Source organism: Daejeonella sp., from assembly GCF_036405355.1.
Taxonomy (GTDB): domain Bacteria; phylum Bacteroidota; class Bacteroidia; order Sphingobacteriales; family Sphingobacteriaceae; genus Daejeonella.
Genome location: NZ_DASWXT010000012.1, coordinates 1 through 57,671, shown reverse-complemented (window position 1 = coordinate 57,671; position 57,671 = coordinate 1). Strand labels below are relative to the sequence as shown.

The following is a 57,671-nucleotide window of genomic DNA, read 5'->3' as shown; positions in this document are numbered from 1 at the left end:
AGGAATCAAGACAATGGATACTAAATGACATTTTTATCTCAATTGTCAACTGTCAATTATCAACTGTCAACTGAATCAATCAGGTATACCCTCAAACTTCTTGCTCCATGTGCCCCTATTACCAGGTTCTGTTCAATATCCGCCGTCTTTGAAGGGCCTGCGATAAACACTCCAAAACCATTTGCTGTGGCATCAATTTGCCGGTAAGCCTCATGCATGTTATTCACAAGATCTCCGGGATTTAATACAATAACAAGATGCTGACAAATGAAGGGCATAAGTCTGTTGGCCATTTGCTTTTCAGAGATCCACATCGCACCGTTCTCTGCAACACCAAGCTCTGCCTGAAGGTAGCAGGTGTCCAGCGCTTCCAATTCGGAGGCTTTCAGGTTTGCCCACTCATTATCATTTGAATCCTCCAGAAGATTAATCATAAATTTTCCTTCTGCTTTTACCTCTGCTATATCATTTAGCAAGTCTTGCCTGCTGTTCTCATAATATGCTTTACCTCCGGCTGCTTCCACCATGCCAGTAAATTGCTGAATAAGATCAGGGTATTGAATAGTCAGGGAGAGATCAATATCCGGCAAGTCGTTGAGTTCCGGTTTATTCATGGCCACAGCCTTTAAAATTGTTTCTCTGGCACTCATTATTATTTATTTTCTTTAAACCAGTCTCTAAAACTTTTTTCAGGTGCACGAGGCATTTCCCTCTGCTTATACCATACATTCAGGCTATTATTCAGCATGAAGGGAAAGGTTCGCATAATCCAGCGGCCAATTTTTCCGGACAAGCGGTAAATTTGAGGATTTGAAAGAACCCAGGCCATTCCCTGCATCCCTGCCTTCTTGCCCTTATCAACATAACCATTAGCAACGATAACCTGTCGCCATTTCCAGAGTTGATCATGGATATCAATTTTCACCGGACAAACGTTACTGCAGGATCCGCAGAGCGTTGAGGCAAATGGCAAATCTGAATTAGCCTTCATGTCTAAGTTAGGGTTGAGGATTGAGCCAATTGGACCAGCCACTGTTGAGTGATAACTATGCCCTCCGCTCCTTCGGTACACCGGACAGGTATTGAAACAGGCCGCGCAGCGGATGCATTTTAGGGAATTTCTGAAATCAGCTCTTCCCAGCTGCCTGCTCCTGCCGTTGTCAACAATTACCACATGCATTTGCTGGCCGGGGCGGGGTTTGTGAAAATGACTGGAATAAGTTGTGATTGGTTGTCCGGTTGCACTTCTTGCCAAAAGGCGTAGAAATATCCCAAGATGTTCGGTTTTCGGAATCAGTTTCTCAATTCCCATACAGGCAATATGAATACCCGCAGAATGTACTCCCATATCCGCATTACCTTCATTGGTGCAAACCACAAAGCTTCCAGACTCGGCGATCGCAAAATTCACCCCGGTAATTGCGAGGTCTGACTCGATAAAACGTTCCCTTAGATGATGACGGGCAGAGCCTGCCAGATATTGCGGGTCATAATTCCCTTTCTCTGTGTTCAGATGCTCATGAAAGGTTTCACTCACATCCTGACGTTTCAGATGAATGGCGGGCAATACAATATGACTTGGCGATTCTTTCCTTAATTGTACGATATACTCACCAAGATCAGTATCTAAAATCTGTATGCCTTTATTCTGCAAGTATTCATTCAAATGGCATTCTTCAGTTAGCATGCTTTTGCTTTTAACAATTCTCTCAATCTTGTTATCCGCAATGATCTTATGAACTATCCGGTTATGATCCTCTGCGTCGGAGGCCCAGTGAATGATGATTCCGTTCGAAGCCGCTTTCTCCTCAAAACTTCTTAAATAATGATCAAGATTGGAGAGGGTATGATTTTTTATCCTGGAGGCCCAATCGCGAAGAATTTCCCATTCAGGAAGGGTATTTACTGCTTTATCTCTTTTATGCCTGACAAACCAAAGTGTTTCATCATGCCAGTCGGTACGTGCCTCGTCCCTGATAAATTCCTGTGCAGCTTCTGCATGCTGTTTAACACTCATAGCGCACTGTTTAAAATCTCAGCCAGATGAATGGTTTTCACACCAAGCCCTTGCCTCTTTAATATTCCTTCCATGTGCATCAGGCAACTGGTATCTCCTCCGCAAATGAATTCCACATCGTTGACAAGGTGCTCCTTAATCCGGTCTTTGCCCATTTTGACACTCACAGCCTCCTCAAATACGCAAAACGTACCGCCGAATCCGCAACATTCATCTACTCTCACTGGCTTTAAAAGTTCAAGGCCATCCACCATCCTGAGAAGCTGCTCTGATTTGGAAAATGCCGGAGCCACAAGTTCGCTCATTGAAGATAAATGCAAACCTCTTTGCCCGTGGCAGCTGACATGCATTCCTACTTTATGAGGGAATGAGGCCTGTAGCCCGCTAATTTTAAGAATGTCAATCAGAAACTCTGATAGCTCATATACATTGTGCCGGATACTCTCAATTTCAGCCGGACTCCCGCCTTCCTTTAAATGTTCCTTAATATGAAGAACACAACTCCCTGAAGGGGCAACTATATAATCAAAGTCTCTAAAGTTTTTTACAAAATTCACATCGCAACCTTTTGTCAGATCCGAAAAACCACTGTTGGCCATTGGCTGACCACAGCAAGTTTGGTTCATCGGATAACTGACCTCACAGCCCAGCTTTTTTAGAAGCTGATAAGTAGCTATGGCAACATCAGGATAAAACTGATCAATATAACAGGGAATAAACAAGCCTACTTTCATAATTTTTTTAGGCAATAACAATAAGTAACATAATATTCTATTTAAAGTCTAATCGTAGAAATTTTCTACGGCAAAAAACAGCGAAATATATATAAATTACTACGTTTTAATGAAAATTTAGTCCCTATTATAATCGAAATCAGCCCCTAGTTTCAGACATTCCTGCCAAGAAACAATACTTTCTGAAGAACTGGCATCCATTAAACTGGCAGCGGCAACATTGACGCCTAATAACAGGCTTTTTGCCATCGTCCAGTCTTCGTGAACCCCTGCTAAAACACCTGCGGCAAAAGCATCTCCGGCTCCAACTGAGCCTTTGATCTTCTCTGCCGGCATTTTAACGCTAGGTTGAAATAATTTCTCCCCGCTTTTATTCAGTGCTATTGCTCCTTTCGGGAAATGAATAATTACCCATTGCTGAACCCCTCCATTTAAAATCGCATCGGCTGCCTGATACGCATTAGCAATTGAGCATTTCCCTTCATCATCACAAATCTCAATACCCGTAAGCATACCGGCTTCAAACTCATTAACAAACAGAATATCAACATATTGCAATGCTAATGGAATAATAGTTTTAAATCGTTCAGATTGTTCACTGACCAGATCTGCCGATGTAATCATCCCGCATTGTCTGGCTTCTTTCAGGACTTTTGCTGCCCCTGTCAAACCATCAGCACCAACTGCGTCTAATTTATCAAGCAGCAGGAGATACCCTAAATGAAATATCTTGGCTTTACGGCCGGAAAAATTAAAATAAGACCCATCCAGAAAGGCATTTGCACCCCTGGAATGGAAAAAAGTACGCCTGCCGGTTCCATTAACAGTCATCACGTCGGTATAAGAAGTATTACTGTCTTCAACCTTTTTTATCTGGCTGGAATCAATCTGAAGTTCCCGGCATTCATTTAAAATATATTCTCCTCTTTCATCATTTCCGATGGCCCCGATTCCCTTTAAGGGAAATTGGAATCCCATCTTACTAATGGCTTTTAAAACATTGTATGGAGCACCACCATTGCTGGTGCTCTCTCTGAGGATATTCGCCAGTTTCTCTTCTTTTGGATAAACATCAACAATTTTAACATTGTCAATGATCCAGTTACCTCCAGCCAAAATTCCCTTTCCGGTATTCTCTTTCATCCGTTTTTCTTATCGTTTCTTATCCCGCACATACGGGGTCGATTTGTCGGGTTTATCGATAAACTCTAAACATACGACCACCTTCAGGGTCGAATAGCAAATCTTTTAATCAGACTCTAGTGATTATAAATTAAATCATACCACATCTACAACAGATTTAGTCTCATGTGATTTTAAAGCGGCATCAAATAACTTATGACTGATGAGTGCTTCTTCAGGAGTAACACAGCCAAAACGGCCATTTAGAAATCCTTCGCGCTCTGCAAAATATGCAGCCAGCATCTGTAAGAAACAATCGGAGAAGCCTGGTTCGAATATTCCACCGGTGCATACCGGGAATGGGACCTGGAATCCAAGATCCACCCGTTGCCATAACTGCTCCTTTTCCCGCTTAAAAGTCCATAAAGCCTTGGTATCCTTGGTATTATAGCGTACTCCACCCTCAGTTCCAAGAATTTCAATATACCAGGAATTAGTCTCCCCAGGCTTTAATCGCTTCATTTCAAGAGACATTGGAATATCAATCTCTCCAATTTTCACAGAAGTTGACAGCGTTGCATTATTCCAGGTATCGCATTCACTCCAACCACCTTTCCCGTCAGGCCTGCTTGTAATGATCTTTTGCAGATGAGCATATACTTTATCAGGTATCCAGCCCATTCTGATCGGGATGTGCATAACATGCATACCCAAATCGCCCATTACACCAATTTCACCACAGAATTTTGATTGTCTTTTCCAGTTGATCGGTTTAAGAGGATCCATATCACTTGAATGACAAAATCCTGCATTAATTTCGATGATCTCACCGATTCTTCCTGAAAGAGCTTCGCTGATCACCCGCTGAGGGCCTGGTAAAAAGGGCATCTCCGAGCAGCATCTTACAAAACTCTTCGAATTGGCAATTTTTTCATTGATCTTTTTTGCTGCCTTCAGATCTATCCCAAAAGGCTTTTCAGCCAACAGATCTTTACCTGCTTCAATTACTTCGATATAATATTGCTCATGAAGAAAATGAGGCAGGGCGACATAAACAACATCAACCTTAGGCGATGCCAGTAACTCTTTATAATCTGTGGTCAATAATTCGACGGAAGGAATTTGCTCATACCATTTTAAAGTGTTTGCATCCAGGTCACAGACAGCCTTTAATTCTACTTTAACAGGATAATCGTTTAATGAGAACCAGCGTCCAAAAGCGGCGGCTACTTCCTTACCCATTAAACCACCACCAATAATGCCAACATTTACAACTTTCATATTGTATTCAATTTTTTAAATGATAATAAACCGGCCTGCCGATACTGCCCTGTAAACATATTTTTTAATTTGGAGGTTCCCGCTTTCGCGGGAATGACACAACTTTTTGGGAAGAGGGAGATCCCAGCCTTCGCTGGGAGCGGAGTAGAAAGAACCTCACACTCAGATTCCGGCGAAGGCCGGAATCTCCCTAATATTTCAAATTGTATGTCATTCCCGCGAAAGCTCATTGTCATTATTTAAGGATTAGGATCCTGACTTTCGTCAGGATCTCCTCTATTATTAAAAAATACATTGTCATCCGATAGATATCGGATCTGGCGAAGGCCAGAACCTCCTGCCCCTTAACTTAACGTAATTCCAGCGAAAGCGGGAACCTCACAATGCAGCTGCTGGCAACCAGTTTTTTATTTATTTCCCTTAACCCAGCCTATTACATCCTCCGGCTTTGCACCATCATGAACAATTGCCATCAAAGCCCTTGTCATTCCCCCTGAATTAGCATGTTGTACCACATTTCTGCCATACACTATACCTTTAACACCTTGTTTCATCAATTTATAGGTACGATCCAGTAACTCTTCATCATCAGCACGTCCGCCTCCTCTCACAAGAATTGGAACAGATCCGGCAACCTCAACAACCTTATGATAATCTTCTACATTTTCGCATGGATCTGCCTTAATAATATCAGCTCCCAATTCTACAGCCTGTCTTACAAGAGGTAAGATAATATCAATATTACCATCAACCATATAGCCTCCGGCTTCGCTGTTTGGACGGAATACCAATGGCTCGATCATTAATGGCATAGAATAATGGTCGCACATTGGCTTTAACTTCAGAATATTCTGAATACACTGATCGGTTACTTCAGGTGCTCCCGGAATGCGAAACAGATTGACAACCACACAAGTAGCATCAAGACGGATTGCCTGCAGAACCGGCTCTTCGATCATTCTGCTGTATAATACAGATTGAAGCTCAAGTCCATAAACATTGGCAACATCTGTTCGTAAAACTAAAGCAGGCTTTTTCTTACCGGGTACAGACTGTAAATGGTGCGCCTGTCCAACCGTTAACTGAATCGCATCAGGATCTGCATCAATCAGAATTTTAACAGACTTTTCAATATTTTCTATACCACCCAAAAATGTTAATTCATTAAAAAAACCGTGGTCAATAGCCACATCAAAACACTTACCTGATTTTTCATTAAATAATCTATTTAATCTACTCGCTTTCATCTTTCTTATTTTATTTATATAACAATTAATTAATTCTCTTTTATCAAGAGACCCGTCTGCAATAAATACAGGATTCTCTTATTTTTAACCTTCAGGATTGCAAATACAATAGCCTGCCGTCTATGCAGCACCTTAAATGCTAAACAATTTCTGAATAATCAGAGAGGGGCAATACATCTCTGCACGAAATCTACCCGGGAAGCAACAGTATTATTTTTTTGCCCGCAATAATACCTCCGACAGGTTAACAGGAACTCCGCCGAGTCGCTTACTTTCGTCAGCAGCCTCCATAAAAGCATAAATTTCTATCGTTTCTTCATCACTTACCGGTGCTATACCTGAGCGAAAAAACGTTACAATGGCTACCACCAACGGGCGGTAGCCATTAAATGCTCCGATTGAAGCTATACCTTTATCGCCGAATGCTGTACCTCCGAAACCACTTCTTCCTTTACGTATTCCACGAAAAACACCAATACGGCCATCATCCCATGTTCCGACAACGACATCGGCATCATCTGCGGATGTCCTGCTGACAGTTTTGCACCCTGTTCCTCCCAACACGGTATACAGAGATTCAACCGCATGAATACCATCCCAAAAGAGATCAACATGCGATTTCTGCAGTGGTGCCGGACCATAGGTATTTGCTCCCAAAACCTTACCTACTATTTTCCCTTCACGGATATCCTGAGCTTCTTTAACATACCGAAGCGGTGAACAGGAAAACATAGGCACATTATATTTTTCCGAAACTTTGAAGATGGCCAATACATCCGATAAGTTTGCAGCAAGCGGTTTATCCACATAAACCGGTTTCCCTGCCTTCAATACCGGAATGATCTCATTCAAATGAGGTCGCCCGTCGTTGGTTAATAACATCACTGCATCAACCTTTTTAAGCAGCTTTTTAATAGAACTCACAAATTCTACACCCTGTCCTTTAATCGTATCAGTGAAGCTCTGCAGCTGTTTTTCGGAAAATTCCACGTCCGGATTACCCTTGGGATGAAAAATCGCTACTACTCTGCAGCCGCTGAACTCAGGACTTGAAGCTCCGGAATTAATTATTTCTGTATAAGCAGCACTATGAACTGAAAGCCCGATAACTCCAACTTTAATCTCCTCCCTGGGAATAGCCTCTGCAAAGGCTGAAGCATGGATTCCAATACCTGCCCCTATTCCCAAAGACTTCTTAAGAGGATTATGTCGTTTACTATTACCCATTTTAAAATTCGAATTCATTAGTGCAGAATATCTGCAATTTTTAAAGTGTCAATGCCGGATACCTAATTCACAACTATTTTACCACCTTCATAATGCCACGCATCGTAAACGAGTGACCAGGGAAAGTACAAACGAAAGGATAGTCGCCTGCAGCAGCAGGAGCAGTAAATTTAAGGGTCTCCTTGCCTCCTCCGTTAAGGAGTTTGGTTGCAAAAAGCACCATATCCCCTTCAGGGACATAATTCATTGCTGCACCCTTTTCCCCAAGTTCAATTGCTTTTTGCGCAACAACATCAACCGTTCCGGGTTTAGCAATTAATAGATTATGGGGCATTAAACCAAGGTTCTCAACGGTAATTTCTACCGGCTGAGCTGCTTTTACAGTAAAGTCTGACAATAGTTTGCCCTTAACTTTAAAACGTAATTCATCAGTAGCTTCAATGGTCAGGATCGCAACTTTATCATTTTGTAATTCCGGACCCTTGCTGCTGGCAGCAGCTGAGTTAGCTGGTGCTGCAGGCTTTGGAGCTTCAGGTTTATGACCCTGATGATTTGTATTTACGTCAGTATATCCCGGGACTTTCCAGAATTTCTCATAAAAGGTTCTATTTTGCATCCCGGTAACACTAGCTTCGGATTTAGCAGGTTTGAATGTATCCTTACCGCTCCAGAAGAAGTTTACCTTTTGAGCTGCCAATCTTGCCTGATACTCAGGTGAACTAAGTACTTTAACAAGCAATGGTCTGTTTATGACATTGTGCTGCTGATGCAACCAAAGAATTTCAAGCATCGGTAATGCATCTTCTTTCTTCTTAGGATCCAATTTAGCAACCCATTCCTGTGCTTTCTGAATCACTTCATCGGTATTTCTGGCACTCAGCTCAACACGTACAGCATGACGTATTCCATCTACCGGATGTCTGAAAAGCTCAAAAAGTTTTTCGACAGGTTCACCATAGATCGATACCGGCTTCTGCAGAGGCCTGTTAGTAGCTACCATGCGATAAATACGGCCATGCTCGTGGTCACGGCTTAAATCTCTAAGATTATATGGAGAGTGTGTAATAACTGCCTGGTGCCAGTCTCCAAAATAAAGGGCTCCATCAAATCCCACCACACCATCACTGGGACGGAAATTAGGGTCTCCGGTATAGTCCTTACCGATAACTCTGGGAGTAGCTTCTGAACTTGGAGCAAATGCAGGATTGTTTCCTGTGAAAATCAGGTTCCCGGCTTCTTCTCCCTCAATGACACCTTCATCCAGGTAATTCAATTTGTACCTTTTAATCCCTTGAAAACCAATAACATTGTAAACCAATAAATTATTTTGGTATTCTTCCGGAAAATTTCCACTGGATAAGATCTGACTGGAAGTATAAGGTCTGATGGTTTGTTTAAATAAAGGACGCTTCTCAAAATCGCCTTTGTCGGTAGTAGACGTCACAGTACGCTTGAAATATACCTGAAAAGCCTTTCCTGTGGTTCCATCAGTAATAAACTGATTTCCCCATTTATCGAAACTGATTCCATGCGGGTTAGGGCTATTATCCACTACAAGTGAAAAATCAAAAGTACGCGGATTGAAGCGGTACAAACCTGATTCACCAGATTCTGCACTCTTGCGCCATGGTGTTTCAATATTCTCCAGGATGAAAATACCTCTCTGATAGTAAATATTACCATCAGGGCCATAGATCAGATTATTTGCGGTGTGATGGGTATCATCAGAGCCTAATCCTCCTAACATACGGTACCTGACATCAGCAACACCATCTCCGTTGGTATCCTTAAGGAATAAAATATCAGGAGCAGAAACCACAATCACACCACCATTCCATAATTCAAAACCTGTAGGATTTGTTACATAAGCAAAGGTTGTAGCTTTATCTGCTACCCCATCCCCATTCTCGTCCTTAAGTGTAACGATACGGTCCCTCATTGGTTTCAAGGGCTCCCATTTCGGATAATCAGCCCATGAAGCAACCCAGATCTGGCCTTTAGTATCAACCTGCATGGCTACAGGATTGGCGATCTCGGGAAACTTATCTTCAGAAGCAAATACGGTAACTTTAAAATCTTTAGGTATAGTCATACGCTCGATCGCCTCTTCAGCACTCAAATATTTTATGTCACGCGTAATATGCGTACCAACAGGATATGGCTCTGGAACATTACTGTCATCAACCTTAATATCTTTACCCTGAGCTCTGGCCCAAACACGTTTATCACGGTTTGCAGTCATGACTTCGAACATTTTCAATTCATTCTGCAGCGTAACATGGTTACCATCCTGAATAGTACGTGTACCCCATACATCATTTCCGCTGGTTGAACGATAACGATTAAACCAATGCCAGTTTTTATCTACAACTGAGCTTCTTAAGGAATCCAACCCAACTTTAGCCATACTTACTTTTTTACCGAACAGGTTTTCCGTTATGTAAAGTCCCAATCTTCTGTTTCCTTCACTATTCAGATGGACCCCATTGATAGTCAAAGGCTCAGCCGTACTGTCATACATTTTCTGTGTAGCACTGAACAAATCCAGGAAAGGAACACCCTTCTCTTTGGCTACCTGTGCCATAGCTAATGTATAAGCCGCTAATCGGCGGTTGTTCTCTTTACCATCAGGTAAATTTTTGGAGTTCAGGTTTTCATGAGCTATTGGTGAAAACAGTACCAGACGCGGAGCAGCTTTCTTATCATACTTTTGCTTCCGGGTATAGTCTATAAAAGCAATTAACTGTTTCTTAAACTCTGCAGGTTTGTCTTCAAATGACTCATTATAACCAAAAAAGGCGAAGATAACGTTAGCACCAACATTTGTTAAATGCGTGTCGCTATCTCCAAAACCTTCGTGTGCACGTGGACGGTAGTGAACCTGGTCGCCGGTATAACCCAATTCCCTGAAAACTAACTTTCCATTTGGGTAAACAGATTGCAGATAGGTTTCGAGCCAGCCATCGTGCTGCATTCGATCGGCAAGTCCGTTACCAATAACAGCAATTCTATCACCCGCCCTGAGCTCAAACTTTGGACTTTGTCTCCAGCTGGCCAAAAAAATTATCAAAGGGATTAAGAGAGCTGGCGCAACCAGTTTTAAAACATTACTGCCATTAAGAAAAATAGGTCGCACCAATAATTTTCTTAGTTCTTTGAGTTGATTCATCTTTTTTTTATTAATCGTTATTTCTTAAGCAAGATACCTGCTTTTATATTAGTGCATTTCTACTGAACATGTACCCAAACCTGATCTCAAAAAGTTGAACTGAACATTAGGATGATCTGCAAGAACAGACATCGGAACAGATACATCTGGAATATTGTTTGAAATCATGTAAGTCGTTAACCTTTGCCCAAAAGGATTATCATGAGCACCTGCATGCCAGATTGAAACTTTTTCTGCCTGCCAGGTTTCCTTTGGACCTACTGATACTGCCTGGGTTGGAATTGTTGGAGCATTTCCACCGCAATGTAATCTTGAGTTTTGTGCAATAGTTATTGGATGCAGATCAAGAACACGCGTTGTCAATTGTTTGTATTCCTCCACTGTAGGTGGATTATCGATATATTTTCCCTCACGCATAGGCGGTTCATTAAATGCCCAGTGCTTTACATCTCCCTGTCCACCCTGCATGATCGCACACTTAGCTTTTGTCCAGCTATTTATATACTCCGCAGTATCTGCTTTAGCAAAATGCACATTCTCATCAGGCATAACCAAATCCTTACGGATTCTGTTCAGACATAATGATTTAAATGCCCTCTTAAAAGAAAGGGGATGACTCTCAGGCACTTCCTTACCATCAATTACCCACTCATCCATGCACCAGAAGTGTGCATGCTTAAGTGATAAGCCCAATTCATTAACCAGCATGGCAACCAGAGGCAATTGCTCTGTCGGACCGATTGGTCCGCAAATACCTACAGGATTTGAAGCAGTAGCTGATTTCCAAGTAGTGATAAATTCCAGGGCTTCAGCTAAATAAAACTCCTCGATTGTATCATAAAAGACTACTTTAAAACCTGGTCTTGACATCTTAATCATTTCTTCAGGAGTCAAGGCTGCAATTTTATCTGTTACTTTCTGACCTAAATCCAAAGTGGTATAATCCCACCAACCCGGAGCAATAGAACTTTTCTTACGCATAATATTCTTTTAAAATTGTTATAGTATTCTGTTGTTTAATGTTTTTTATTCGAATTTGTAATCTTCATTTGTTAAATAGCATGCTCCCAGTTCTTTCAAAGGATCAAACCCGCCTTCAGAGAAGCCAAAATGCAGGTGTCTCCTCCATCCTTCTGCATGTTCAAACCGTTTGGACATGCTTCCAACTGTTAATGAGAAATTTTCCATTGCCTGGATATAGGAATTCATTTTCTGACTGTCTTCCAGCCAATTCTGCTGACTTTTATGAGCCTCCAGAGCTTCACGCTTAGTGGCGTGGACAGCGCTGGTATCTATGAAAATCTCAGGAATTACCTTGCGCCTCAAAGGGTCTAAAAGTGAATGAGGCAGAGCATGGTAAACCGCACAGTCGTAATTATTTACGGCAGCATGATCAGCAGAAAAATTAGGAACACCACGAATAAAAGCAGCTGTTACTGCCAAACGACTGGTATTCATATGGTCTTCCATATAATCAGATGGCGAATGAGTTAAGATCACCGAGGGTTTAACCATACGGATAACTCCGGTTAATTTTCTGAGCAACTCAAGTTCATAGAAAATCTCAAAATCATTGCATATCGGACCATGGAACTGGGCACCCAGAATACTCGCTGCATTTTGAGCTTCCTTCAACCTTATTTCAGTAGTAGTTAAAGAATCATATTCTATACTCCCACAATTACCGGTTGAAAGATTCATATAATGGATCTCATAGCCTTGATTTTTCAATAAGACCAATGTTCCGGCCATCATGAATTCAATATCATCAGGATGTGCGGCAACTGCCAGCGCTGTCTTCTTCATTTACCCTTTATCAAATAATATTATAATCTCACCGGTTTTCCCGTCGCAGCTGACCTGTCGGCAGCAAAAATGATCTCATGAGTTTTTATTCCATCACTCAAGCTTGTGAGTGGCATGTCAACTCCTTCAAGCAGGCATTCAAAGAATTTATCAAACTGTGCCTGATAAGGGTGATCTGCTACATCTCCTGTGTCGAGCATTTTCATGGCCAATGAACTCCATAAATGATGGTCAGTACCGAGTTTCTCAGAGTGGAACTTATCGTCCAGAAGACTTCCTTCACTTCCGAAAAGATGGGTATGGAAATAGTACGGTTGAATACAATCAATAATAGCTGAAGATTTACCAACTCTGCCATCTTTAAATTTGAAAATACTCACCCTGCTGGTGGTATACTCATAGGCCTGAAAAATCGGGTTTTTAGATTTTGTTTCATAACTGGTAACTTCCTCAACATCAGTCCCCATGAATAAAAGCATAGCGTCCAATGCATGGCAACCGGCTGTAAGAATAGAACTACCACCTTTAGCTTTTTTAATATTCCAGTGATATTGACCATACCATGGACCAAGTCCGTGGAGGTAATCAACCTCTGCATAATGAATATCTCCAATCAAACCAGTATCCACTAGTGCTTTAGTAACCATAAACTGATTGGAATAGCGACACTCAAAACAGATACAAACCTTTACTCCTGCCTTTTTTACTTCAGAATCAATCAGTAAACAGTCTTCCCATGAAAGCGCCATAGGCTTTTCAAGAATGATATGCTTGCCGGCTCTGGCAGCGGCAACTGCCTGGGCGGCATGCTGATCAGAATAACTGGTAATCGACACTGCGTCAATACTCTTATCTGAAAGCATTGCGTTTAAATCAGTATAGGTTTTGATCGGAGAACCCCATTTTTCACTTTCAGCAGCATCGTCGTGAGGGCGCGATGAATAAATAGCTGTAACCTGTGCATTTGGACTTTTATTGATAGCTGTGATGTGTGCAGTAGCAACCCAGCTATACCCAATTATACCTACATTATACTTTTTCATAAATGCTTAATGTTTAAAAAATTAGAAATTGTTATTTTATTATATGTGAATATTATGATGTTAAAAAGATTTTAATTAATTGGCTTTTGCCAGCACACTTGCTAAAGTCACCGGAACACCCCCAAGTCTTTTACTCTCATCAGCCGCTTCCATAAAAGCATAGATCTCAAGTGTTTCTGCCAGATCAACAGGAGATTTCAGGGTACGAAAGAATTCTGCAACCGGAACAAGCAATCTTCTGTAACCTTCGAAAGTCCCAACATTCGCAATTCCTTTTTCTCCAAAAGCCGTTCCTCCATAACCTCTTGTACCAGCCCTCAAACCTCTGAAAACTCCAATCCGGCCACCTTCCCAGGTGCCAACAATTACATCAGTATCTGGAGTATGTGTACGGGTAACCTGCTGGCAGCCTGTACCTCCCATTATTGTATAAAGCGATTCAACACCATGTATTCCATACCAATACATATCAGTATGAGATGCCTGCAATGAGGCAGGGCTATAGGCCTCTGCACCAAGTACCTTCCCCACTTTCCCATTACGGATTTCCTGTGCTCCGCTAACATATCGCAACGATGAAGAAGAAAAAACAGGCACCTTGTATTTTTTTGCAGCGTTCAATATTTGCACAACTTCCTTCAAATTCGCTCCGATTGGTTTATCGATAAATACCGGTTTTCCTGCTTTAAAAACCGGCAATAACTGCTCCATGTGTGGCCTTCCGTCATTGGTTTCAAGCATCACAACATCCGACATAGCAAGCATCTTCTCTACAGAATCAACAAGCTCAATTCCCCGCCCTTTAGCCTTTGCAGCCCAGTCGGCCAGCATCTCAGCTTTGAACTCGACATCAGGATTACCTTTTGGATGATAGATAGCAACAACCCTGAAGCCCGCGATATCCGCATCAACTACCTCCGCATTAAGCATTTCTGAAAAAGCCTCAGTATGTACTGATAGTCCGATAATACCTATTCTAATCTTTTTCTGAGAAGTATCATTTGCAAATAACATTTGGGACATACTGCTCAGTCCAATACCAATTCCTGCTAAGCTTGCGGTCCTAAGGAAATCACGACGTTGAATTCTGTTCTTCATTTATTACAAGGATTTAAGGGAAATCAAATTTCAATTTCTTTGACAAATTAATCAGATACTCCTGTTTACATTAATGATACTTTTTTCTATAAATCTATCGACATAGAAGATTGTACCATTTATTGTAATTAAATATAATTCTAATTTATAAAATGAGATATTAAGCAATACGGCTATTTTGGATTGCTTAATCTCATTAATGTTTAGAATCGGTATCCCGAAAAAGCACCTTTTACTTTTTGTCCCGTGCTACTCCTAAAGCGATTCGAAAACCATCCCTGGAATCGGAATAACTAACTCCCTGAAGTCCCAGGCGAACCGCTATACGTGCATTCCCCGGAACGTCAAAATAATTTCCGCTACGGCAAACAGGACGATAGTTCTGATCAGTAAAAAGAGGCTCCTCATGACCCCCTTTGGGATCAAAATGATCTAATACAATTTCCCATACACCGCCACACATGTCCGCCAATCCAAAACCATTTCTTCCTCTTTCTCCAAAATGATCAACGGGAGATACGAATGCAAAACCATCACTCCATGGTGCTTTAGCTAATGGCCATGTTTTATTCCGGCCAGGCAAAAAGTCAATAGCAGAAATATTTAAACGACCTTCACCATCACTCAGATCATTACCCCACCAGTAATAAGTACCTTCAAGACCTCCCCTGGCTGCATATTCCCATTCCGCTTCAGTAGGCAGACGATATTCTAGTCCTTTTGGAAGGCGGCCTGCGGCCCTCTCTCTTTTAGTCAGCCACTCACAAAATGCTTTACCATCATTCCAACTCACACAAACTACCGGATAATCATTTCTCAGGGGGAAACCAAAATTGGGATCGCGCCAGCTCTTGCCACTTACTGAGATCCAGGGATGAGGTGGTGCCTTGGCAGTAATCTTCCATTCAGGATCAAAAACCTGGGTTTTACCGCCCGGCTTCTCTGCATCTGTAATGTAACCACTTTCTTCAACGAAACGTTTAAACTGACCAACACTAACTTCTGTACGTCCCATCCAGAAACCATCCTTTACACGCATTGGGCGTGGATTTTCACCTTCATAGGATTCTCGTGCAGTTCCTGGTGTTGCTCCGCCTTCAATGCCAGTTGCCCAGGCTTTCTCTGCTGCTGTACTGCCCATCTTAAATTCTCCGGGTGGGATATATAGCACTTCAAGTGAAACGCCTCCTCCTAAATCTAGCTTTTTTACAGTATTCTGTTTGGGTTTTAGATCCGAACGGAGACTGTTACCGTTTCCTTGAGCTGTTGCCATAAGCCCCGTTATGGATTGTGGACTCAAAAAGACAATAATTCCAAAAAATAAAATAAACAACAATGTCCTTTTCATAATATTGACTTTGATAGTAGGAGTAAATTGCTAAACAATGATATTATAGACTTTCCGGCCTACAAATGCAGGCCGGAAAGTCTATAATATTTTTTAAAAAAGCATAGTTAAGCTAACAAATCAATAATCAGGATTTTGGGTTAGCTTTGGGTTTAACTGTATTTCAGTTAAAGGAATAGGAAGAAGTGCCCACCCTGGTTTATGGGTTCCCTTTTTATTAATCGTCATCAAGTGACCTTTATATTTTCCTGTAAGTTCAACCTTTGAAGCAGTATAGTTAGCAGGGTCATCGGTAAGTTTCATACCATGAAATTGTTGTTCCATAACATCAAACCAAATACCCCATCTCCGAATATCCATGTATCTGATAACACGTTCCAGAGCGAATTCAATCCTTCTTTCTCTGCGAACTATTTCCCGTAGTTTTGTACGATCTGTTTCAGTAACATTAGGCATAGCTACTTCAGCCCGACCTCTAACCTTGTTAATAGTTTCATCAAGCAATGCCTGAGTGATAGCTTCGTTATTTTCAATCTTAGCTTCTAAATAACCTAAAAGCACCTCTGCATAACGAATATGAATTATATCATCACCAGAAGAATTATTAGCACCGGTATAACCTTCAGTAACATACTTTTTCCAGCCATATCCTGTTGCACCCACCAGCTTTCCAATTCCGCTATTTGCTGTTGTGAATTTTACACCGTTAAATACAGTATAATTCGGCAGAAAGATAGTTGCATAAAGACGTGGGTCCCGATTTGCAAAAGGATTAGCCGGGTCATATAAAGGTGATGTTTCAATAGGTTGACCATCTTTCATAAGATAGCTACTAACCAACTCTTCCAAAGCACCATCTTCCTGGTAACCACCATAAACATCCGGATGATAACCCAATTGATTCTGAGGATTTCCATAGAGGCCAGCTATACAGTTGGTAGACAAAATGATCTCCTTACTGCTTTCCCCTCTTTCTTCAAAAATCGCCTTATAACGGGGATCGATAATATGAGCGTTCAGATCGATAATTTCTTTATAAGTTTTAACTGCATCTGCCCATTTTTTATCCATTAAGTCTAACCTTCCTTTAACTGCAAGTGCAGCAGCTTTAAGGATTCGGCCCTTTTCACTATCTGGTCTGCTTGCTGGCAAATCTTTGGCTGCTGCAACAAGTTCAGTTTTAGCATATTCTGTAACTTCTGCTAATGTATTACGAACCTGGTTATTCGAATCATCAATACTTAAAACCTGTTTAACCAATGGAACGCCTCCATAGTACATAGCAAGTTGCCAGTACTCATAAGCCCTTAAGAATTTAGCTTCAGCAATCACTTGGGCTTTCTTAGCAGCATCCATTTTTACTTTGTCAACATTCGCAAGGAAATAGTTGGCTTTAAAGATCGTACGATAAGCCCTTTGCCAGATGGAGCCTACTACTTGCCCATCACTTGAAACCACGTAACCACTATAAATGAGTCCTACTTTACTATTTTTATAGTCTGAATCATCGGTCATACTTGCCAAAATAAGCAGCTCATTATTATAAGCATTATTTCCAACACTACTCCCGTTGTATATTCCGGTCAGAGCCAGCATCGCATCTCCTTCGCTTTCCCAAAAAGAACCCTCTGATAGTTCCGTTAATGGCTGCTGATCCAGCAAATCTTTTTGACATCCGGATAGACTGACTAAAGAAATCAGTACGCATACACTTACTATCCTTATTCTATTATATATTTTCATAATCATTTAATTAATTGATTAAAATTTCAAACTAATACCTGCAACATACAATTTGCTAAGCGGGTAATACCAGGCACTACCACCTGTTTGCATTTCAGGATCCCAACCTTTATAGAAATCTGAAAGGGTGAATAAATTCTCACCGCTAACATATAGACGCAAACTGCTCATACCAGTTCGGCTCATGATCTTTTTAGGCAAAGTATATCCAATCTGAGCATTTTTAAGTCTTAAAAAGGTAGCATCGCGATACCAGAAATCAACACGATTGGTGTTAAAAAATCCGGAAGCTATGTTACGCAATTTAGGATATGCTGCCCGTGGATTTGGATTTTGAGGTGTCCATCTGTTCTCATAAGCATCCCGTTGCACATTACTATTGTTTTCAAGCGGGAAGAAGAACTGGCCAAGATTAACCTGATCGTTTCTTCCACCTTCTCCCTGCACCATCAAATTAAAATCGAAATTTTTAAATCCTCCGTTTAAGGTTAATGCATAGGTTGATGTAGGGAGTGGTTTTCCAATGATAGTCCTATCGTATGTTGCATTCACAACACCGTCCGGCACACCACTAGGGCCGCTTATATCTAAGTACTTAATTCCACCACCCTGTGCCTGATCTGCAAATGGCTGGGTTGCATAACCGGCAACATCTGCATTGCTTCCGAATAAACCATCACTTTTAAATCCATAAGCACTACCAATAGGGTATCCCACGAAAAGTCCCCTGGCAATATCCCGATCGATCTTTGATAATTTAGTTACCTTATTATTAACAAATGAAACAATAGCGGAGACCCCATAGGAAAATTCTCCAACAACATTTCTATAATTCAGATTGAAATCCCATCCTCTGTTTTCAACTGAACCTGCATTGGTTAATGCAGGAGTAGCTCCCAACATATTGGATACAGAAACACTATAAAGAATATCATCTGTAGTTTTAACAAAGTAATCCGCTGAAAGGGATAATTTATCATTAAAGAGACCTAAATCAAGTCCAACATTATTAATTGTTGTAGTCTCCCAGGTAATGTTTTTATTAGCTAGTGTAGTTACGGCTGCACCGGCACTTAGTGTACTGCCAAATGGGTAAACCGGCGCAAGAGAGAGCAAATCCTGATAAGGATAGTTTCCGATCGATTGATTACCCAATTTACCCCATGAAGCACGAAGTTTAAGGTCACTTAACCAGGACATTGAATCTTTTGCATCTTTGAAAAAGCTCTCTTGTGATACTCTCCATGCTGCTGAGAATGAAGGAAATAAGCCCCATCTGCTGTCCTGTGGGAAACGTGAAGATCCATCATAACGGGCATTTGCCTCGAATAGGTATTTATCACGGAAGTTGTAATTAAATCTTCCAAAATAGGATTGCAATGTATTTCTTGATGCACCTCCTGATTGTCTTCCACGGCTTGTTGATCCTGCATTAATTTCATAAATACTATTGTTTGGAAATGCATCCCTGAAAGCACCAAGACTTTTATCATCATATGTCTGACCTGAAACACCCCCAAGCAGGTAGAAGTTATGATCTTTTACCTTTTTATTGTATTCGGCTATAGTTTGAAGAGTCAAAGCAGTTCCCTGATACCAATTTTCATTTAAACTATTTAAAGCATTCCCATAAGTAGGGGTAATTGCATATTTAGCTACATAAGCTTTAGATTGATCTAAACCATAAGTGTGACCAATTTGTCCGGTAATTTTAAGATCTTTAAAAACATCCCATATTACACTACCATTGGTATAAAAATTAGTGCCTCTGTTTTGCAGAAATGAAGCGCTTTCTAAATCTGCTTCAGGATGAAGTGTCTCATTTCTTCCATAAAACCCATCGGGCATTCTTCCAGGGATAGAATTTGCATTACGCATAGCACCCCCTACAATAGTTCCAAGGCCCAGGCCATTTACACCGGAAGGTTGGTTATTCTTGCTTAAATTTCCTGCCATCTTAAGACTAAACTTTAGCTTATCGTTTAATCTGCTGTCAAGGTTTACACGAATATTATAGCGATTTGCATCATTTTTTGTGATTATACCGTTTTCATTATAATAACCTAAAGAAAACATATATTGTGTTTGTTCCGATCCACCGCGGGCAGAAATATCATGCCGGGTTGAAATACCATTACCTGAATTAAATAAATTACCTATGTGATCGAAATTTGGAAAGTTCACCGGATCTGTTCCAGATCTGAACTTTTCAATGTCAGCGTCAGAATACCTCTTTGCTGCGCCAGCATCAACAAAAACCTGATTAATAACTTCTGCATATTCCCATGAATTAATCATCTCAGGAACCATGGTTGCTTCTGTCTTACCTATATAGGAATTATAGGTAAATATCGGCTTCCCTGCCATTCCCTTCTTTGTTGTAACTAAGATAACCCCGTTTGCAGCTTTTGAACCAAAAATTGCAGCAGAAGCAGCATCCTTCAAAATTGAAACACTCTCAATATCGTTAGGATCCACGAGATCCAGGGAAGCTTCGATATTATCAACCAGGACGAGTGGACTATTGCCCGCACCACTAAATGTACCTTGTCCTCTGATAACCAGAGAAGCCCCGTTACTCGCAGGGTTTCCTCCCGGTTGCCGCACCTGAATACCACTCATTTGACCTTGTAAGGCAAGAGACGATTTTGTCACCGCTCTTTTCTCCAATTGTTCAGAACTTACCGAAGCTACTGAACCCGTTAGGTTCACCTTCTTTTGTGTTCCATAACCCACAACAACGACTTCTTCCAGTCCCTGAACATCGCTAACTAAAGCAATATCAAGTGAAGTTTGATTGTTTACGGCGACTTCCTGAGTTACAAAACCGATGTAAGTAACAACAAGAACGCTGTTGCTACCCGATACATTGATCGAGTACCTTCCGTCCATACTGGTTGTAGCTCCAACATTGGTTCCTTTAAGTTTAATACTGACCCCCGGAAGAGTTTCCCCTTTCGTATCAGTTACCTTCCCTGTAACGGTTCGGCTTTGCGCACCTGCATAGTACGAAGTACTAAACAGTACGAGAAATAGTAGTAAAATACTTTTCATAATTAATTATTGTTTAAGGTGAAATCAAATTTAACTTTCGTTTAAGCCTCAATCCAGTACTTCTATTTATATTAATAATACTATATTCTAAAAATCCTGTTTATCAGACAAATAGCTGATTTATTATAATTCATGGCTTAAATCCACAATTTGGTCATTATTAACCTACTCTCTCCAGGAGAAATGATTCTGAAACAGGCCCCAAACTACTCCGGGGCACTATCATTTCGTATAATACTATCATTACCCGCAATGGCTTTAGCTTTAACAAGAATTAAAAATGGGTTCCGTAATTGAGAAGGAAAAAGTATCGGAATGTTTAAGCCTGTATTTCGGAATAACTCTTTTAAAGAGTCGTAAAGGAAGCAACTGTCTTAAAGCCTATAAATAATCTCTTGCCGGATTAGCCCCGACAAGAGATCAGGCACAGGCATCAAATATATTTCAGGCCTATAGGCCTGAAATAAATAATGCGCTTTTAAACAGGACTTGATTTTAAAGGTTATCTGAAGTCCTATTGTATTCTTAATTAATTATTTGGGGGGAATTATCATTTATAATCCAGCGGCTTCTTACCCTTCTGAAATCCATCCATTCCAAACATCGTAGGTTCATATTTTCCTACAAAATCCACATTGCTTTTCGCAGGTATACTTTTCTCCAGACCTACAGTCCAGTATGCCGCATTCACAACAAGGCGTCTTAAATCCTCACTGACGAAATCAATTGCAGCACCCATGGTAGTTGTAAACACTCTGCCCTTTTTACCCGATTCACTTAAATAAGTTCTCGTCCAGGCAACCGGCATAATGGATCTTTTCCAGATACCCGCTCCTGTAGGAGACACACCTTCTGTTCCCTGGCCCCAAAGCAAAACTTTTGCATCAGAAGGAAGACTTTTGATGCCATACACCTCAGTTGTTGTCCAGATGTCACTTATTCCCTTGAGGATAGGGTTAGCATCTGCCACTTCAAGTCCATTTATTAATCCCCGGGTGCCTTCCTTTCCACTGGCTCCATGATGATTCACCCAGTTTTCTCCAAGGATACGTTTCCCAAATCCGCCCTCCCAGCCTTTCTGACTACTTTTAAACCCATATTTAGCATACTTATTATTCGGATTCCGGCTATAATGAAATGCATGCGTGGCAGTCCGCAATCCAATTACAGGCTTCCCGGCAACAAAATAATTATGAATATGCTGCATCTGATCATCAGGCAGCTCCCTGAACCGGGTCGCAATTATCATCAGATCAGCTTTGGCCAAAAACTGAAGTCCGGGGATATTCTGATGATAATTCGGATCAATGAATCCTGTTTCAGGATTAATAGCAAATAATACCGTGGTGCGGAACCCATGGCGCTCAGCTAAAATTTTGGCCAGCATCGGCAATGATTCTTCAGATCTGTAAGCTTCATCTCCGCCAACAAGAACTATATATTTCCCGTTAGACTGTCCGACAAGAGGAGAAAAATGAAGCCAGGGGCCTTCCTTTTGAGCGAAGGAGGAATGCATTGAAAGAATTAAAATACTGGTTAAGAAATATTTCATCAGAATTGAATTTCTATTTAAAGTTGTGTTCATTGGTGTATTCATTTTGAGATGTGAGATATGAGATGTGAGATATGAGAAACAAAGATTCCAATAATGATAAATGTCCTTATTCTTTGCTCCTTGATCCTTATTCAATAATGCTGAATACGAACCAAACCCGGATTCAATCTTGATTCCTGGCTCTTGGTTCTTGGTTCAATTATTTGCCGAGCTTAAATGCCACTACATGATCTCCCTTGGCAGCCCCTAATCTTGATCCTCCACATGATACTACGACATATTGTACACCATTAACCATATAGGTACTTGGGGTTGCATATCCAGCTGTTGGAAGATCAGCTTCCCATAACAATTTTCCGTTTAGCTTATCAAATACCCTGAATTTACCATCCTTGCTTGCGGCTATGAAGATCAAACCACTCGCCGTAACTACCGGCCCCCCATAATTCTCAGTCCCGGTAGTAAGCCCCTGATCTTTATATTTTTTAACATCCCCCAATGGCACCTTCCACTTATGCAAGCCGGTATTCAAATCAACTGCAGTCAGTATTCCCCATGGTGGTTTTATTCCCGGATCACCATTGCTGTCCAGAAATTTGCTATAACCCTTCAGATCCCAGGGCTCAACTGCGCCGAATACATTCTTTGAGGAAGCAATCTTATCCTTATCACTCTCTTCATCAAACAAATAATTTAAGATCGCTTTCCTGTCCTCGTCTGAAATTTGAGGGAAGCCGGGCATCTTTCCTTTACCACTTGCAATAATTTCATGAACATCAGGCTTCTTCAACTTGTTTTTGATAGTGTTAAGAGCAGGAAAACCACTTGCAGGATTTCCAAATCTATCTACACCATGACATGGGCTGCAATTTTGAACATACATCGCCTGCCCGCGACTCATTTCACCAAAGCCTGTGTTAGACTTTATGGTAACGATCCATGGAACTTCATTAGAGTTGACATATAAAATACCATCCCTATCTGCTGCTGCCCCACCCCACTCCGCACCACCATTTAATCCCGGTACTACCAGTGTAGGCTTATCACTTAGAGGCTGAAATATGCCCTTCACGGTTCCACGGAATACCTGAAGCAAAGAATCGTAATCAGGGGACGCTGTATTCAGGTCAGATTCAGCTATTAAATTCCTTGAGACTGGCGCCGGCATAGTTGGAAGCGGCTGGGTAGGCCAGGCCTCCTCTTCTGCAACAGGTGATTTTGGCACTGAAACTTCCCTGATTGGGAAAATTGGCTTCCCTGTTTCCCGGTCAAATACAAAAACATGACCGGATTTTGTGAACTGAGCTACTACGTCAATACTTTTTCCGTTCCGTTTGATGGTGAGCAAATTCGGTGGTGAAGGAATATCCCGGTCCCAGATATCATGTCTTACGAACTGGTAGTGCCATATTCTCTTGCCTGTATTAACATCCAATGCAAGCAGTGTACTGGCAAATAAATTCGCTCCTTTTCTGCTTCCCCCAAAAAAGTCGGGGGCCGCAGCTCCCGTAGGCGCATAAACTATGCCCCGCTTCTTATCAATCGCCATTCCCGTCCAGTTATTTGCACCACCAACAATTCCCCTGTCGTGTACATCTGCAGGCCAGGTATCATAGCCAAACTCACCAGGCAAGGGTATGGTATGAAAAACCCAGGCTATCTTCCCGGTCCTGACATTGAAGGCCTGGATAAAACCGGGTGCTGCTCCGGCACTTTCCATCATCACCGTAGGCATTATGAGCAGATCCTTATAAATGGTGCCTGGTGTTCTCGACATTAAATACTTCTTTTCGAGGGCTTCAGGTTTCCCCAGGCCAGATTTTAAACTTACGCGGCCATTGTTGCCGAACTCTTTAACAGGCTTCCCTGTTCTTGCGTCAAGGGCATATAACCATTGATCATAACTGAATAAGATGCGTTTGTCTTCGTTGTCTTCCCAGTAAGTTACTCCACGATTAACGAGAAATCTTTTTATGGTATCCGGATTAAACCGCCACTTCTCTTCTCCGGTTGCCCCGTTTAACGCAAATGCATTACCAGCAGCTGAGATCCCATATAAAACACCCTTAATAATTATCGGATTACACTGAAAGACACCTGAATCGAGTGTATTATATTTCCATGCCACCTCAAGCCTGCCAACATTCGATTTATTGATCTGATCAAGAGAAGAATAATGATTCATCTCAGATCCTCCAAGATATGCAGGCCAGTCTTCTTCACCATCATTTTGATTGGTAAATGCGAATATCCCTAATACAATTAATAATGGGACACTGAGAAACAGCAATTGTTTTTTCATACATTTTTATTTACAGGTAATCATTTTTATTATTTATCAATTAACACGTCTTTCCAAAATTATTCTAAGCATTATAAGGCATAATGGATATCCAAACCCACTATGCCTTTCTCGTATGATATACCTATGTTATATAATTCCTCTTTTTTCAGGACTTATTGCCAACCAGGATTTTGAGTATAATTCTTATTTAATGTCAATTCTAAAGCAGGCAGAGGATTTAAATAGTCTCTTTCTGGTTTAAAGCCATATCCTGCGGGAAGAGCTTTAAGGTAAGGATCTATATACCCGTTAGCATCAAGATAAATATTTATTCCCGGCTTCATCTCAGGGAAATCCGCCTGAACGAATTTTGCTCCTAACGATCTCTTGTTAACTATCAGAGGATGTGCTCTCCATCTAAGAAAATCATGGAGCCTTAAACCTTCGAATGCCAACTCAACCCTTCTTTCTCTTCTAACCTCATTGATTATTGGAGACAATGAAGGATAATCCCATTGAGGATCATTTGTTATATTGCTAAGCTGCAAGCGAGCCATTCCAACACGATCTCTCAACTTATTAATAGTTAAATCAATATCCGACTGGTTAATTTCTCCTAACTCAGCTCTGGCTTCAGCATAATTCAGCAATGCCTCAGCATATCTAAATAGAATAGAACCAATTTGAGATTGGTAATAATTTTCTTTTAAATGCTCACCCCAGGCATTAGAATGCTTCTTTAACTGATATCCCGTAACGCATAAATAAGATCCCGTCTGATGAAGATCCGCTCTTTTGAAAAAGGTTGTATCTGAAGCCCCAAGAATATTAACCGGATCACCCGGCACCCAAATACTTTGGGCCAAGCGCGGATCACGGTTTTTAACAACGTTCACCAGATTAGCATCACCGGCATAAAGAGGACTTCTTGATATTGGTAAACCATCTGTGCATAAATAACTATCTACCGTAGCTTTGGTAACACCCATTCCCATACCCCAAATACTCGGCGCCCAGCGGACAAGTCCGAGACTGGCATCCCACTTCTTCCAGAGCATCACCTCCGGATTACTGCTATAATCATTTTGACCAAATAAGTAAGCATAGCTGGTTTTGGGATTACCTGAGGTATAGACATTATAAGCTCCACCATCTATCAGTTGCTTAGCAGCATCCCGGGCAAGTGTCAGGTATTTTTTTCCATCAGAGCCAGTAACACCAAACGGACTGCCTGCATGATATTTTTGCCAGGTGCCTTCAAAAAGTGTGACCCTCGATTTCAACAACAACGCTACCTGGCTGTTTAATCGTGAGGCAGAACCCTGACCCTTACTCTTCATTAAAAGAATAGCCTTATCAAGATCTGACACAATAGAATCCATCACCGTACTACGGGCTGTCCGGGCCATTTGCAATTCGCCTGAACTTTGATCCAGAGGCTTATTAATCCAGGGTACGTTTCCGTAATCACGCACCAACGAAAAGTAATGGTAAGCTCTGAAAAAATAGGCTTCCCCAATAAATTGATTGACCGAAGCCGCTGGTGCAGAGACTTTTTTATAATTTTGAATAAAGTAATTCAAACTTCGAATACTGGTCCATGCAGATGACCAGACTCCACCAGATGCAGGCACTATTCTCGTACCTCCAAGGGTTGAATTAAATCCCACCAAAATCAAATTATCACTATTCCCATCCAGCAGATTCATATCTGTTCTGGTTTCATTTGGAAATACCGTGTAATATTGATTGACATACATTTCCAGATCTGCAGGCGTTTTCCAATAGACATCGGCGGATACCGCGTCTAATGGCTCCCTATCCAAAAACTTATCACTGCATGAACTCAAAACAATAGCGAGCAGGATGATATATATATTAATGATTTTCATGTCTTTAAAATTTAAAATGTAATATTAACACCACCTGTAAATGCACGGGATAAAGGATATACCATTGTAGCGCCATTTTGCCTCACGTTTGCTTCCGGGTCAAATGATTCCATCATTTTTGAAAATGTAAAAACATTTTCACCACCTACAAAAAACCGTGCTCTTTCAATTCCAATCCTTTTGGATAATTCCTTAGGCAATGAAAATCCTACCTGAACATTTTTTAATCGCATATAGGCCGCATTCTGAAGATATCTGGATTGCACCTGCTGATTTTTAAAATTTTCTGCAGTTAAATAAGGTCTGGCGAAATATGAATCATTATTCGAAGGACTCCAGTAATCAAGAGCATGAGCTGGAATAATTGTGCTTGTCCAGGATCCCCTAAAGCCAAAGAAAAATTGATTGGCCATCCAAAGGTCCCTTTTCCCCACACCCTGCAAAAACATCGTAAAGTCGAATAGCTTATAACTTACGTTTGCATTTATTCCAAATAGATACCTTGGTGAAGTGTTCCCAATTACCTTTAAATCACCGGGATTTGCTAAGGTTTGATTACCATTGGTAATTCTTCCATCACCATTTAAATCATTATACTTAACATCGCCTGCTCCCCACCTGCTAAAAAGAGTGGCTTGATTAGCCCATGCTGCTGCTTCAGCGTCGGTTTGAAATATGCCGGCGGTTTCATAACCCCATACATCCCCATAATTTTGGCCTTCATAGAAATTTCCTATAAAGTTGGTAGGATTATTGTATTTCTTGATAACTGTTTTATTATCTGAAAGCACAACTCCAACATTATAGTTCAGATTACTATTCACAACCTGCTTCCAGTTCACAGAAAGTTCAATTCCCTTAGTTTCCAGGGTAGCATTGTTGTTTAGAGGAACAGCAGCTCCGTATACCGATGGGACAGACTCACCAGGGCCAAACATATTCTCCGTTTTCCGGTTGTACCAATCCAATGAAAACCCTAAACGGTTGTTAAGTGCTTCGGCATCTATACCAAAGTTCAGAGTCTTGGATGTCTCCCATGTCAGTCCAAGGCTTCTGTTTGATGGAACATTGGTATAAACAGGTCGTTTCCCATCAATTATATATGGTAAATTCGTTTGAATAGGAACGGTTTCTACATGAAGGTAGTTAGCCACGTTTTGGTTACCCAACGAGCCATAAGATGCTCTCAGCTTCATGGTATTAATCACATTTGCCATAGGTTCCCAGAACTTTTCTTTCCATATATTATACCCTAAAGATGCTGAAGGGAAAAAGCCCCACCTTCTGCCACTTTGAAATCTGGATGAGCCATCGTATCTACCATTCAATTCAAGAAGGTATTTTTCATTGAAATTGTAAGAAAAACGCATAAAAGTTCCCAAAGTAGACCAATGAGACATATTCTCATCCACATCTTTATCACCAATGGCAGTGCTGATTGCAGGCACTAATTCACTGATCAAATCCCTTCGCCATCCATTAAGTACCAAATCATTTGATAATTCTGCCTGTCCACCCAATAAAACACTGAAGGAATGGTTTTTAACTTGCTTTGAATATTCTGTAAATACGTTTGAAGTAAAATACTCATTGTATGACAATTCCTGATACATCCTGTTCCAGTTCTGGCTGTAATGCCTTATCGGTGTTACTCCATCAGTCGCCAATCCCCATATTACTTTCCTATGATCACTTCTTCTGTATGAATTTGTATTAAAACTGACATCACCATTAACTTTCCAGCCTTCAGCTAGTTTTAATTCAAATGAAGGATTTAACCACAGATCGGTAATATATTGTTTATCACTACCTCCATTTGCCAAAACAGGCGGTTGGTTCTTATCCATTGCAAAATCTCCGTTTGGAGTATAAACAGGATCGGTTGGCCATGATATTCCCATACTTGAGAAAAAACCTTGTCTATCACCTGCATTCTGTGATTGGAAAAATTTTTGGTAACTTCTGTTAAGCTTTGCCTTCATCGAGACCGTAAATCTATCGGTAACTTTCATGGAAATATTCGTGGTCAGATTATATCTCTGAAATTGTTCATTGGCAAAATTTAATTTGCCGGGTTCATCAACCCAGCCTAAACCGACATAGTAATTTGTGTTCTTGGAGCCACCACTTATTCCGGCATTATGTCTTTGGGATAAAGCCCAGTCTTTGTACAGCACATCGTACCAATCTGTATTTGCATTCCCTAAGTTCCAGTATCCCCAACCATTGGGGTCGCTTGGATTCTTTACCATAGAAGGAGTATTTACAGGATCTGCCTGGTATTTAACTATTCTGGCCAGAGTTTCATCATTAAAAATCCTGTTCTGACCTGAATTTGTTGCAGCCTCATTTATACTATTCGCAAAGGTTAAAGAATTTACAAATCCCGGCAGATAAGTAGGCTCTGCCATTGCAAAATTATTGTTATAGCTTACCTTCATCTGTTCATTTAACTTGCCAGATTTAGTAGTAATCAGTATTACTCCATAAGCTGCTCTGGATCCGTATATTGCTGTAGAAGCTGCGTCTTTGAGTACAGAAATAGACTCAACATCTGCGGGGTTAACATTATTCAGATCCATAGGGGCATTATCAACCAAAATATAGGGTGAACCTCCCGAAAGGGAACCTATTCCCCGAATATTCATTCCCATATTTGCATTAGGTTCACCTCCCAGTGCAGTATTTGTTGTAATATTCAAACCCGGGGCAACTCCCTGTAATGCCTGATCTATATTGGTTACAGCCCTCTTTTCGAGACGCTCTGATGTTATCTGGCTAACTGCTCCTGTTAAATTCACCTTCTTTTGTGTGCCATACCCTACAACCAGAACCTCAGATAGCCCCTGTAAATCCTCAGCCAGAACAATATCAATTTTAGTTCTGTTATTCATCAATACTTCCTGGGTGACGTACCCTATTGATGAAAACACGAGAGTCCCGTTTCCATCAGGGGAATTGATCTTATAGTTGCCATCCATATCCGTAACTGAACCTATGTTACTGCCTTTGTATTTCACACTGACCCCCGGTATTGGCAGCCCATTTTTATCAATTACCTTACCTGTAATATCAATCCGTAAATCTACCTCGACTATATCCTGCTTTTGAATAGGGTGCTCTCTTTCCTTTATCACTATGGTTCTATCCTTAATTGAATAGGTAAATGGTTGATTTTTAAAGCATATTTCCAATACGTCCAATAGAGGAGCTTCAGCAACATGAATATTTACCTTTCCTGCCTTGTTAATCAGCCGGTTTGAGTAAATAAAATCATAGTCGCTTTGAGCTTGAATCGCTTTGAAAATGTCAACTATTGACGCATTATTTTTAGCTAAGGTTATTTTTTGTGCATATGTAGATGCACTAACCTGAACTAAAGTTGTTGTCATTAAGATCAGGATAATATTAATCCTCATAATAATTTTGCGTTTTAAGGCTGTTTTAAAAAACGAAGCACCATGATCTAAAATCAGAGTGGGCTTCTTTATCCGCCGAAGTAAGCCGGCCGGACCGAAATCATAAAATTTCATATATTTGTGTTTGGGTTTTAGTTAACAAATCTTGTGTCAAATCAATTTTATTAGGCATAAACCCATATTTAGCCGGAAGTGAACCACCACTTCTGGCTTTTTTTGGTTTGCCTTTTAGATGTAAAAATTACGGCATGACTGTAACCCTCCTTCCTTCTATTTTAAAATGAACGTCGCCGGTTAATTCCAAAAGTTTTAAAATTTCAGAAATATTCTTAGACCTGGATACTGATCCTCCGAACCCGGTTCCGATCATCTCACCTTGGTATTCAACTTCTACATCATACCAGCGTGATAGCATTCGCATGATGGTTTTAATATCTGCATTTGAAAATTGGGTCTTGCCATTCTTCCAGGCAATGGTTTCATATGTATCCGCTTGCGTTACGTGGATAGAATTACCCACCTGCGATTGTTGACCCGGTTTTAACATTGCTGAATTATTTCCCGAGCGGACTTTAACACTACCTTCTATTAAAGTGGTTCTAACATTACCCTCCTCCGGATAAGAATTAATATTAAAATGGGTTCCCAAAACTTCTACAATCTGATTATTACTGACCACCCTGAAAGGACTCGCCTTATTTTCGGCAATCTCGAAATAAGCTTCTCCTTTTAATTCAACTTTGCGCTCACTACCACTGAATACTACAGGGTAACGTAATGATGAAGCAGCATTTAGCCAAATCCTGGAACCATCAGGCAAATTAATTTGATATTGTCCTCCACGGGGTGTTTCAATGGTATTAAATAAAGGAGCTGCATTTTCTTCTCTATCTGTATTACCTACATTGTATACCAGCTGACCATCCTCAGTCTTAATGATGCTAATACCTGACTGCCTGGCAAGCTCGCCATCAGTAGCATCTGTCAATGATAATTTTGTGCCATTTGCTAAGGTTAGGAATGCTTTATTACCACCTGGAGCAACGTCTTCTATAGGCTTTTCATTCGTAAGAAGAACCTCCTTTTGGCTATTCTTGTCTCGATAAAACTTAATCCCCAGAGAAATAATAATAATGAGAACTGCAGCAGCTACCGAAAGATTATAAAAAATTTGCTTATAAATTATTTTTGAAGACCCTTCCTGTGATTCTGAACCAATCCCTGATTTAATCCTGTCATGTATTCTTGAAAGCTTTATAAATTCTTCAAAAGTGGCTTCCACAGGATCTTCAGCGGAATCCAGTTCCTGCCTGATCAATTCAATTAGTTCATCTGAGCTCCGGGTCTTAAAATGAAGGAATAATAAATCCAATTCCTCATCTGTGCATTTCCCGCTCAGAAATTTTTGATACAATGATTCTAGTTGCTCTCTATTCTGCAAAACAATAATTCCTTTTATTGCTATTACGTCTGAGAATAGTGCGTCATCTACCTGAACATGAAAAAAATATGAATTTGCCGAAACGGTTATTAAATTTCGGTCAACATTAAAGAAATAGTCAGGAAAAAGGCTGCATTCTGTTCTCTGAACATATATCCTTTAATGCTCTTTGTGGCTTTTACAATATGGTTGTTAATTGTCGAGGTAGATATTCCTAAGGTGGCACTTGCGTCTTCATAGCTTTTTCCCTCCAACTTGCATAAAGTAAATACAAGTTTTTGCTGAGATGGTAGATTATTGATGGCTTTATTCAGTATTTCACTGGTCTCCTTCAAAAATACCCCTTCCTCTACATGCATATATATTTCAGAACTTGCGTCTTTGATTACTTCCTGAAGTCTTTCTTCTCTGGCTACCTTACGATACAGATCATAAACCAGGTTCTGCGCTATGGTAAATAAATAAGACCTAAATGAACGGTCAGGATCTATTTGATGACGTTTGTCCCATATCCTGACGAATACATCCTGTACAAGTTCTTCAGCGATTGTCTCCACTCTGACCATTTTCAGCAGTTTTCTATAGATCCTCAGACTGTATTGATGATAAAAATAATCCAAAGCTTGCGCATTCCCCTCGCGGAGTTGCATCAAAAGCTCTTTTTCATCATTAGAATGCACGTAAATAATTTTTAGTGGATGTCTTTAAAATCTGATAAAACAAAAGTACTTGAGAATCTGACCAGGCTGATTTATTCCCAAAATCAAATGGAGCATTAATCACAGCTGATCTGCAAAAACATGTTCAATGGAACTTCTAAATCAAAAATAACCTGTATTTAAATGAAAATCTGATACTTCCATTCATATTAGTGGTACTATTTTTCAGAAATTGAATTGGGTGAAAAACTGAATGTAAAACCCAGGGAAAGGAATACACGGTCTTCACATTAAGCTACTTAAAATGTTAACCGTAGATAGAGCATGAGTTTGGAAGAAAAATACCATTGGATTTTTCTATTTTATGGTACTTCTCTAATAAAAATGCTGATTGGGTATTTGGTAAAAAAAAATACAATTAACTATATTTACTTAAACGAAAAATTCTCTTCTAAATTTACATCCCCGGCTTTTTAATTTCTTCGTAATCTATTCGACTCCAGGCTATACCTTGTTCGCCAATGGTTCGTAAAAGAACAGGGAAGCATTCGGGAAAGATCCGGGAAACATTCTAAGTTTTCCCGAAGCCTTCCCGGAACTGTCTCGGAACTGTCCCGGAACTGGTACGAAGGAAATACGAATCATTCCCCAGCCATTCCCGAAGGAAAGCATATCAGGGTGAGGTCTTGAATTGTTGGAATGGATTGCCGGGAGAATATTTCTTTAAAGTTAAATGGCTTTAAGAAATCGTTTAAAAACCAGGAGAAAAGCCTGAAGTTTTGAACCTGCTAATCCCCGGTATTATAATTAGCAAAACCTATAATGAAAGTAGGATTTTTGGGGCAGATTTCCAAATTAAATATTGGGTTCACAGGGGCAGATGAATTTATTTATAAATTCAATAATTAATCCGCCTGTCTCTGGCAATCACTTTCCATGTATCGCACACTTCTCCATCTTTTACAATTACCGCACGGTCGTACAGCGCTACCGTTGGGCAAATATGTATCGGGAGCGCATATAAAATATCTCCAATCTTAAAATTATGACCTTTAGCTACTTCAATAACCAGGTGCTCTTCACTCTGGCCAAGGGGCTTCAGGTCCGGATGGTTCAGAAAGTAAACCCGCTTCTGCAAATCGTTCTCTGAAGCAATCGATTTATGACCAAGGTCTATACATATTTTGTCTTCAGCAGGTAGTGAAATAACCCTTGTCAGGACAAGCCCTGCATACTGAAAGTCCTGCTCGGGCAGGGCATCATGGTAGCCTTTATCCCAGAAAATAAATGTTCCAGGGCAGCATTCTGTGTTTTGTTTTGATGAGTGAATGGCAAATGTTGGGGTTCCTCCAGCGACAAGCAATGGTAAACTATAGCCCTCGGATTGAATTTTGGTGCGAAGTTCTTCGGTTTCTTTAAAATCGCGGTCACAATGGGCAATACGCTCTGCCAGATCATAATCGCGGATATGGCCATCATAGGCATGAAATCCTTTGAATTCTATGCCGGGGAGCTTTTGCACTTCTTTAAATAAATCAAATGCCTGAGCAGATTTTATACCTGTTCGGTTCATTCCAACATTCAGGTCAATAAAGACAGGTAGCCCGAAGCCGGATCGGGTTCGGGCTGACATTAGTTCGGAGAACATACGGGCAGAATCAATGTTATCCACCAGACACGAATACTTTGTATCAGGATAGGCATCAATCAGCTTCAACAGACGTAGAAATTTTGGCTTTACCGGCTGATAGGCCAGTATCACATCTTCAGCGCCTGCCATTCCGAGCATTTCTGCCTCAGCTATGCTGGCGGCCTTAAACTTCCTGATCCCAGAGTTCCGCATCATTTTGCAGACCTCCAACATTTTATTGGTCTTGACATGGGGCCGGAGCTGTGCCGGATCTTTAACCATAGACAAAACCTTCCGGATATTATGTTCAACACGATCCTTGTAGACCACAAGTGCCGGAGAATCAATATTCTCTACATCTTTTATTGTGTACCAGTTCATCTGATGATTATTAAATCAGGCCCAGGCTTTTCTCAGGAAGCGCAACCAGTTTTTATAAAATATATTCTCAATATCTTCGGCTGAGTATCCTCTCCGCTTTAACATCCCGTTCAGCTTCTGCAAGTCAGAAATATCCTCAAGATCATATGGCGATTGTTCCTTACCATACGCACCATCAAGATCGCTTCCAATGGCAACGTTCAGGCTATTTCCTGCAAGCTGACAGATATGATCATAGTGATCTACAATCAGTTCCAGGTGGACATTTCTATCTTTAGGGTCATCTTTGCCGCGTACCCAGTTATCGGTCAGCATCCAGGTATCGAAAACTCCTCCAATCACAGCATTTCTCTCTATGAGAACTTTAATCTGATCATCTGTTAACTGCCGTTGGTTGTCTACCAGTTTACGGCAATTATGATGGCTTGCCCATACAGGCCCTTTGTACATAGATGTTGCCTCATCAAAGCCTTTATCTGTTAAGTGAGTAACATCCAGGATCATATTCAAATTATCCATTTCTGCAACCAGCTCCTTCCCTGCGGCTGTAAGCCCTTCGGTCCTGCCGGTACCGGCAGCATACCTTCCCGGACCATAATGTGCCGGACCACAAGCCCTCAGGCCATATCCATATGCCTTTTCTAGGTAAGAAATATTAACGAATGAATCAGCGCCTTCAAGACTAAGAATATACCCCACCGGTTTCCCTTTATCGGGAATGGTTTTATCAAACCAGAGTGCCAGATGGGCTTCCATCTGGCTGAGGTTAGTGATCTGCACCATTTCTCCCTGATCTTCCATCGTACGGTACCAGGCTAACTGAGCCTGTGATATTCCCCAGGCGATCTCAGGAGAATTCCAGCCCGGAATAAGGCTGCCCCGCTCAACGTAACGGGCGATCTGAGTGGCTACCACAAGTCCAATCTTACCCTTACGTAATTCAGGCAATGCTACCGTTCCAAGACCCCTGTCAAGTTTATCTGTCATTCCGATCTCAGTCTCCCGGATCTCATAAACAGACTTTTTAAGATCCCGGTTCCATTCAATCGCATTCATCGACAGATCGAGATGGCAATCAAAAATAAATAGTGGTTCTTCAGTCATTTCTTTTTACAAATTACTTCTTACCCTGGCGAAATGCGATCGCATCGATCTCCACTTTAATGCCATGGCCTAAACCTGATTGTACAGTTGTACGTGCTGGCTTAACCTTTGTAAAATATGTCGCATAAACCGCATTGTAACGATCAAAATCTTTAATATCACTCAAATGAACCGTACATTTTACAATATCATCCAGAGTAAATCCGGCCGCTTCGCAAATGCGCTTAACGTTGTGAATAGTCAGATGTGTTTCCTCTTCAATAGTACCCAACACGAAAGTACTTGTTGTAAAATCTACTGCAGCCTGCCCGCTTACAAACAGCCAATCGCCTGCTGCCAAAACTCCTGCTGAATATGCTCCAGTTGTAAAACTCTTATCCGCCTTATCCGGGTGTTGTATTTCTATCTTTTCCATTTTAGTTGTAATTAATATTTTTAATAATTTGTTAATTAAATTCTACTGAACCGAAAAATTCCGGCCGATGATAATCCGGTTCTTCTGTTTTTATCTCATTCCATACTACAAAATGTGGTTCAGGAAGGTCATCGCCACATTTATAAAAGTTGGCACGGCATTTTTTCCCTTTCAGGGATTCAAATTGATGGAACTGAAAAGCACTAAATGGTATTGAAAGGGTCAATTCCCAGCCAATATTTGAACCTTTACTATTGGCTGGCTTTATTGAACTCCGTGAAACTATTGATTTGATCAGTTCATCACCCAACATAATACGGTTAGATCTTTCTTCGCCAAAGCTGAGCAGACATGTGCCTGCGCAATTGAACTCGAAATTATAGTATTCCTTTTCATCCTCAAAAGAGACAAAAAACTCTACACAGCTATCTTTATAAACCGGATCATTTGGTTCGGAATAAATTGCCCGGATATGTTTTTCTTCAACGTAAAACTTCAGAAATACCCCCTGATCGCCATAAGCCATTGCAAAAGCAAGCTCAGGTTTGTAGGGGAATGCTGCCCAAGGAGTGATATTTATTAGTTCCTGATGAACATGATCCAGCTTCGCTGAAATATCTTCTACGGCTTTGAAATCATCTACGTGAATATAAGGAACAGAAAGGGTCTTCATATCAACTGTCTTTAGCTTCTTTTTCTTCTTTCAGTTTAGCAAGTTTTCTTTTGACGATATCAAAAGGATATTTCATCGCCAGGTTCCTGATCTCATAATTGAAATCTGCAAAGGTCTCCTCCCACATTTTGGATTCCTCTGGTGTATACTTATAGAAACCATGACCATTAGCAACTCCCTTTCCGCCGGCCTTCACGATATCATCAATCAGCTTAGGTACATGGGTATCATTGCAAAGGGTCGGATTGAGATCCTTCATTACATTATGATAAGCAGGCACACCTGTAAGGTCCATCCAGCCAAAAACGCCTACAAGAGTCATCCAGTAACCGGTATTATTGCGGCATGCCCTGTCAACATCTTCAACAGTTGCGTACCCGTTTTCAACCAGATAAAAAGCCTCACGATACATCGCATACATTAAACGATTGCCGATAAACCCACGGATGTCCTTTCTAACCAAAGTCGCTTCCTTGTTCCAGTAATTAGAAAGCTCGTAAAGGTATTCGCCTTTTGCAATATCACTCTGATCGCCACAGATCACCTCCAGAAAGCGGGTGGTATGTGAAGGTTCAGCCCAGTGTAGACCGAAGAAACGATCAGGGTGTTTGGTCATCTTCTGAAGGATACTGATCGGAATGGCCGATGTATTACTGGTCATTAGAGCATCTTCAGCAATAACTGCCTCAATTTTGCCGTAAACTACCTTCTTGATCTCTTCGCTCTCAAGGGTACATTCGATAGCCAGTTTGCAAGGCTTCAGTGCTCCATAGTCTTCAGTAATAATCAGGTTCTTAAAATAGAACTCTGGATCTTCGCTAACCAATCCCTCTTCTTTTGCCTTGACAAAATGTTTGCGGATACGCGACTCTGCGGTAGTCATATCTATACTAATCGGAGCAATAGCCACAACCGGATGCCCGGCCATCAGCAAACAGGTGGTAATACTGCAACCCATCAGGCCCAGACCGATAACGCCTACCGGAATTTCATTTGTTTTGATTGACATAGCCATCAATATATTTTGAAGTTAATAAGAATCTATTCTGATAAAAATCTAATTATCAGGCAAATGTAACCACCTTGCCTGTTCTTACAGATTCATCACATGCAAAGGCAATTCTCAGACTGTTCACTGCATCTTCTCCGTGTGCGGTTAGGTCAAGATCTTCAAGAATAGCCTTTAAAAAATATGCCTGTTCCCGATTACATAGTTCCTGATGATCCGGCTCGTCTTCCAGATTGATCCAGGTATCTTCTTTTGCGAATAGCTCATCTTTTGTAAGATCGGCATGATGAAAACGAATCGACTCTGTCTTTGTATGTGCCTCAATGGAAGAAGATTTTCCTGCTGCTCCTGCTTCTTTTGCTACTATGGATACAGAACCTTTTGGCCCGACAACATCCTTCACAAAGAATGCAGTTTCACTCATCATTGGTCCCCAGCCAGCTTCATACCATCCCACAGAACCATCCTCAAAGCGGATCTGCAACTGTCCGTAATTATAATTTCCGGCAGGGATCTCCTCAGTTAATCTAGCCCCGATTGCATAGACCTGTACCGGTTTGGAACGGGTCATCTGGCACATCACATCAATATAATGAACCCCACAATCAACGATCGGACTCAGGGCATTCATCAGATTGCGGTGAAGGGTCCACATTGCACCATCACTCTGCTGGTTCAAATTCATTCTCATCACAAGTGGTTTACCCAATTCTCCGCTCAGCTCAATAAATTTCTCCCATGATGGATGGTGACGCAGGATATAACCTACAACTAATTTCTTATTAGCCTTTTTACCTGCAGCAACAACACGCTCTGCACCTTCCACAGAATCTGCAACCGGCTTTTCAATAAATACATGGCAGCCAGCTTCAAAGGCCTGAATTGCATACTTCTCATGAGTATCAGGATAAGTGGAGATACATACTGCATCCGGTTTTGTAACTTCCATTGCCTCATCCATATCGTTGAATAAAGCATATTTATTTCCCATTCTGGCATTCAAAACTTCCTTGGATTTGCCACGGGATATAAGTCCGACGATCTCAAATCCTGGATTTGTATGATAAGCCATTGCATGAGAAGCGCCCATGTTTCCACAACCTAAAACTAGGACACGTATTGGTTTTACTTGATTTGACATATTTAGTGTTATTAATTCAATCATTTTATTGTGCCAAAACACTGGCAGGGTTTAAAACCCTGTCAGCGTTCCTTTATAAATTCCCTTTCTTCAATTCACTCACTGCATGATCACAAGCCCTTGCGGTAAAGGCCATATAAGTCAGGGAAGGATTCTGACATGCATTTGAAGTCATGAAAGCACCATCGGTAACGAATACATTCTTTACATCATGCATCTGATTCCACTTATTGAGGACTGATGTTTTAGGATCATGCCCCATGCGGGCGGTACCCATCTCGTGAATTGCCATTCCCGGTATTGCCGGCCTGTCGAAGGCTTGAATATCTTTCATTCCTGCAGCTTCCAGAATTTCGGCAGCATCGTTTTTCATATCGATACGCATTTTTCGCTCGTTCTCACCAAACTCACAATCTACCGCCAGCAAAGGAAGGCCCCATTTGTCCTTTTTGGTTCTATCCAGAAATGCACGGTTTTTATATTCAGGTAAATGCTCACCGAAAGATCCCAGTCCCATAACCCATGGTCCCGGTTCTGTCATATCCTCTTTGAAATCCTGACCAAATCCCATTTCAGGAATAGCGCGTTGCCATCCTGTACGGCTCGCACTTCCTCCATAATGGAAGCCGCGTAAATAATCACGCTCCGGCTTATCACCCAGGTTGCGGTAACGCGGGATATAAATTCCAATCGGGCGACGACCATAGTAATATTTATCATCGAAACCTTCTGCCCTTCCTGATGCTCCGATCTGAAAGTGATGATCCATCAGGTTATGCCCAAGATGTCCGCTGCTGTTACCCAAGCCATCGGGGAATGTATCAGACGTTGAATTCAGCAGGATTTGAGTAGTACCCAAAGTTGAGGCATTCATGAAGATTATCTTTGCAGAATATTCAATATGCTCATTGGTCTCTGAATCAATTACCATAACTCCTTTTGCTTTGCGGGTTTCTTTGTCATAAAGAACCTCACTAACAATAGAATACGGACGAAGGGTTAGGTTACCAGTAGCCATCGCTGCTGGCAGGGTTGCTGATTGAGTGCTAAAATAAGCACCGAAGGGACATCCTCTGTTGCAAAGATTTCTGTTCTGACAATTACCTCTGCCATTATGCGGAACGGTCAGATTGGCCATCCGGTAAACGGTCATCATCCGTTCTTTGTTATAATGTTTTTCAATCCTTTCTTTTACTGCTTTTTCGACACAGTTCATCTCAAAAGGCGGAAGAAATATGCCATCAGGTAACTGAGCAAGCCCCTCATTTTGTCCGCTGATACCGGCAAAACGCTCCACATAATCATACCATGGCGAGATATCCTTATAGCGTACAGGCCAGTCAACACCATAGCCATCCTTTGCATTGGCTGAAAAATCCATTTCACTCAAACGGAGACAACCACGTCCCCAGGTAAGGGACCTTCCGCCCACATGATATCCACGATACCAGTCAAATCGTTTTACTTCAGTATAAGGACAATCAACATCATCTACCCAAAACTTTGCATTAAACTCGCTGTACTGACCGGCACGGGTTTGTACCAGATGACGGCTGCGCTCCTCGGGTGTGATTCTTCCCCTGTGTTTGAATTCCCAGGGTTTCATTAAGGCGGTATCATAATCTTTGACATGCTCAACATTACGGCCGCGTTCCAGCATTAATACTTTCAATCCCTTCTCTGTCAATTCTTTGGCTGCCCAACCACCGCTAATACCCGAACCAACTACTATTGCATCATAGGTGTTCTGCTTCTCTGCTTTTATATTAATATTCATCTATCTTATTCAATATTCTGTTAATCAATAATTAGGTAGCCCATGCTTTCTGTCCGGGCTGCAGTGGAATACAGGCTTCATACCTGCCTGGAATATGTACATAGCGTAAAGCCTGAGTCGCCCCAATCTCTGAGGTATAATAACCCAGGCAAGTGAGTTCGTAGATCAATTGGAAAAAATGGGAAGGAGTGGTTCCGGCAGCAATCTGTGTCTGAGCCTCGGATTTAAAGAATTTAAAGATTTCTTCTCGCTCTTTAAGTGTTAATGAAGTAAACGATTTCTTATACTTACTTTGCGAAACTTCATCTACTCTCATTAAACCATCCGCAAAATGCTTTTGAATATCTGCGGTATAGCAATCCTGCATCATCATAACTATAAATGGACCCAGGCCTGCAGCTTTGGCACCAGGTACTCCTTTCGTATCCGGAATAATCGTGTCGGCAATTTCTGCTATTAATGCTTCCTGCGATGCTATGGATTTTGATTCAATACCTTTCCCTGCAACCGCCGGGCTCAGCACATCGGCGAATGCTCCAAAGCCTGAAAAAGTAATTGCTCCCCCCAATAAAAAGGTAGCCCTCCTGACTGCTTCTCTTCTGTTCATCTATCTTTTCTTCTAATTTTTAATACTTTATTTAACCCCATACGAGTTTCATTACATATAAATAAACCAGTATTTGTTCAGCATTTGTGCCCCACAGGTATCAGGGAAGGCCAAAAAAACCGTAATACTAATATTTGACTATAATAGGTATTTTTCTTTAAACTGAGAGGGATGTTCTATTATTTTATCAAATTTAGAAATGTGTTATACATAATCAGAAACCCGGAATCTTCTTCCAGTGTTCAGGTTAAATTTAGTTCTTATTCCACTTACTATCTGATACTTTTTTTCGTAAAATCAATCCAATTTGCCAGCATACCTTTTCTAAATGAGACTAATGAACAAAATGCAGATGTCAGTTAGCGAGAAATCAGGTCTATTTAGAGGGAATCATATTTTAACGATAGTCTCCAAAAATATGAGGGAGATCATGTGTTATGGACCGGAGATTGCCATTATCTGGCATAAGCCTGTGTTTCCAATAGTGAAATGATAAGATACTGCATATTATTGGCAGGCTATCTCAGTTAATTTCATCGGACCCTGAAAGTTTAATGAGTCAATATTTCTAAAAACAACCTTATCATTTTGGCTATAGCTTTCTCCATAACCCTCGGAAAAAGAGGTTCCTTCCAATTTAAATGCAACCTGCCTGCAGGATTGAATACCTTCAGAAAGAAATGTATACTCTGCAATTAAAATATTTCCATTCATCCTTCCATTTATGGTTCCAGTATTCTTATCCTTTTCTTTAAAATTATAAACCAGGTAGCCGGTAATTGAGTCTCCTAAATGAGTCAGATTCATACTAACCGTATCACTCAAGCCAGCATACAGATAACAATTTGTTTCTGAAGTATTTTTCTGTTCTACTTTAGCTGAACTGTTTGTTTCAGTTTCCTTAACCTGAGTATTACATGAGGCCAGAAGAATAGCGAGGATTAGAATATTAAATGTTTTCATGAGTATAATGTTTGATAAAAGTTTTAAACAATATTCTAATGCAATAAAACTGCCAGACTCCATTCCGGATCAAAATTCAAATTCTGCCTTTGTATTATTTTAATGAATGAGATTTTGTAATCCAGCAGGTCTTTCTGCTTTTAGCTTTCGACTTTAATCTTTCTGCTCAAAAACCGTAACTTCCGAAAGTGCATTGAACAAATAGACTGCACCGGTTTTAATTTCAACGCAGCGGTAGCGTTTTCTGACCAGAGCTTCTTTTCTAAACACACGTCCATCGGGTAATGAGAACAGGGTTTTCATCGGAAGCTTTTCTACGCAAACAATGTGTGCAGGTTTACTGTCGTATTGTTTCAGGACACGATAAAGTTTGAGATCTACACAACTGGAAGCAGCCGGGTTTTCGAGATAATTCTGGATGGCATGATTAATATCAGGCGGGAAGATGGATTGCTCAAAGAAGGGCTTCATCATCCGTTTAAAGTTATTCTTCCATTCTTGTCCGTGGGGTTTTGCTTTACGCTTGTATTCATTCCAGGTCAATAAATGCGCGAACTCATGCACTGTGGTAATCAGGAAGGCATAGGGGTTGAGATCATAATTAACTGAAATCCGATGGCCGGCGTTTTTAAAAGGGTGGCGATAATCGCCATGCTTGGTACTTCGGTTTCTGGAGATCTTAAACTCACATTCAAAATAATCTATCCAGCGTGCTATAACAGGTGCAGCGCCCGGCGGCAGATAATTATTCAGTACAGTAATCTTATCCAATTTTATTTCAGAAGCTGGTATACAAACAGACTTGCAAGATAAGCCAAAGTGGTCATGTACACAATTTGAATTAGAGGCCATCTCCATCCCTTGGTTTCACGGTAAACTACGGCGATAGTGCTGATACATTGCATTGAGAATGCGTAGAACATCATCAGTGAAAAAGCCACGGCAGTAGTAAATACGGGCAATCCCGTTTCCGGATTACGGGCAGAGGCCATTTTCTCACGTACAGATTCCAGGTGGGAATCATCGCCTTCCACACTATAAATAGTTGCCATAGTACCTACAAATACTTCACGTGCAGCAAAAGAGGTAATCAATGCGATGCCAATCTTCCAGTCAAAGCCCAGCGGCCGGATCACGGGCTCAATGGATTTACCTAAAATTCCAGCATAGGAGTTCTCAAGCTTCTCGGAAGCAATAAGGCGATCAATTTCTGCAGGAGGAAGCTGTTTTCTTATTGAAACTTCGTTGTACTTGCTATCGATTTTATCAAAGCGATCTGATGGTCCGTAAGATGAAAGCACCCATAAAATAATGGAAACTGCAATAATGACTTTCCCGGCTTCAATTACGAAGGCCTTTACACTGCGATACATAGTCAAAAGCACATTATTCCAACGTGGCATACGATAAACCGGCAGCTCCATAATGAAGTATCCACGTTCGCGTGCGCGGATCATGTGCTTCATTACCCAGGCGACTAAAATCGCGCTCACTATACTCAGCAGATACAATGACATTAATGCCAGTCCCTGCATATTAATAAAACCCCAAACCTTCTCATCAGGTACCACCAGTGAGATCAATAAGGTATATACCGGCAGACGTGCAGAGCAGGCAATCAGCGGAGTAACCATGATCGTAATCATCCGGTCCTTCCAGCTTTCAATATTCCGTGCACTCATGATCGAGGGAACGGCACAGGCAAATCCACCTATCAATGGAACAATGGATTTACCGCTCAATCCTACTTTACGCATGATCTTATCCATCATGAAAGTAACTCTCGACATATATCCGGTATCCTCCAAAACGGAGATACAGGCAAATAAAATAGCAATCTGCGGAATAAAGATTACAACCCCGCTTAAACCGGCAAGTACTCCATTCACCAGCAGGTCAGTAAATACTCCCGGAGGCAGGATTTTCAGACTTACTTCTGTTAACCACAGGAACAGGTCCTCTATCAATGACATCGGATACTCAGACCAGGAAAATATGGCCTGAAATATCATAAAAAGTATGGCGAAAAAAATGACGAAACCAAATATCTGATGGGTAAGAACCTTATCGATGCGGTTACTCATTGTTTCCTGTTTAGGATCAGAATGAACTTTCACTGTGTCGAAAAGCACATCATTGATAAAATTATACCGGGCAATAGTCTCGGCAGCCTGTGCTTTTTGTGAATGAAAGTTGAATTCCTTATTGAGCCCGGCGACCTTCTGCTTCTCCTTTTCGGATAGAAAAGCCAGGTTTTCATACTGGTGTGCGATCTGCAATGCTGTGTATGGCCTATCAATCTTCAGATCATCCTGAATCGCTTTAATCAGCCCGGGTGCTATGCTTTCGACCTCGATGGAAGGCAATTGAAGCGGAATGGAACTATTGTTCAATATGGCCTGCTTAAGACGGTCAATTCCCTCCTGCTTGCGGGCTGAAACAGGAATTACCTGAACTCCTAGCTTTAAGGCCAGCTCATCTACAGAAATTTCAATTCCTGAGCGGGCAGCCAGATCCATCATATTCAGTGCGATTATGATGGGAATATTCAGATCTGCGATTTGAGAAAAAAGCAGTAAATTTCTTTTAAGATTTGAGGCGTCTGCAACAAAAATGATCAGATCCGGAAAGTCAGCCCCTGATCTATCACTAAGTGCATCAAGTACAATACGCTCATCCCTGCTTTTGGGATAAAAACTGTAGGTACCGGGAAGATCTGTGATTTGAGCAGTACGCTGATTAGGGAGTTTACAATATCCTGTCTTTTTCTCAACAGTTACTCCCGGGAAATTACCGATCTTTTGGTTTAAACCGGTTAGAACATTAAAAAGTGTAGATTTTCCGGAATTGGGGTTACCAACTAATGCAATTTTTAAATCGCCGTTCACCTGGAGATTATTGCATGATGATGGTCGAAGCTTCCTTTTTTCTCAAAGTAAGCTGATAACCTGAAACCGTAATAGCCATGGGATCCCCTAGTGGAGCTAAACGTTCAACAACAATAGATTCACCTGGCAAACAACCCATTTCCATCAACTTTACAGACATTTCAAGATCAGTAAATTCTTTGATAATTCCTGTTTGCCCTGGTATTAATTGTGAAAGCTTCATATCCCTGTTTAAATCTGAATCAAAAATAATGCTTATTTGAATTAATTCCAAATAAGAAAATTGATTTTACAAAATAATTAGAAATTAGGATTGAAGAGAGATTCCAGCGGGAGCAGGAGCCCGGTAAAATTTTGGACATTTACAACCTTTCTTAAATATACTGCATGAGCTAAGGCTCAGGAAAACAAGCAGAATGGCAATTTTAAAGCAGTTTTTCATTAAAGCGAACTCTGTGTAAAAAAATATAGCTAAAGATTCCCATTCCAACTCCGGTCATATCTGCAAATAAGTCCCACCATTCTGCAGAACGGTAAGTAAAAACCTCGAGTTGCAGAATCTCAATCCCGGCACCCAAAAACAGTGTGATACCAAGAATTTTCAGAATCGTGAGTGGGCGATAGGTATAACTCGCCTGCTGTCTGATTTTCCCATAAAATAAAAACACTGTAAGAACGAAGAAAAAGCCAGTATGGGCTAATTTATCGAATCCCTCAAAAAAGGTAAAGCCAACCTTACTAGTATCAGTTGGGGGCATCTCGCAGAGTATAACCACAAAGATGGCCCAAAGAATGGAAAGATACTGGTATCGTAAGGATTTTAACATTAAACCCCTATCTGTGTTTTGTAATCTCCGGCTGACAATAATTCTTCGACCTGTGCCGTGTCTGTTAACTCGATCTTAACCATCCAGCCGTCTCCATAAGGATCACTGTTAACTAATTCAGGCTTTGCATCCAGTTTTTTATTGATCTCAAGAACCCTGCCTGTTAGTGGCATGAACAGATCTGAAACTGTTTTTACAGCCTCAACCGTTCCAAATACATCTTCACGGGCTACTTCTTTTCCAAGGGTATTAATATCGACGTAAACGATATCGCCCAGTTCATGCTGTGCAAATTCAGTGATACCAACATAAGCATGATTACCTTCAACGCGTACCCATTCGTGATCTTTAGTGTATTTTAATTCTGCCGGAAAATTCATTGTGTTTTGGTTTTTAGTTTTTTCAAAAATACTCTAAGAATTGCAGACTTGCAATTCTAAATTTAGAGGTATTTGAGTTTATAGATGCTGAGGAATGCGCAATGTCATGATTTAAGAGTCTGCTCAGGTTTGGGGGTTCCGTCATTTCGAACACAACGGCAGTATTATCTTCTTAAGATTGGAGTTTGCGTTGTGGAGAAATCTGTTGATGGGAGGCAGTGCTTTTGACCAAGGGATTTCTCTTCGCGTTTAAACTATTTTTTAAGACAACAATTGAGGTCGCTCATCGAAATGACGGTGCATTACACATACCCTAGCATAGCCAAAAACCTATCAAAGGTTAAACCTTAAATTAACACCAAAATTGCTGAACGAAGTATTAAAGGTCTGCGAAGTATATGGTTTGGTGATATTGCCATCATAGAATAACCTCATGGTAAAGCGCTGGTTTAACACATAATCAACGGATGGCCGGGCGGTAATATTCTTCGCTCCTGATGAAACCTCTGCATCTTCAACATCTGCACGGTAGATTACCAGCTTACGGTCAGTTAAGGCGAAATCCATTTTAAAATTCATGTCATTATCAAGTTTCAATGACTTGAACAATCCAAAAGGGAAACGAAATTTAGTGGTACGGTAACCCAAACCAAAAACTGCTCCATCCTCTTTCTGTTGTGCCAACTGACTGTTTGACAAACTAAAACTCAGAGCTCTGGATTTGCGGTACTCCAGATTCAGGGTCATATTATTCTTCAGTCTGACGTCTACTCCAAATAATGGCAGAAACTGCTCAAACAGGGTGATCTGTGAAAATTGATAGAATGGAAGGAAATTTCCGCTGGCATCTTTTACATTAACTGCACCATTTGACTCCTGGTAACGTACAAGCGAATTAAATCCGTTCACACTGTAGAGTGACCGGTAAGCATGATTAATATCAACAGAAGTAAAAATCTCGTTGAAGAAAGAATATTTCGTCAGTCCGTTATAGCTGAGCCTCCAGTTAGGAATTGGCACTTTAGGAAAGCGGTTGAGCGAAATCTTATTTGCATCCTTACCGGTATAGGCCGCCATGAAAGAGGCAATCAAAACATCCTGTGAGCTCTTGCCATAACCATCGGCATAACCTCCTGCTGAACCCGAAGAATTTGGATTCTGGGCTCCAAGTCGTTGTGAGATTATCGCTCTGTTCTCCTGAAATTGTTGAAACAGACGGGAAGAATTGTTTAACTTATTCTCCTTACTGAAGGCCGTTTTCATCGAGAAAAAGGAAATATTAAAGTCCCCGGTAGTAACCGGACTCAAATTTTCGAAGCTATTACTAGAGGGAAGGAATTTGAAATTTGTTGAATAATTAAAACTCTGGCTTTTGGTGGCAGTCAGTTCAATACGAAGGTCGCGGATAGGTTCAATCAAGCCTCTGAAACTCATATCTTCTTTAATGGTATTAATGTATAGCTGATTCAGCAATGAATCCCGGGTGATCCAGCCATTCTCTAATGATCGGGTCCTGATATCCTGCTGTCCACCAAAAATAAAATCATAACCCGGAGCATTTAAACTAAGATCCTGCCCAATGAAACCTGTTTTTGGAAGATATCCGGGCAGAAAGGTCCCCTCGGTTTTTGTATATGCCCCGCTGACATTTTTCAGACTGGTGATCAGATTGATCAGGAAGCCTGCAGCTTTACTTTTATCTGCCTGATTTATACTTCTTACAAAGCCGAATTTATTGTACAAAGCAACCATACTCAATGTAGGATTGAGCTGTACTGTACGGGAATTCTGAATCGTATTTCCCACATTGATCCTTGGGTCATTCATGGTTAACAAAGGTTCCGTTTGCCAATTAAAACCCGAACCATAACGGGCTGCCAGTGTAATCCAGTCCAGCCCCGGGATTTTATTGATAGGAACATTATAGGTCAGGTTCATGGTGTGACCGTAATCTGTAGTCCGGCCCAGTTTCATGAGGTTTTGCCAGAGTGTATCCCGTTTCAGCCCATTTATTCTGCCCTCTGGCTCATCAATAATAGAATAATTGGTTGCATTAAAATCTATCTGCATGGAACGGGTCAGGTTCCAGCTGATGCCATAGAGACGTGACATCTGGAAATTTTTATTAAAATTGGTGTTGATCGGAAGAAAGTTATTGGGGTCATTATCCCGCAAAGTATTTTCAGAATATAAGCGGTCAACATCTATCCGGAAATTCAGAATTGATGGTAAAAGACTGAAATTAAAGTCCCTGATCAATGAAAGACTCTTCGATTTAATCAGTTTCTCGAAAGGAGTAATACTTTTGGCTTGTTTCGAATAATTATACTGCAATCCGGCACGATAGGTTTTCTGAATTGTACTCTCATTGATGAAATCGCGGTGATTAAATTCATTAAATGCATAGCTGGCACTCAGGTTTTCAATATCCCAAAGGCGGGTTTTACTTTCAGGATTGGTTTTGATCTTACGAACATCAGTAAAATTAATGCTCTTCCTGGCCGTATAATCCTCAGTAATGAACTTCAATGAGTCCCGGACTTCTTTTGAAGAATTCTGGAGAGTGGTTTTAAACTCGGTATCCTGAATTCTTGGATCATACTGAGGTGACGCTACCTGTTTTGAGAAGTTCACGTACATGGGTACTTTTAATCCGGCACGTTCAGGGAAGAATTTGCCTAGTTCCACATTTCCGGAAAGATCAAATAGCATATCATCTTCCCTGTTTCGCTCGCTTACTCTGCGATCTATAGAACCGAAGCCAATAGTACTCCTGCTACCTGAGATGGTAACATCTGCAAAATCTGCGAGTTTTGCGTTCATCCTGGCGGTTGCAGCCCAACCCCCGCGTTCATCAAAATCGGTTAACCGCATCTCATTAAACCAGATCTGGGCTGATTTGTCGAGGCCGTCATCAAGACCCGGACTTGCTAAACTTCGCAATGGATTACGAACCCCGAGCATATAAACACGAACCTTACTCAGATCGGGCTGTCCTTTGACGGTGATAATGTTCTGCCCGTCCTGATAAATAAAGGGACGATTAATCGGCCATGGCTGTCCGTTAAAAACAGCCTTGTTTCGAGCTGCTTTTGCTTCCAAAAATAATCTCAGTTCCACGTCTATTTTATTCTGGTCGGGCCAAATCAGGCCGGGGGCACTGGTTCCCGGGCTGGTGACTTTTAGCGGGATCTCATAATCATAATAATTGTCCTGATTATCAGTACCAACCCTTAGAAATGCCCGAAGGTCATTATCCCGTAACTGATCTCCCTCTGCGTGAATGAACATCTCCAGACGCTTATAGGACCGAAAATCATTCATGGTAGTTCTGAATGCGGCACGTCCGTATCCATCCCGAAGATTCCGGACACTCAATGCCAGTGATTGTTCATTCCGGCGGGATTCACCTCTGAAATTTGTATAATCTATCTCCCTGGTAATTCCCGGAGGAAGTACATATGGGATTGGGGTACGCTTTCCATTCTCCTCAATATTCACCGCACTTACATCAATTATTGAATTGTCGAGGCCGGGATTGATTAGTGAAGGATCAGCAATAACCTTGGACGGGTTATTCTCGGAATTATACCTCCGCCACTCTCCTCTGACCAATTGTAATTTCGCCAGACGCATTATGGTGGTGTCAGCAAAATCAGTCATGAACATCCTGATAAAGCGAATCGATTTGAAATCATTAATATTCCCTACTTTTTGCAAATATTCTGCAATCGGAATTTTAAACTGGATCCACCTGACCGTTTCCTGAGTTCCATTCGCCAGTCTTACCGTTGCGGGAACGATGTCTGAAACATAATTAGTTCCTACCGAAAGCAGATCCTGAGGCCGGATAGAGACTTTGTACTGAAAATATTCATCTGCCTGTGTAGAATTGTTATCCCTGTTTATATCCTCACCATCAGGAAAAGATGTTGCTGCAGTATTCTCAATTCCAGTCAGGTCAAGTGATTGCTGAGCGGTTTTTGAGTTTCCTTCAGGATTATTATACTTCTCATACCTCTTTAGAATTCCGGCATTGGCCTGATCCAGGTTTGATCCCCTGTAATATTGAAAATCATCTGATGCCGGATCACTTTCAAGTGAAATTGCAGCCTGAGGATTGATACTGGCCTTTACCTGATTCAAAAAAGAACTGAACTGCTGTCTCTCGTCTGCGCTACTCAGTCCATCAATACCTATATCCTGAAATTGCCGGGCCGTAGGGTTATTGTCAAATGCCTGAATAACCGGCTGTAATTTTGGAACCCTTCCCCATATGGTACTTTCTGTCTTTGCAGTATTCCCATCTATTGGTAAGCCATTTTCCATACTTTTCCTGCCATCTTTCAGGATATCTTCGGTGATGTTACCCAGATTAAAATAGAGATCACCACCTGCACTGGTTGTATTGTAAATGAATGGATCAAGCATCCACATTTCTATGAACTCGATGTTCAATGCCTCAAAGTCGTTTGTTTCCAATTTTCTGAATATCCCACCCCACCTGCTTCGTGGATTGGTTAGTGTACCTGAAGAAGTCAGTCCCGAAGTAGTGAAATTATATGGCCCCCTGATTGTTGGGTAGAAAGCCAGATCGAAGGTTGGGAGAATGATTGCCTGCCCGGTATTGGAATCTTTGAAAGGAAAGACCTCCCGTTCAAAAACCTGACGCACATAATGATTTGATAATTCATTCTTATCCCTTCTGATATTATCAGGGGTAAGTGAATTTCCGGTCAGGAAAAATATCGGATCAATATTATAAAAAGCAAGTCTTGCCCGGTTATAGCCATATGCAAGATCATTGTTGAGCCTTGATTCAGGAAAAAGTTGCGGAGTGCCGGAAATTTGCCAGGATATTGCACTTTTTATATCGATCATGGACCTGCTTGCTTCAAAATCGTCCAGATAACTTGCCCCGTTCCTGCTTCCGGCAAAATTTAGTGCTCTTGGATGCCCCGGAACCAGACTGGCGTATTCCCCATTAAAGGTAATACTGGAAGGCTCCTTGGTATTGATGAATGGAATCTTATCTACCATCCGTGTAAGCCACCTGGATGGAGAATTATAACTTGCATCTATACCCCAAATTGTATTGGATATGGCTTCTTCCCCAATATTCACTTTCTGAGTGAGCGGTTTTTCCGTCAGGTTCATGAAGGTACCACCGAGATTCAGTTTATCATTGACACGATAATCAAAACGTGTACCGGTAAGCGAACGCTGCTGTAATCCAAAAAGTTCATTGTTCTCCAATTTGATTCTTATAGGCTGTCCTGAGCTCAAAAGAGCCGAATTTAAAATTCTGACCACACCTATATTATAATCTACAGTAAAGTCGACCCCTTCCTGCAATGGCATTGACCCTGCAACCACTTGTACTGAACCGGGTGGAACATTGATAGCATTCAGCTGAAATTCTGAGCCTCCCTGTGACTGATAGGTACCCCTGATCTGATATCTGTTCAATTTAGCAAACAGTTGTTGAGCGATTACTTTTGTGGAGTCATAAAGAGGCTGATAAACATATTTATCAATCAGATTGCGCTCAGATACCGGATTAAAACGTTTAGCCAGATCAGAACCAAAAGGTTCTACCAGAGGAAAGGTGATCCTGCCATTCTGGGGATCGATGGTAATACCCTCCAGGAAATCGAAATAACCATCCGGTTTACGATCGTTTTGTTGATTCAGATTATCCAGATTGGTCATCTGTATCCATAATTTATTATTGGTATTCTGCCCCTCAGTGATCTGTGGTTTTTCTATTCCGGTTTCCTCATCAAGCCTGAAAATATTTAGTTTAAAGTCATTGCGGCTTACCTGATATGCACCAAGAGTATAAATATTCTTCATCATCAGATCCCAGGTTGGCAGGCTTGTTTTTAACGTCTCATTCTTCAATAACTTGACATACAGGACTTCAGGGGTGGAATTATTGACTGGATTATCTGTCGAAAACTCTCCTACCTGATATTCAACTCCATTGACTGTATATCGAAAAGCAACCGCCAGCACCTCATCAGCATTCAATTGGGTATTCAGGGAAATATAACCAAGCCGGGGATTTAATATATATTCCTTGTCGGTAAGATTCCTGGCAAAAGTGAGTTTTGCGAAATTGTCAGTACCACCGCCTGCTGCCTGAAAAAACGAAATCGCATCATTGGAATTGGTCTGTCTTACCCCCGGCGGGAGAACCTGCAGCAAATTATTTGATTGCTGGCCGAAGCCAGGACCGGCAAAACCTGAAGGGAGCACCGAATAGCCCTGACCACCCTGAACCTGAAAAGTATTGTAAACCTTATTTTCACCCAAATCCAGTAAGCCGAGGACATCTCTTGAATTTACTGTACTGTTTGCACGGTTGGTTACCCAGACTTCTATTTTTGTAATATTAATATTGGAGCTATTGAGCGGTATATTTTCAAGAGCTTTATTATAATTATCCCTGAAATACTGGGCCAGGAAATAATGCTTATTTGTTTCATAATTATCCGCCGATATACTGAATTCATTTTGCTGTGAACCATTGGTGATTGTAATTTCCTTCTGCTGTGATTTTTGCTGTGAAAAAATACTGGTTACATTCAATTTCCCGAATTGCAGTTGGGTCTTCAATCCAAACAAAGCCTGACTTCCACTGATTAGGGAAGAACTTAATGGCAGACTTACGTTACCGGCCTCTATCTTTCTGATTATCTCATCGTCCTTACCCGTATAATCAAGCTTGACCTGGTTCTCGAAATCAAACTGGGCTTCCGTATTATAATTGGTGCTGATCTTCATCTTTTCACCAATCTGCCCTACTACATTCATTTGTATACGCTGGTCGAAATCAAAATTACCCTGCCTGCGCTGCCGTTCATTGAACAAAGGGTTCTCATTCCGGCTTAAACGACCAGAAAAAGTAAGATCAGCAGATCCCTGAGGACGGATTTCTATTGTGTTTCCCCCAAATAATTTTTCAAAAGATTTACTGTTTACCATCACAGGCGGGATGAACCCTGGTTCACGAGCCTCAGAAAGCGGAAGATCCGCCAGCTCGCGCCAGTAATTGCGCTTGATCAGTTCATTTTCATATTTCTGATACTCTTCAATACTCAGATACTGGGGAGCACGGTAAAGCCGCTCTCCTATCTTTTCACGTATGATATACCGCTTTGATACCGGATCGAATTCAACACTTCTCTGAATATTCGATGGATTGGGGAGTATGATTCCCGTTTGCGGTTTGAACCGGAGTGTTTTGGAATCCTTAAAAGGATAAATAAGTTTAACTGTGTCTTTTGCAGCAGGAGTATTCTGAGCCATTACCCGTCCTGCAAACAGAAGAAGGAAGACACAAAAAAAACTCTTCAGGCAAAAAGTAGCAGCACTTCTCAATTTAAAATGATATTGATTTAATTATAAGCTTTTAAGGGCAATTTTTATCAAAGCTTCTACAGATAAATTTTCTGCAGAAGCTTTGATTGCGTTTTCAAGCGACTTTTCAGCAATATTTTTGTTAAACCCTAACATCACCAAAGCAGATAACGCTTCATCCTTAGCGGTATTATGAACAGGCATAGAGATCAGTGAATCAGGACCTTCCTTTTTCAACTTATCCTGAAGTTCGAGTATCATCCTCTGTGCAGATTTTGGGCCGATTCCTTTAATCCTTTGTATCAGAGGCACATCCCCTTTAACGATGGCTGCCTGAATCTCAAACGGGGTGATCGACGACAATATCATTCTGCCTGTATTGGGTCCGATTCCTGAAACGGAAATCAGGTGCAAAAACAAACGGCGCTCACCCTCATCATAAAAACCATACAAGGTATGTGCATCCTCTTTCACATGAAGCCAGGTATACAGCTTGCAGTGTTCCTTCTCCTCCAGTGCAGCATATGTATTCAGTGAAATATTGATGTGATAACCTATGCCACCTGCGTCTATTACCACGTAGGTTGGGCACTTGAATACGAGTTTACCGTTAATATATGCGTACATCTTTTCAGATTAATATTAATTCAAAATAATTCAGCGGCTTAAAGTCTATCCTTTTTTAAAACCCGTTTAAATATACCTTTTACCCGAGGATTGACAAGCATTGAACTTTCTTCCTCCTTTGTCTGAACATCCACTACAGCTATTGTAACCATATTCACAATTTCACGCACCGAACTACCCAATTGCAAAATATGCACGGGTTTATTCAGTCCCAGCAAGATTGGACCTACTGCCTCAGCACCACCTATTTCCTGCAATAATTTATAGGCAATATTACCTGATTCAAGATTTGGGAATACCAATACATTGGCAGGGGCACCAACCAGCGTACTGAAAGGATAATTATCCTTAAGCAGGTCGGGATTCATCGCAAAATTTGCCTGCATATCTCCGTCAACTGTAATATCCTTATGCTTTTCATGTAAGATCTTTACTGCCTGGCGAACTTTCTCAGGTACAGCTCCATCATTTGATCCAAAATTTGAGTAAGAAAGCATTGCAACTCTTGGCTGAATATTAAACTTCCTGACAGAATGATCAAGCAGTGCAGTAATGGCAACAAGTTCATCGACCGTTGGATTCTCATTCACAGTGGTATCACCGAAAAACACAGGGCCCTTCTTTGTCAGCATCATGTACATTCCTGCAACACGGTTAACACCTTCTTCAATACCAATCACCTGAAGTGCAGGTTTGATAGTTGAAGGATAATCTTTGGTTAATCCTGAGATCAAAGCATCTGCTTCTCCGAACTGTACCATGGCAGCACCATAATAGTTTCGGTCACGCATCAATTTTTTAGCTTCAAACAAGGTAATTCCACGACGCTGACGTTTTTTGTAAAGGTATTCAGCAAATTGGTTACTTTTTTCAAGCTCTTCAAGCGGATCGATAATGCTTACTCCTTCCAGTTCCAGCTCATTTTCAAGCATGATGCGGCTAATCAGCCCTTTATTCCCAAGTAGAATCGGTATAGCAATACCTTCATCGCGAACAATTTGTGCTGCTTTTAGAATTTTATAATTATCAGCTTCCGCAAAAACAACACGCTTAGGTGAACTTTTAGCCTTATTCGTAATCGTCCGCATCAATTTATCATCAAGACCAAGACGGGCTTTCAACTCCTCATTGTAAGCTTCCCAGTCTTTTATCCCTTTTCGGGCAACACCTGAATCCATTGCTGCTTTGGCAACTGCGGGCGAAACTGAAGTAATTAAGCGGAGGTCAATAGGCTTCGGAATGATATAATCCTTTCCAAATTTTATATTTTTTAAGTTATACGCAAGATTAACCGATTCAGGAACCGTTTTCTTTGCCAGTTCAGCGATTGCGATAACTGCAGCCTTTTTCATTTCTTCATTGATTCCGGTAGCCCTCACGTCAAGTGCCCCTCTGAAGATATACGGAAAACCGAGAACATTATTTACCTGATTCGGATAATCAGACCGGCCTGTAGCCATGATTATGTCTTTACGGGTTTTAATTGCCAGTTCATAGGCAATCTCAGGATCGGGGTTTGCCATTGCAAAAACAATTGGATTTTTTGCCATTGTTTTAAGCATTTCAGCAGTTAAAACATCCGGAGAGGAAAGCCCGATGAATACATCCGAATCTTTAACAGCCTCAGCAAGGGTATTGATCTTACGCGTAGTGGCGAATTCAGCTTTGGTACCTTCAAGATTTGCACGATCGTTACGTATAACTCCTGAGCGATCAAGCATCACAATATTTTCTTTTCGGGCCCCCAGGCTTACATACAAGCGGGTACATGAAATTGCTGCCGCACCGGCACCATTAACTACAATCTTAACTTTATCCAGTTTCTTTTTCTGCAACTCACAGGCATTGATCAGTGCGGCTGCAGAGATGATTGCGGTTCCATGCTGATCGTCGTGCATAACCGGTATAGACATCACTTCCTTAAGACGACGCTCAATTTCAAAGCATTCCGGAGCCTTGATATCCTCCAGGTTAATACCCCCGAAAGTCGGCTCAAGCGCCTTTACAATAGCCACAAATTCATCAATGTCCTGGGTATCCAGTTCGAGATCAAACACATCGATATCAGCAAATATTTTAAAGAGCAATCCCTTACCCTCCATCACCGGCTTTCCTGCTTCCGGGCCTATATCCCCCAGACCAAGCACGGCTGAACCATTACTGATTACCGCCACGAGGTTTCCCTTTGCTGTATATTTATAAACATCATCCTTATTTTCTGCAATCCGAAGGCAGGGTTCTGCCACACCGGGTGAATAGGCCAGCGACAGATCACGCTGAGAGTTGGTAGGTTTGGTTGGAACAACTTGTATTTTTCCGGGACGGCCATGAGAATGGTAGTCCAATGCGTCTTGTTTACGGTTAGTTTTGCTCATTAAGTTTAGGAATTGGTCAGTTGGGCAAAATTACAATTCTTTTCGTTATGGCTGGAATAAACAAACACAAGCAGGTTTGAATATTAGGAAACTAAGTTCTATTAATTTTAAGCCGCATTCCGGCTTTAATTGACGACTTTTTAAGACCGTTTAGCGCTTGTATTTTACTAACAGTTGAACCCTTTTTTTCGGCTATCTCAGAAAGAGTATCGCCTGGTTTTACGGTATAGTATAAATACGGACTTGCTTTTTTTGACAGTTCAGTTCTTGAAGGAGCAGGCTTTTTTGCTGCAGCAATCAAAGGTGCCGGTTCAGCCATTTCAGTTGTTCCATTAAAAAGATCATATAAAGATTTATAGGCATTATTCTTTACTGAAGGAAGCACCAGCGGTATTGGGGTTGATGCAGAGCCATTGACAACCTCCTTTTTAAAAGAAGGATTTAGAAGGAGTAACTCCTTTACATCCAGGTCTGTTGCAGCAGCTATACTGCTGATCGAAATCCTTTTATTAACCGGAATCACATCAGTCAATGTGCTGAAGCCTGCAGGTTTAACAGAAATTTCATGATCCTTAAAAAATTTCATCGAATAAACTGTAGCGATAAATGCTGGAACATAATTCTGAGTTTGGACTGGCAAAAAAGGTCTTACCTTCCAAAAATCAGCTACTCCCCCAGATTTAGCGATTGCTCTGGTTACAGCACCGGTACCACAGTTAAATGCCGCAATGGCCAGAAGCCAGTCACCAATTCTGGCATGTGCATCAAACAGATATCTTGCTGCTGCATAACTTGCCTTCACCGGATCCTTACGTTCATCGGTATAATTATCCATTACCAAACCGTAGCCCTTCGCTGTTGCATACATAAACTGCCATGGGCCAACAGCGCCTGATCTCGAAACTGCCTGCGGGTTTAGTGCCGATTCTACAACCGTAAGAAACTTAAGTTCTTCGGGAATTCCAGCCTCTTTCAATGCTTTTTCAAAGATCGGGAAGTAGTATTCAGATAAGCCGAGCATCTTCCCAATCTGTTCCTTTCTTCCGGTATAAATGTCGATATAGCGTTGAACATGTTCATTATAGCTTAATGAAACTTCCTTCTGGATAGAGTCAAGCCTTTTTTTATAAACAAGGTTCTGATAGCTCAGGACCGGATCTGGTACAGTACTTGGGGCAAAAAGGGTATCTCTTTGGCTTACCAGCTTACCGGAATGTATCAGAAGAAGCGAATCCTGTCTTAAACTGGCTGAGGCCTGGATAAAAAATATCAGAGACAATGTTGTAAAAAATACAGTAACTATCGTTTTTCTCATATTTTAAAAATAGAGTACGGCAAATTTACCGGATTAAAAAACATTTCTATAGAAA

The 57,671-nt window shown here is 41.1% G+C and carries 39 protein-coding genes; all 39 read right to left on the bottom strand.

What is annotated here, in order from left to right; translation table 11 throughout:
* Positions 1–59: 59 nt before the first annotated feature.
* The 39 genes from VGE44_RS01555 to VGE44_RS01365 all read right to left on the bottom strand — a co-directional run bounded on the left by VGE44_RS01555 (position 60) and on the right by VGE44_RS01365 (position 57,616).
* Positions 60–650, bottom strand: a complete 591-nt coding sequence (locus VGE44_RS01555; RefSeq protein WP_331076007.1) for a LutC/YkgG family protein — start codon at positions 648–650, stop codon at positions 60–62.
* A gap of 2 nt (positions 651–652) precedes the next feature.
* Positions 653–2,017 carry a lactate utilization protein B gene (locus VGE44_RS01550; protein ID WP_331076006.1) on the bottom strand — a complete coding sequence of 455 codons (1,365 nt, stop codon included), beginning with the start codon at positions 2,015–2,017 and terminating at the stop codon, positions 653–655.
* On the bottom strand, positions 2,014–2,751 hold the full coding sequence (locus tag VGE44_RS01545) for a (Fe-S)-binding protein (RefSeq protein ID WP_331076005.1): 738 nt from the start codon (positions 2,749–2,751) through the stop codon (positions 2,014–2,016). Before VGE44_RS01545 ends, VGE44_RS01550 begins: the two co-directional genes overlap by 4 nt.
* Before the next feature lie 117 nt (positions 2,752–2,868).
* The gene (locus tag VGE44_RS01540; RefSeq protein ID WP_331076004.1) at positions 2,869–3,894 is read right to left on the bottom strand and encodes a carbohydrate kinase family protein; all 1,026 of its coding nucleotides are present in this window, start codon (positions 3,892–3,894) and stop codon (positions 2,869–2,871) included.
* Positions 3,895–4,029: 135 nt separating this feature from the next.
* Positions 4,030–5,154 carry a Gfo/Idh/MocA family oxidoreductase gene (locus VGE44_RS01535; protein ID WP_331076003.1) on the bottom strand — a complete coding sequence of 375 codons (1,125 nt, stop codon included), beginning with the start codon at positions 5,152–5,154 and terminating at the stop codon, positions 4,030–4,032.
* A gap of 407 nt (positions 5,155–5,561) precedes the next feature.
* Positions 5,562–6,401, bottom strand: coding sequence for a class I fructose-bisphosphate aldolase (locus VGE44_RS01530; RefSeq protein ID WP_324486262.1), 840 nt, complete (start codon positions 6,399–6,401; stop codon positions 5,562–5,564).
* A gap of 210 nt (positions 6,402–6,611) precedes the next feature.
* Positions 6,612–7,646: a Gfo/Idh/MocA family protein gene (locus tag VGE44_RS01525; protein WP_331076002.1), complete on the bottom strand. Its 1,035-nt coding sequence runs from the start codon at positions 7,644–7,646 to the stop codon at positions 6,612–6,614.
* Positions 7,647–7,701: 55 nt separating this feature from the next.
* Complete coding sequence (locus VGE44_RS01520; RefSeq protein ID WP_331076001.1) at positions 7,702–10,797, bottom strand: PVC-type heme-binding CxxCH protein; 3,096 nt, start codon at positions 10,795–10,797, stop codon at positions 7,702–7,704.
* A gap of 48 nt (positions 10,798–10,845) precedes the next feature.
* Complete coding sequence (locus VGE44_RS01515; protein WP_331076000.1) at positions 10,846–11,778, bottom strand: hypothetical protein; 933 nt, start codon at positions 11,776–11,778, stop codon at positions 10,846–10,848.
* A 45-nt stretch (positions 11,779–11,823) separates the two neighbouring features.
* Entirely contained in the window at positions 11,824–12,603 is a 780-nt protein-coding gene (locus VGE44_RS01510) for a PIG-L deacetylase family protein (protein WP_331075999.1), read from the bottom strand.
* A 20-nt stretch (positions 12,604–12,623) separates the two neighbouring features.
* Positions 12,624–13,646, bottom strand: coding sequence for a Gfo/Idh/MocA family oxidoreductase (locus VGE44_RS01505; protein WP_331075998.1), 1,023 nt, complete (start codon positions 13,644–13,646; stop codon positions 12,624–12,626).
* A gap of 75 nt (positions 13,647–13,721) precedes the next feature.
* Entirely contained in the window at positions 13,722–14,744 is a 1,023-nt protein-coding gene (locus VGE44_RS01500) for a Gfo/Idh/MocA family protein (protein WP_331075997.1), read from the bottom strand.
* Positions 14,745–14,976: 232 nt separating this feature from the next.
* Positions 14,977–16,017: a formylglycine-generating enzyme family protein gene (locus VGE44_RS01495; protein WP_331075996.1), complete on the bottom strand. Its 1,041-nt coding sequence runs from the start codon at positions 16,015–16,017 to the stop codon at positions 14,977–14,979.
* Between the two features lie 195 nt (positions 16,018–16,212).
* On the bottom strand, positions 16,213–17,835 hold the full coding sequence (locus tag VGE44_RS01490) for a RagB/SusD family nutrient uptake outer membrane protein (RefSeq protein ID WP_331075995.1): 1,623 nt from the start codon (positions 17,833–17,835) through the stop codon (positions 16,213–16,215).
* A gap of 18 nt (positions 17,836–17,853) precedes the next feature.
* Positions 17,854–20,889 carry a TonB-dependent receptor gene (locus VGE44_RS01485; RefSeq protein WP_331075994.1) on the bottom strand — a complete coding sequence of 1,012 codons (3,036 nt, stop codon included), beginning with the start codon at positions 20,887–20,889 and terminating at the stop codon, positions 17,854–17,856.
* Positions 20,890–21,439: 550 nt separating this feature from the next.
* Positions 21,440–22,474, bottom strand: a complete 1,035-nt coding sequence (locus VGE44_RS01480) for a ThuA domain-containing protein (RefSeq protein WP_331075993.1) — start codon at positions 22,472–22,474, stop codon at positions 21,440–21,442.
* A gap of 169 nt (positions 22,475–22,643) precedes the next feature.
* On the bottom strand, positions 22,644–24,746 hold the full coding sequence (locus tag VGE44_RS01475; RefSeq protein ID WP_331075992.1) for a pyrroloquinoline quinone-dependent dehydrogenase: 2,103 nt from the start codon (positions 24,744–24,746) through the stop codon (positions 22,644–22,646).
* 155 nt (positions 24,747–24,901) lie between these two features.
* A complete protein-coding gene (locus tag VGE44_RS01470; protein ID WP_331075991.1) occupies positions 24,902–26,620 on the bottom strand; it encodes a RagB/SusD family nutrient uptake outer membrane protein in 1,719 nt (572 codons plus the stop codon).
* A gap of 11 nt (positions 26,621–26,631) precedes the next feature.
* Positions 26,632–30,153: a TonB-dependent receptor gene (locus tag VGE44_RS01465; RefSeq protein ID WP_331075990.1), complete on the bottom strand. Its 3,522-nt coding sequence runs from the start codon at positions 30,151–30,153 to the stop codon at positions 26,632–26,634.
* 127 nt (positions 30,154–30,280) lie between these two features.
* On the bottom strand, positions 30,281–31,480 hold the full coding sequence (locus tag VGE44_RS01460) for a FecR family protein (protein WP_331075989.1): 1,200 nt from the start codon (positions 31,478–31,480) through the stop codon (positions 30,281–30,283).
* A gap of 89 nt (positions 31,481–31,569) precedes the next feature.
* Positions 31,570–32,160, bottom strand: a complete 591-nt coding sequence (locus VGE44_RS01455) for an RNA polymerase sigma factor (protein WP_331075988.1) — start codon at positions 32,158–32,160, stop codon at positions 31,570–31,572.
* 877 nt (positions 32,161–33,037) lie between these two features.
* Complete coding sequence (locus VGE44_RS01450) at positions 33,038–34,150, bottom strand: D-TA family PLP-dependent enzyme (protein ID WP_331075987.1); 1,113 nt, start codon at positions 34,148–34,150, stop codon at positions 33,038–33,040.
* Positions 34,151–34,165: 15 nt separating this feature from the next.
* Entirely contained in the window at positions 34,166–35,254 is a 1,089-nt protein-coding gene (locus VGE44_RS01445) for a dipeptidase (RefSeq protein ID WP_331075986.1), read from the bottom strand.
* Positions 35,255–35,267: 13 nt separating this feature from the next.
* Positions 35,268–35,669, bottom strand: coding sequence for a RidA family protein (locus VGE44_RS01440; RefSeq protein WP_331075985.1), 402 nt, complete (start codon positions 35,667–35,669; stop codon positions 35,268–35,270).
* A 31-nt stretch (positions 35,670–35,700) separates the two neighbouring features.
* On the bottom strand, positions 35,701–36,342 hold the full coding sequence (locus VGE44_RS01435; RefSeq protein WP_331075984.1) for a carbohydrate-binding family 9-like protein: 642 nt from the start codon (positions 36,340–36,342) through the stop codon (positions 35,701–35,703).
* Between the two features lies 1 nt (position 36,343).
* Complete coding sequence (locus tag VGE44_RS01430) at positions 36,344–37,351, bottom strand: 3-hydroxyacyl-CoA dehydrogenase family protein (protein ID WP_331075983.1); 1,008 nt, start codon at positions 37,349–37,351, stop codon at positions 36,344–36,346.
* A 55-nt stretch (positions 37,352–37,406) separates the two neighbouring features.
* The gene (locus VGE44_RS01425) at positions 37,407–38,492 is read right to left on the bottom strand and encodes a Gfo/Idh/MocA family oxidoreductase (protein ID WP_331075982.1); all 1,086 of its coding nucleotides are present in this window, start codon (positions 38,490–38,492) and stop codon (positions 37,407–37,409) included.
* A gap of 73 nt (positions 38,493–38,565) precedes the next feature.
* Positions 38,566–40,269, bottom strand: coding sequence for a GMC family oxidoreductase (locus tag VGE44_RS01420; protein ID WP_331075981.1), 1,704 nt, complete (start codon positions 40,267–40,269; stop codon positions 38,566–38,568).
* Positions 40,270–40,300: 31 nt separating this feature from the next.
* Complete coding sequence (locus VGE44_RS01415) at positions 40,301–40,876, bottom strand: gluconate 2-dehydrogenase subunit 3 family protein (protein WP_331075980.1); 576 nt, start codon at positions 40,874–40,876, stop codon at positions 40,301–40,303.
* 507 nt (positions 40,877–41,383) lie between these two features.
* The gene (locus VGE44_RS01410; RefSeq protein ID WP_331075979.1) at positions 41,384–41,839 is read right to left on the bottom strand and encodes a hypothetical protein; all 456 of its coding nucleotides are present in this window, start codon (positions 41,837–41,839) and stop codon (positions 41,384–41,386) included.
* Between the two features lie 153 nt (positions 41,840–41,992).
* Positions 41,993–42,610, bottom strand: a complete 618-nt coding sequence (locus tag VGE44_RS01405; RefSeq protein ID WP_331075978.1) for a SprT-like domain-containing protein — start codon at positions 42,608–42,610, stop codon at positions 41,993–41,995.
* A 2-nt stretch (positions 42,611–42,612) separates the two neighbouring features.
* Entirely contained in the window at positions 42,613–44,727 is a 2,115-nt protein-coding gene (gene feoB, locus VGE44_RS01400) for a ferrous iron transport protein B (protein ID WP_331075977.1), read from the bottom strand.
* A 7-nt stretch (positions 44,728–44,734) separates the two neighbouring features.
* Entirely contained in the window at positions 44,735–44,950 is a 216-nt protein-coding gene (locus tag VGE44_RS01395) for a FeoA family protein (protein ID WP_324486305.1), read from the bottom strand.
* A 202-nt stretch (positions 44,951–45,152) separates the two neighbouring features.
* A complete protein-coding gene (locus VGE44_RS01390; protein WP_324486307.1) occupies positions 45,153–45,554 on the bottom strand; it encodes a VanZ family protein in 402 nt (133 codons plus the stop codon).
* Entirely contained in the window at positions 45,554–45,934 is a 381-nt protein-coding gene (gene gcvH / locus VGE44_RS01385; RefSeq protein ID WP_331075976.1) for a glycine cleavage system protein GcvH, read from the bottom strand. The genes VGE44_RS01390 and gcvH overlap by 1 nt, the downstream gene beginning before the upstream one ends.
* 333 nt (positions 45,935–46,267) lie before the next feature.
* The gene (gene sprA / locus VGE44_RS01380) at positions 46,268–53,248 is read right to left on the bottom strand and encodes a cell surface protein SprA (protein ID WP_414649261.1); all 6,981 of its coding nucleotides are present in this window, start codon (positions 53,246–53,248) and stop codon (positions 46,268–46,270) included.
* A gap of 93 nt (positions 53,249–53,341) precedes the next feature.
* The gene (ruvA, locus tag VGE44_RS01375; RefSeq protein WP_331075974.1) at positions 53,342–53,926 is read right to left on the bottom strand and encodes a Holliday junction branch migration protein RuvA; all 585 of its coding nucleotides are present in this window, start codon (positions 53,924–53,926) and stop codon (positions 53,342–53,344) included.
* 38 nt (positions 53,927–53,964) lie between these two features.
* Entirely contained in the window at positions 53,965–56,301 is a 2,337-nt protein-coding gene (locus VGE44_RS01370; RefSeq protein ID WP_331075973.1) for an NADP-dependent malic enzyme, read from the bottom strand.
* 91 nt (positions 56,302–56,392) lie between these two features.
* Positions 56,393–57,616 carry a lytic transglycosylase domain-containing protein gene (locus tag VGE44_RS01365; RefSeq protein ID WP_331075972.1) on the bottom strand — a complete coding sequence of 408 codons (1,224 nt, stop codon included), beginning with the start codon at positions 57,614–57,616 and terminating at the stop codon, positions 56,393–56,395.
* Positions 57,617–57,671: the final 55 nt, after the last annotated feature.

Excerpts from the sequence above, each read along its gene's own strand:
- VGE44_RS01555 (WP_331076007.1), bottom strand. The coding sequence starts at position 650 with ATGAGTGCCAGAGAAACAATTTTAAAGGCTGTGGCCATGAATAAACCG.
- VGE44_RS01550 (WP_331076006.1), bottom strand. The coding sequence starts at position 2,017 with ATGAGTGTTAAACAGCATGCAGAAGCTGCACAGGAATTTATCAGGGAC.
- VGE44_RS01545 (WP_331076005.1), bottom strand. The coding sequence starts at position 2,751 with ATGAAAGTAGGCTTGTTTATTCCCTGTTATATTGATCAGTTTTATCCT.
- VGE44_RS01540 (WP_331076004.1), bottom strand. The coding sequence starts at position 3,894 with ATGAAAGAGAATACCGGAAAGGGAATTTTGGCTGGAGGTAACTGGATC.
- VGE44_RS01535 (WP_331076003.1), bottom strand. The coding sequence starts at position 5,154 with ATGAAAGTTGTAAATGTTGGCATTATTGGTGGTGGTTTAATGGGTAAG.
- VGE44_RS01530 (WP_324486262.1), bottom strand. The coding sequence starts at position 6,401 with ATGAAAGCGAGTAGATTAAATAGATTATTTAATGAAAAATCAGGTAAG.
- VGE44_RS01525 (WP_331076002.1), bottom strand. The coding sequence starts at position 7,646 with ATGAATTCGAATTTTAAAATGGGTAATAGTAAACGACATAATCCTCTT.
- VGE44_RS01520 (WP_331076001.1), bottom strand. The coding sequence starts at position 10,797 with ATGAATCAACTCAAAGAACTAAGAAAATTATTGGTGCGACCTATTTTT.
- VGE44_RS01515 (WP_331076000.1), bottom strand. The coding sequence starts at position 11,778 with ATGCGTAAGAAAAGTTCTATTGCTCCGGGTTGGTGGGATTATACCACT.
- VGE44_RS01510 (WP_331075999.1), bottom strand. The coding sequence starts at position 12,603 with ATGAAGAAGACAGCGCTGGCAGTTGCCGCACATCCTGATGATATTGAA.
- VGE44_RS01505 (WP_331075998.1), bottom strand. The coding sequence starts at position 13,646 with ATGAAAAAGTATAATGTAGGTATAATTGGGTATAGCTGGGTTGCTACT.
- VGE44_RS01500 (WP_331075997.1), bottom strand. The coding sequence starts at position 14,744 with ATGAAGAACAGAATTCAACGTCGTGATTTCCTTAGGACCGCAAGCTTA.
- VGE44_RS01495 (WP_331075996.1), bottom strand. The coding sequence starts at position 16,017 with ATGGCAACAGCTCAAGGAAACGGTAACAGTCTCCGTTCGGATCTAAAA.
- VGE44_RS01490 (WP_331075995.1), bottom strand. The coding sequence starts at position 17,835 with ATGAAAATATATAATAGAATAAGGATAGTAAGTGTATGCGTACTGATT.
- VGE44_RS01485 (WP_331075994.1), bottom strand. The coding sequence starts at position 20,889 with ATGAAAAGTATTTTACTACTATTTCTCGTACTGTTTAGTACTTCGTAC.
- VGE44_RS01480 (WP_331075993.1), bottom strand. The coding sequence starts at position 22,474 with ATGAACACAACTTTAAATAGAAATTCAATTCTGATGAAATATTTCTTA.
- VGE44_RS01475 (WP_331075992.1), bottom strand. The coding sequence starts at position 24,746 with ATGAAAAAACAATTGCTGTTTCTCAGTGTCCCATTATTAATTGTATTA.
- VGE44_RS01470 (WP_331075991.1), bottom strand. The coding sequence starts at position 26,620 with ATGAAAATCATTAATATATATATCATCCTGCTCGCTATTGTTTTGAGT.
- VGE44_RS01465 (WP_331075990.1), bottom strand. The coding sequence starts at position 30,153 with ATGAAATTTTATGATTTCGGTCCGGCCGGCTTACTTCGGCGGATAAAG.
- VGE44_RS01450 (WP_331075987.1), bottom strand. The coding sequence starts at position 34,150 with ATGAACTGGTACACAATAAAAGATGTAGAGAATATTGATTCTCCGGCA.
- VGE44_RS01445 (WP_331075986.1), bottom strand. The coding sequence starts at position 35,254 with ATGACTGAAGAACCACTATTTATTTTTGATTGCCATCTCGATCTGTCG.
- VGE44_RS01440 (WP_331075985.1), bottom strand. The coding sequence starts at position 35,669 with ATGGAAAAGATAGAAATACAACACCCGGATAAGGCGGATAAGAGTTTT.
- VGE44_RS01435 (WP_331075984.1), bottom strand. The coding sequence starts at position 36,342 with ATGAAGACCCTTTCTGTTCCTTATATTCACGTAGATGATTTCAAAGCC.
- VGE44_RS01430 (WP_331075983.1), bottom strand. The coding sequence starts at position 37,351 with ATGTCAATCAAAACAAATGAAATTCCGGTAGGCGTTATCGGTCTGGGC.
- VGE44_RS01425 (WP_331075982.1), bottom strand. The coding sequence starts at position 38,492 with ATGTCAAATCAAGTAAAACCAATACGTGTCCTAGTTTTAGGTTGTGGA.
- VGE44_RS01420 (WP_331075981.1), bottom strand. The coding sequence starts at position 40,269 with ATGAATATTAATATAAAAGCAGAGAAGCAGAACACCTATGATGCAATA.
- VGE44_RS01415 (WP_331075980.1), bottom strand. The coding sequence starts at position 40,876 with ATGAACAGAAGAGAAGCAGTCAGGAGGGCTACCTTTTTATTGGGGGGA.
- VGE44_RS01410 (WP_331075979.1), bottom strand. The coding sequence starts at position 41,839 with ATGAAAACATTTAATATTCTAATCCTCGCTATTCTTCTGGCCTCATGT.
- VGE44_RS01395 (WP_324486305.1), bottom strand. The coding sequence starts at position 44,950 with ATGAAGCTTTCACAATTAATACCAGGGCAAACAGGAATTATCAAAGAA.
- VGE44_RS01390 (WP_324486307.1), bottom strand. The coding sequence starts at position 45,554 with ATGTTAAAATCCTTACGATACCAGTATCTTTCCATTCTTTGGGCCATC.
- gcvH (WP_331075976.1), bottom strand. The coding sequence starts at position 45,934 with ATGAATTTTCCGGCAGAATTAAAATACACTAAAGATCACGAATGGGTA.
- sprA (WP_414649261.1), bottom strand. The coding sequence starts at position 53,248 with ATGGCTCAGAATACTCCTGCTGCAAAAGACACAGTTAAACTTATTTAT.
- ruvA (WP_331075974.1), bottom strand. The coding sequence starts at position 53,926 with ATGTACGCATATATTAACGGTAAACTCGTATTCAAGTGCCCAACCTAC.
- VGE44_RS01370 (WP_331075973.1), bottom strand. The coding sequence starts at position 56,301 with ATGAGCAAAACTAACCGTAAACAAGACGCATTGGACTACCATTCTCAT.
- VGE44_RS01365 (WP_331075972.1), bottom strand. The coding sequence starts at position 57,616 with ATGAGAAAAACGATAGTTACTGTATTTTTTACAACATTGTCTCTGATA.